Annotated in this window: 54 protein-coding genes (2 of these 54 cut by a window edge); 19 read left to right on the top strand and 35 right to left on the bottom strand. The window is 64.9% G+C overall.

What is annotated here, in order from left to right:
- The 5 genes in view from ACVWZ4_RS02940 to ACVWZ4_RS02960 are tightly spaced (at most 10 nt apart) and all read right to left on the bottom strand, a layout consistent with a single transcriptional unit that may run on beyond the window.
- On the bottom strand, positions 1-132 hold the beginning of the coding sequence (locus tag ACVWZ4_RS02940) for a TSUP family transporter (RefSeq protein WP_456739814.1). Its footprint begins 639 nt before the window's first position; the window shows 132 of its 771 coding nt (coding positions 1-132); its start codon is at positions 130-132; its stop codon lies beyond the left edge, outside the window.
- Entirely contained in the window at positions 129-1,382 is a 1,254-nt protein-coding gene (locus ACVWZ4_RS02945; RefSeq protein ID WP_456702056.1) for a CCA tRNA nucleotidyltransferase, read from the bottom strand. The genes ACVWZ4_RS02940 and ACVWZ4_RS02945 overlap by 4 nt, the downstream gene beginning before the upstream one ends.
- A gap of 10 nt (positions 1,383-1,392) precedes the next feature.
- Entirely contained in the window at positions 1,393-1,656 is a 264-nt protein-coding gene (locus tag ACVWZ4_RS02950) for a DUF6111 family protein (protein WP_456737855.1), read from the bottom strand.
- Entirely contained in the window at positions 1,653-2,324 is a 672-nt protein-coding gene (locus ACVWZ4_RS02955) for a CoA pyrophosphatase (protein WP_456702054.1), read from the bottom strand. The genes ACVWZ4_RS02950 and ACVWZ4_RS02955 overlap by 4 nt, the downstream gene beginning before the upstream one ends.
- A 2-nt stretch (positions 2,325-2,326) precedes the next feature.
- Entirely contained in the window at positions 2,327-2,938 is a 612-nt protein-coding gene (locus ACVWZ4_RS02960; RefSeq protein ID WP_456702053.1) for a DUF1285 domain-containing protein, read from the bottom strand.
- Between the two features lie 293 nt (positions 2,939-3,231).
- Between ACVWZ4_RS02960 and ACVWZ4_RS02965 the strand changes: the two genes are divergently transcribed.
- From ACVWZ4_RS02965 to ACVWZ4_RS02990, 6 genes are all read left to right on the top strand, one after another.
- Positions 3,232-4,230: an AAA family ATPase gene (locus ACVWZ4_RS02965; RefSeq protein WP_456702052.1), complete on the top strand. Its 999-nt coding sequence runs from the start codon at positions 3,232-3,234 to the stop codon at positions 4,228-4,230.
- Positions 4,230-5,174 carry a DUF58 domain-containing protein gene (locus tag ACVWZ4_RS02970; protein ID WP_456702051.1) on the top strand — a complete coding sequence of 315 codons (945 nt, stop codon included), beginning with the start codon at positions 4,230-4,232 and terminating at the stop codon, positions 5,172-5,174. The genes ACVWZ4_RS02965 and ACVWZ4_RS02970 overlap by 1 nt, the downstream gene beginning before the upstream one ends.
- Positions 5,171-7,984, top strand: a complete 2,814-nt coding sequence (locus tag ACVWZ4_RS02975) for a DUF4159 domain-containing protein (protein ID WP_456763575.1) — start codon at positions 5,171-5,173, stop codon at positions 7,982-7,984. The genes ACVWZ4_RS02970 and ACVWZ4_RS02975 overlap by 4 nt, the downstream gene beginning before the upstream one ends.
- Positions 7,985-8,162: 178 nt before the next feature.
- Positions 8,163-10,226, top strand: coding sequence for a hypothetical protein (locus ACVWZ4_RS02980; protein WP_456789963.1), 2,064 nt, complete (start codon positions 8,163-8,165; stop codon positions 10,224-10,226).
- A gap of 331 nt (positions 10,227-10,557) precedes the next feature.
- Entirely contained in the window at positions 10,558-10,956 is a 399-nt protein-coding gene (locus ACVWZ4_RS02985) for a DUF2946 family protein (protein ID WP_456739816.1), read from the top strand.
- 149 nt (positions 10,957-11,105) lie between these two features.
- Positions 11,106-13,373 carry a TonB-dependent receptor domain-containing protein gene (locus tag ACVWZ4_RS02990; protein WP_456739817.1) on the top strand — a complete coding sequence of 756 codons (2,268 nt, stop codon included), beginning with the start codon at positions 11,106-11,108 and terminating at the stop codon, positions 13,371-13,373.
- A gap of 51 nt (positions 13,374-13,424) precedes the next feature.
- On the opposite strand, the gene ACVWZ4_RS02995 is transcribed toward ACVWZ4_RS02990, so the two are convergent.
- From ACVWZ4_RS02995 to ACVWZ4_RS03035, 9 genes are all read right to left on the bottom strand, one after another.
- Positions 13,425-13,808, bottom strand: coding sequence for a RidA family protein (locus ACVWZ4_RS02995; protein WP_456702046.1), 384 nt, complete (start codon positions 13,806-13,808; stop codon positions 13,425-13,427).
- A 40-nt stretch (positions 13,809-13,848) separates the two neighbouring features.
- Positions 13,849-15,465 carry an N-acyl-D-amino-acid deacylase family protein gene (locus ACVWZ4_RS03000; RefSeq protein ID WP_456739818.1) on the bottom strand — a complete coding sequence of 539 codons (1,617 nt, stop codon included), beginning with the start codon at positions 15,463-15,465 and terminating at the stop codon, positions 13,849-13,851.
- Positions 15,466-15,474: 9 nt separating this feature from the next.
- The gene (locus ACVWZ4_RS03005) at positions 15,475-16,794 is read right to left on the bottom strand and encodes an MFS transporter (RefSeq protein ID WP_456737848.1); all 1,320 of its coding nucleotides are present in this window, start codon (positions 16,792-16,794) and stop codon (positions 15,475-15,477) included.
- Positions 16,795-17,033: 239 nt separating this feature from the next.
- Positions 17,034-17,804, bottom strand: a complete 771-nt coding sequence (locus ACVWZ4_RS03010; RefSeq protein ID WP_456739819.1) for an IclR family transcriptional regulator — start codon at positions 17,802-17,804, stop codon at positions 17,034-17,036.
- A gap of 115 nt (positions 17,805-17,919) precedes the next feature.
- The gene (locus ACVWZ4_RS03015; RefSeq protein WP_456739820.1) at positions 17,920-18,387 is read right to left on the bottom strand and encodes a hypothetical protein; all 468 of its coding nucleotides are present in this window, start codon (positions 18,385-18,387) and stop codon (positions 17,920-17,922) included.
- Positions 18,388-18,413: 26 nt separating this feature from the next.
- Entirely contained in the window at positions 18,414-18,929 is a 516-nt protein-coding gene (locus ACVWZ4_RS03020; protein ID WP_456737846.1) for a GNAT family N-acetyltransferase, read from the bottom strand.
- A 61-nt stretch (positions 18,930-18,990) separates the two neighbouring features.
- Positions 18,991-20,100 carry a hypothetical protein gene (locus tag ACVWZ4_RS03025; RefSeq protein ID WP_456739821.1) on the bottom strand — a complete coding sequence of 370 codons (1,110 nt, stop codon included), beginning with the start codon at positions 20,098-20,100 and terminating at the stop codon, positions 18,991-18,993.
- A 34-nt stretch (positions 20,101-20,134) separates the two neighbouring features.
- Complete coding sequence (locus tag ACVWZ4_RS03030) at positions 20,135-21,322, bottom strand: glycosyltransferase family 2 protein (protein ID WP_456737844.1); 1,188 nt, start codon at positions 21,320-21,322, stop codon at positions 20,135-20,137.
- Between the two features lie 76 nt (positions 21,323-21,398).
- Complete coding sequence (locus ACVWZ4_RS03035; RefSeq protein ID WP_456702038.1) at positions 21,399-21,890, bottom strand: NUDIX domain-containing protein; 492 nt, start codon at positions 21,888-21,890, stop codon at positions 21,399-21,401.
- Positions 21,891-21,982: 92 nt separating this feature from the next.
- On the opposite strand from ACVWZ4_RS03035, the gene ACVWZ4_RS03040 reads away from it, so the two are divergent.
- Positions 21,983-22,876: a metallophosphoesterase family protein gene (locus ACVWZ4_RS03040; protein WP_456702037.1), complete on the top strand. Its 894-nt coding sequence runs from the start codon at positions 21,983-21,985 to the stop codon at positions 22,874-22,876.
- Positions 22,877-22,891: 15 nt separating this feature from the next.
- Here ACVWZ4_RS03040 and ACVWZ4_RS03045 read toward each other — a convergent pair whose 3' ends face one another.
- The 3 genes from ACVWZ4_RS03045 to ACVWZ4_RS03055 all read right to left on the bottom strand — a co-directional run bounded on the left by ACVWZ4_RS03045 (position 22,892) and on the right by ACVWZ4_RS03055 (position 25,502).
- Positions 22,892-23,446 (bottom strand): hypothetical protein, encoded by a 555-nt coding sequence (locus ACVWZ4_RS03045; protein WP_456702036.1) that lies wholly within the window; start codon positions 23,444-23,446, stop codon positions 22,892-22,894.
- Positions 23,447-23,634: 188 nt separating this feature from the next.
- Positions 23,635-23,844: a DUF4170 domain-containing protein gene (locus tag ACVWZ4_RS03050; RefSeq protein ID WP_008137787.1), complete on the bottom strand. Its 210-nt coding sequence runs from the start codon at positions 23,842-23,844 to the stop codon at positions 23,635-23,637.
- Between the two features lie 23 nt (positions 23,845-23,867).
- Positions 23,868-25,502: an isocitrate lyase gene (locus ACVWZ4_RS03055; protein ID WP_456737842.1), complete on the bottom strand. Its 1,635-nt coding sequence runs from the start codon at positions 25,500-25,502 to the stop codon at positions 23,868-23,870.
- Positions 25,503-25,733: 231 nt separating this feature from the next.
- On the opposite strand from ACVWZ4_RS03055, the gene ACVWZ4_RS03060 reads away from it, so the two are divergent.
- Positions 25,734-27,179, top strand: a complete 1,446-nt coding sequence (locus tag ACVWZ4_RS03060) for a helix-turn-helix domain-containing protein (protein ID WP_456739822.1) — start codon at positions 25,734-25,736, stop codon at positions 27,177-27,179.
- A 105-nt stretch (positions 27,180-27,284) separates the two neighbouring features.
- Here ACVWZ4_RS03060 and ACVWZ4_RS03065 read toward each other — a convergent pair whose 3' ends face one another.
- Positions 27,285-27,578, bottom strand: a complete 294-nt coding sequence (locus ACVWZ4_RS03065) for an antibiotic biosynthesis monooxygenase (protein ID WP_074120044.1) — start codon at positions 27,576-27,578, stop codon at positions 27,285-27,287.
- A 218-nt stretch (positions 27,579-27,796) separates the two neighbouring features.
- On the opposite strand from ACVWZ4_RS03065, the gene ACVWZ4_RS03070 reads away from it, so the two are divergent.
- Both ACVWZ4_RS03070 and ACVWZ4_RS03075 read left to right on the top strand, forming a co-directional pair.
- Positions 27,797-28,606, top strand: coding sequence for a hypothetical protein (locus tag ACVWZ4_RS03070; protein WP_456739823.1), 810 nt, complete (start codon positions 27,797-27,799; stop codon positions 28,604-28,606).
- A gap of 159 nt (positions 28,607-28,765) precedes the next feature.
- Positions 28,766-29,113, top strand: coding sequence for a hypothetical protein (locus tag ACVWZ4_RS03075; protein WP_456702033.1), 348 nt, complete (start codon positions 28,766-28,768; stop codon positions 29,111-29,113).
- Positions 29,114-29,167: 54 nt separating this feature from the next.
- Here the strand turns inward: ACVWZ4_RS03075 and ACVWZ4_RS03080 are convergent, their stop codons facing one another.
- Positions 29,168-29,809, bottom strand: a complete 642-nt coding sequence (locus ACVWZ4_RS03080) for a tetratricopeptide repeat protein (protein WP_456702032.1) — start codon at positions 29,807-29,809, stop codon at positions 29,168-29,170.
- A gap of 127 nt (positions 29,810-29,936) precedes the next feature.
- On the bottom strand, positions 29,937-30,869 hold the full coding sequence (gene htpX / locus ACVWZ4_RS03085) for a zinc metalloprotease HtpX (protein WP_456702031.1): 933 nt from the start codon (positions 30,867-30,869) through the stop codon (positions 29,937-29,939).
- Between the two features lie 288 nt (positions 30,870-31,157).
- Between htpX and ACVWZ4_RS03090 the strand changes: the two genes are divergently transcribed.
- From ACVWZ4_RS03090 to ACVWZ4_RS03115, 6 genes are all read left to right on the top strand, one after another.
- Entirely contained in the window at positions 31,158-32,498 is a 1,341-nt protein-coding gene (locus ACVWZ4_RS03090; RefSeq protein WP_456739824.1) for an HlyD family secretion protein, read from the top strand.
- Positions 32,495-34,435 (top strand): glycosyltransferase, encoded by a 1,941-nt coding sequence (locus tag ACVWZ4_RS03095; RefSeq protein ID WP_456738458.1) that lies wholly within the window; start codon positions 32,495-32,497, stop codon positions 34,433-34,435. Before ACVWZ4_RS03090 ends, ACVWZ4_RS03095 begins: the two co-directional genes overlap by 4 nt.
- 91 nt (positions 34,436-34,526) lie before the next feature.
- Positions 34,527-35,828, top strand: coding sequence for a lytic murein transglycosylase (locus ACVWZ4_RS03100; RefSeq protein ID WP_456739825.1), 1,302 nt, complete (start codon positions 34,527-34,529; stop codon positions 35,826-35,828).
- 110 nt (positions 35,829-35,938) lie between these two features.
- Positions 35,939-36,442, top strand: coding sequence for a DUF1993 domain-containing protein (locus ACVWZ4_RS03105; protein WP_456702027.1), 504 nt, complete (start codon positions 35,939-35,941; stop codon positions 36,440-36,442).
- 180 nt (positions 36,443-36,622) lie between these two features.
- On the top strand, positions 36,623-37,723 hold the full coding sequence (locus ACVWZ4_RS03110) for an alkene reductase (protein WP_456702026.1): 1,101 nt from the start codon (positions 36,623-36,625) through the stop codon (positions 37,721-37,723).
- A gap of 246 nt (positions 37,724-37,969) precedes the next feature.
- On the top strand, positions 37,970-38,779 hold the full coding sequence (locus tag ACVWZ4_RS03115; protein ID WP_456739826.1) for a tetratricopeptide repeat protein: 810 nt from the start codon (positions 37,970-37,972) through the stop codon (positions 38,777-38,779).
- Here ACVWZ4_RS03115 and ACVWZ4_RS03120 read toward each other — a convergent pair.
- The 8 genes from ACVWZ4_RS03120 to glpD form a co-directional block, all read right to left on the bottom strand.
- Positions 38,768-39,478 carry a hypothetical protein gene (locus ACVWZ4_RS03120; RefSeq protein WP_456739827.1) on the bottom strand — a complete coding sequence of 237 codons (711 nt, stop codon included), beginning with the start codon at positions 39,476-39,478 and terminating at the stop codon, positions 38,768-38,770. The two genes, ACVWZ4_RS03115 and ACVWZ4_RS03120, sit on opposite strands and share 12 nt — an antisense overlap.
- Positions 39,479-39,625: 147 nt before the next feature.
- Positions 39,626-41,407 (bottom strand): ABC transporter substrate-binding protein, encoded by a 1,782-nt coding sequence (locus ACVWZ4_RS03125; protein WP_456702022.1) that lies wholly within the window; start codon positions 41,405-41,407, stop codon positions 39,626-39,628.
- 76 nt (positions 41,408-41,483) lie between these two features.
- Complete coding sequence (locus ACVWZ4_RS03130) at positions 41,484-41,813, bottom strand: DUF2160 domain-containing protein (protein WP_456702021.1); 330 nt, start codon at positions 41,811-41,813, stop codon at positions 41,484-41,486.
- 9 nt (positions 41,814-41,822) lie between these two features.
- Complete coding sequence (locus tag ACVWZ4_RS03135; protein ID WP_092227359.1) at positions 41,823-42,629, bottom strand: carbohydrate ABC transporter permease; 807 nt, start codon at positions 42,627-42,629, stop codon at positions 41,823-41,825.
- Positions 42,629-43,603, bottom strand: a complete 975-nt coding sequence (locus ACVWZ4_RS03140) for a carbohydrate ABC transporter permease (RefSeq protein ID WP_456702020.1) — start codon at positions 43,601-43,603, stop codon at positions 42,629-42,631. The genes ACVWZ4_RS03135 and ACVWZ4_RS03140 overlap by 1 nt, the downstream gene beginning before the upstream one ends.
- Positions 43,603-44,688, bottom strand: coding sequence for an ABC transporter ATP-binding protein (locus tag ACVWZ4_RS03145; RefSeq protein WP_456739828.1), 1,086 nt, complete (start codon positions 44,686-44,688; stop codon positions 43,603-43,605). Before ACVWZ4_RS03145 ends, ACVWZ4_RS03140 begins: the two co-directional genes overlap by 1 nt.
- A 12-nt stretch (positions 44,689-44,700) precedes the next feature.
- Complete coding sequence (locus ACVWZ4_RS03150) at positions 44,701-45,840, bottom strand: ABC transporter ATP-binding protein (protein WP_456737833.1); 1,140 nt, start codon at positions 45,838-45,840, stop codon at positions 44,701-44,703.
- A complete protein-coding gene (gene glpD, locus ACVWZ4_RS03155) occupies positions 45,837-47,387 on the bottom strand; it encodes a glycerol-3-phosphate dehydrogenase (protein WP_456763574.1) in 1,551 nt (516 codons plus the stop codon). The genes ACVWZ4_RS03150 and glpD overlap by 4 nt, the downstream gene beginning before the upstream one ends.
- A 229-nt stretch (positions 47,388-47,616) precedes the next feature.
- Here glpD and ACVWZ4_RS03160 point away from each other — a divergent pair, with 229 nt between their 5' ends.
- Positions 47,617-47,910: a type II toxin-antitoxin system Phd/YefM family antitoxin gene (locus tag ACVWZ4_RS03160; RefSeq protein ID WP_456739830.1), complete on the top strand. Its 294-nt coding sequence runs from the start codon at positions 47,617-47,619 to the stop codon at positions 47,908-47,910.
- The gene (locus ACVWZ4_RS03165; RefSeq protein ID WP_456702015.1) at positions 47,907-48,332 is read left to right on the top strand and encodes a PIN domain-containing protein; all 426 of its coding nucleotides are present in this window, start codon (positions 47,907-47,909) and stop codon (positions 48,330-48,332) included. Before ACVWZ4_RS03160 ends, ACVWZ4_RS03165 begins: the two co-directional genes overlap by 4 nt.
- Before the next feature lie 4 nt (positions 48,333-48,336).
- Here the strand turns inward: ACVWZ4_RS03165 and ACVWZ4_RS03170 are convergent, their stop codons facing one another.
- Positions 48,337-49,185, bottom strand: coding sequence for a DeoR/GlpR family DNA-binding transcription regulator (locus tag ACVWZ4_RS03170; protein ID WP_456702014.1), 849 nt, complete (start codon positions 49,183-49,185; stop codon positions 48,337-48,339).
- An 84-nt stretch (positions 49,186-49,269) separates the two neighbouring features.
- Positions 49,270-49,944, bottom strand: a complete 675-nt coding sequence (locus tag ACVWZ4_RS03175) for an HAD family hydrolase (protein ID WP_456739831.1) — start codon at positions 49,942-49,944, stop codon at positions 49,270-49,272.
- A gap of 154 nt (positions 49,945-50,098) precedes the next feature.
- Between ACVWZ4_RS03175 and ACVWZ4_RS03180 the strand changes: the two genes are divergently transcribed.
- Positions 50,099-50,551 carry a nuclear transport factor 2 family protein gene (locus tag ACVWZ4_RS03180; RefSeq protein ID WP_456739832.1) on the top strand — a complete coding sequence of 151 codons (453 nt, stop codon included), beginning with the start codon at positions 50,099-50,101 and terminating at the stop codon, positions 50,549-50,551.
- A gap of 65 nt (positions 50,552-50,616) precedes the next feature.
- Here ACVWZ4_RS03180 and ACVWZ4_RS03185 read toward each other — a convergent pair whose 3' ends face one another.
- The 5 genes from ACVWZ4_RS03185 to ACVWZ4_RS03205 all read right to left on the bottom strand — a co-directional run.
- Entirely contained in the window at positions 50,617-50,808 is a 192-nt protein-coding gene (locus tag ACVWZ4_RS03185) for a hypothetical protein (protein ID WP_092227352.1), read from the bottom strand.
- A gap of 222 nt (positions 50,809-51,030) precedes the next feature.
- Complete coding sequence (locus tag ACVWZ4_RS03190; RefSeq protein WP_456702011.1) at positions 51,031-51,441, bottom strand: acyl-CoA thioesterase; 411 nt, start codon at positions 51,439-51,441, stop codon at positions 51,031-51,033.
- A 7-nt stretch (positions 51,442-51,448) separates the two neighbouring features.
- Positions 51,449-53,545, bottom strand: coding sequence for a 3-hydroxyacyl-CoA dehydrogenase NAD-binding domain-containing protein (locus ACVWZ4_RS03195; protein WP_456739833.1), 2,097 nt, complete (start codon positions 53,543-53,545; stop codon positions 51,449-51,451).
- 2 nt (positions 53,546-53,547) lie between these two features.
- Positions 53,548-54,831, bottom strand: coding sequence for an acetyl-CoA C-acetyltransferase (locus tag ACVWZ4_RS03200; RefSeq protein ID WP_456739834.1), 1,284 nt, complete (start codon positions 54,829-54,831; stop codon positions 53,548-53,550).
- A protein-coding gene (locus ACVWZ4_RS03205; RefSeq protein ID WP_456739835.1) for an acyl-CoA dehydrogenase crosses the window boundary here: on the bottom strand, positions 54,831-55,698 show its final stretch. It continues 1,400 nt past the right edge of the window; the window shows 868 of its 2,268 coding nt (coding positions 1,401-2,268); its start codon lies off the right edge, out of view — the gene reads right to left on this strand; the stop codon is at positions 54,831-54,833. The genes ACVWZ4_RS03200 and ACVWZ4_RS03205 overlap by 1 nt, the downstream gene beginning before the upstream one ends.

A 55,698-nucleotide genomic window follows, 5' to 3' on the forward strand; every position in this document is an offset into this window, starting at 1 on the left:
CAGCACCAGCGGCATCAACGCGCCGGTGCCGTAGCCGGCAAGACCGCCGATGATCGAAGCAAACAACGCCATCATCGCGACCAGCAGCAGCTGGAAAATCGAGATGTCGGCGAAGCCTGAGACGATGGTCAATTTTTCTCGCGAGTGGCGCGTGCGCAGGCTTGATCGGCGATGGCAGCGAGTGCGGCTTCCTCTAGTGGAAAATCGGCCGCAAGCCAAGCGTCCTCGGCAAGTGTCAACACATGTCCGAGCGCGGGTCCTTCCGCCAGGCCGCGCGCGATGAAGTCGGCGGCGCGAAGCGGAAATTTCGGCGCAGTCCAGCGCTGCGGCAGCTCGGCGAGCGCGCGCCAGTGCGAGGAGGTGACATCGCCGCCCGCCCTCGCCCAGGCCAGCAACACGCGATCGTGATAGCGCTCAGGCCCCAGCCGATACACCAGCCGCCGCGCACTCGCCTCGTCCTTGGCGGCGAATCGCCACCAGCGATGGCCCATCGAATCCAGCGCCTTGGTTTCGGCATTGGAGAGCCGCAAGCGCGTCGCGACACGCCTGGCGTCTTCGGTGACCGCGACCGTGAGCGCCGCGAGGCGGCGGGTGCTGCTTGGCGCAAGATCGAGCGCGCGCTCGATCGCGATCATCGCGGTCAGCGGCCCGGTATAGGCGACACCACCGATCATCGCTTGCAGCAGGCCGGCATCGGCCATGGCCAGCGCGGCGACCGAAGCACCTGGCGTCACCAGCAATTTCAGCATCTCCATGCGCACGCGTTCGGCCGAGAGGGTCGCAAGGCCCGCACGGCCGCGGATGCAGGCAAGCGTGCCGTCGCGATCGGGCTCGCCGGCGCCAAACGCGGCATGGATGCGGAAGAAGCGCAGGATGCGCAAATAATCCTCGGCGATGCGCTGGTCGGGCGCGCCGATGAAGCGCACGCGCCGCGCTTTGGCGTCCGCGATGCCGCCGACATAGTCGTAAACGACGCCGTCAGCGTCGACCGACAGGCCGTTCATCGTGAAATCGCGCCGCTCGGCGTCCTTGACCCAGTCGCGGCCGAACACCACCTTGGCCTTGCGGCCGAAAGTCTCGGTGTCCTCGCGCAGCGTGGTGACTTCGTAAGGCGTGCCGTCGATGACCAGCGTGACGGTGCCGTGCTCGATCCCGGTCGGCACGCTCTTGATTCCTGCGCTTTTCGCGCGGCGCACCACCTCCTCGGGCACCGCCGTGGTCGCGATATCCGCGTCACCAGGCGGCAGCCCGAGCAGCGCGTTGCGGACCGTGCCGCCGACCACGCGCGCTTCCTCGCCGTCCGCGTTGAGCAGTTGCAGCACGCGTGCCGTCCCGCCTGCGGTCAGCCACGGCGCGCCAGCGAGTATGGGCTCTGCGCTCATCGCCCGGACCTTATCTGTTCCTGCCCGGCACGAGCTTGCCGTTCTCGATATGGGCGGGAACGTAGGTGGAGTTCGGCGCGGCGCCGGAGAAATGCGCAAAGCCAATCAGCCCGGCGATCACGAGCACCAGCGCCGCCAGCATCAGGCGCGCGACGATGGTGATCGGCCAGGACGATTGCACGAACAGGCCGGATCTCGTGGCGGCCAGGAACAGCGCATAGACGGCAAAGGGGATGAGGAAGATACCGATCTCGGTCAGAACCGGCCGGATCATGACGAATAGATCCGCTCATACAACACGCGCAGCATTCCGGCCGTCGCGCCCCAGATGTAGCGTTCCGCAAACGGCATCGCATAGTAAAACCGCTCCATGCCGCGGAATTCCTTGCTGTGCACCTGGTGGTTGACCGGATTCATCAGGAAGGATAGCGGCACCTCGAATGCGTCATCAACCTCGGAATGGTTGATGGCGAGCTCAAAGCCCGGCCTGACACGGGCGACCGTCGGCAGGATGCGGAATCCGAACGCCGTGCCGTAGAGATCGAGATAGCCGATCGGCTCGACGAAGTCTCGGGACAGCCCGACCTCCTCCTCGGCCTCGCGCAAAGCGGCGTCGAGCGGCGAGGAATCGGTGGCGTCGATCTTGCCGCCGGGAAAGGCGATCTGGCCGGCATGGTCGTTGAGATGCGCAGAGCGCTGCGTCAGGAGGATGGTCGGCTCCGGATGATCGACCACCGCGATCAGCACGGCTGCGGGGCGGACCGGCTGCTCGCGCGCGACGATCTCCAGCATCTTGTCGGTGCCGGGATCGCCTGACGCCGGGATGATGTTCGGATCATAAAGCCCGGGCGGCACGTCGAAGCTGAGCTTGGCCCGGGAGCGGACGAAGAACTCGTCAGCGCGGAACGCGACTGGCTCGCTGGTCGGGATAGGCTTGTTCAAATTCAAAGCGCGGCCCTCACCTGCTCCGCATCGGCCATGGCGAAGAACTCGCCCGATGATTCGACGCCGAACATCGGCTGGCCATCGACCATCCGCTCCTCGCCCATGTCAACCAGATCGTAATAGATCGCCCGGGTGACCTTGGCCCAGAGATCGGCGCGGACATGCAGATAGGGCGTCAAGCCGCCGTCCTTGGCCTGCTCGAAGCGGAGCCGGTGCGCGGCGTCGCAGGTGACCCAATCGTCCACATTGGTGCGGAAACTCAGCACGCGCCGGCTGTCCTCGCCGCTTCTGAGCATCTCGACCGCCATGAATGGCGCGTCGTCGACGCGAATGCCGACCTTCTCCACGGGCGTGACGAGGAAATGCTTGTCGCCTTCGCGCTTCAGGATGGTCGAGAACAGGCGCACCAGCGCGTGACGGCCGATCGGGGTGCCCATGTAGAACCAAGTACCATCGGATGCGATTCGGATGTCGAGATCGCCGCAAAACGGCGGATTCCACAGATGCACCGGGGGCAGGCCCTTTTTGGCGCCTTCGGCATTGGCAGCAGTTTTGGCGGCGGCAGTCAGCCCCTCGAGACCGCGATCGGCGCTCTGCCCTTGGTTCGCCATGGTTTGCCCTGACTCTGTCCTTTGGCACGATCGGTGCAAGTCTACTGGTCCATAACCTTGTACATCTACGTGTCCGCAACTGTACGGTTCCACCCGGCCAGTCGTCGGGGAGGTCTCCACTTCGTGATGCCGTACATAGCCCGAAGCCGATAAGGTGGGGATAGGTTAATTCAACGAATACATGGCCTTCCTGCAAGTCTAGCATGGGGCCCATGACTGAAATCGATGACGCAGATCGATGCGATCATCTGGCGACACAGATGAGCCGCGTGGCAGGCTGAAGGAGCGAGCGTATGGCGGAAAGTGTCGAGAAGCTCGAAGACGGCGTCGTGCGTTCGGCCGAGCAGGTGTCTGCTCAGATTCGCGCCGCGAAGGACGCGATCGGATCCGTGATCTTCGGCCAGGATCGTGTGGTCGAGAACACGCTGGTCACCATCCTCTCCGGCGGCCACGCACTGCTGATCGGCGTGCCCGGCCTTGCCAAGACGAAACTGGTCGAGACGCTCGGCGTCACGCTCGGCCTCGATGCCAAGCGCATCCAGTTCACGCCCGACCTGATGCCGTCGGACATTCTCGGCGCCGAGGTGCTGGATGAGAGCACCGCGGGCAAGCGCTCGTTCCGCTTCATCTCCGGTCCGGTGTTCGCGCAGCTGCTGATGGCCGACGAGATCAACCGCGCCTCACCGCGCACGCAGTCGGCGCTGCTGCAGGCGATGCAGGAGCAGCACATCACGGTCGCCGGCGCGCGCCACGATCTGCCGAAGCCGTTCCATGTACTCGCGACGCAGAATCCGCTGGAGCAGGAGGGCACCTACCCGCTGCCCGAGGCGCAGCTCGACCGCTTCCTGATGGAGATCGACGTCGATTATCCCGATCGTGACGCCGAGCGCCGCATCCTGTTCGAGACGACAGGCGCCGAGGAGACGCTGGCGAAGGGCTCGATGAGTGCGGACGCGCTGATATCAGCGCAGCGGCTGGTGCGCCGCCTGCCGGTCGGAGATTCCGTGGTCGAGGCCATTCTCTCGCTGGTGCGTTCGGCTCGTCCGGGCGCCGAGAGCGGCGAAGCCGGCAGGTTCATCGCCTGGGGCCCCGGCCCGCGCGCCAGCCAATCCCTGATGCTGGCGGTGCGCGCCCGCGCGCTGATCGACGGGCGTCTCGCGCCCTCGATCGACGACGTGCTCGACCTCGCCGAGCCCGTGCTGAAGCACCGCATGGCGTTGACGTTCCAGGCACGCGCCGAGGGCCGCACGATTCCTGACGTCATCAAGCAATTGAAAACTCGGATCGGTTGATGGCTGCAGACACCGGGCACACGGCGAAGGAGATCATCGCGATCCGACGTGCCGATGGCGAAAGCCGAACGCTCGCCGCTTCGCTGCCGCGTCTGGTGCTCGAGGCCCGCCGCATCGCCGCCAACGTCATCCACGGTCTCCACGGACGGCGCCGCGCCGGCTCGGGCGAGAATTTCTGGCAATACCGCCGTTTCGTGTCGGGCGAGCCGTCGCAGAATGTCGACTGGCGCCGCTCGGCGCGTGACGACCATCTCTATGTCCGCGAGCTCGAATGGGAGGCCTCGCACACGGTCTGGATCTGGCCTGATCGTTCGCCGTCGATGGCCTTTGCCTCGAAGACCGCGCGCGAATCCAAGCTGGAGCGCACGCTCATCGTCGCGTTCGCGCTGGCCGAGCTGCTTGTCGCGGGCGGCGAGCGCGTCGGCATCCCCGGATTGATGGCGCCGACCGCGAGCCGCAGCGTCATCGACAAGATGGCGCAGGCGATGCTGCATGACGATGCCATCAGGCTGAGCCTGCCGCCCTCCTTCGTCCCTGCGGCACTGGCCGAAACCATCGTGCTGTCGGATTTCTGGTCGCCGCTCCAGGAGATCAGGACGACGCTTGCCGGGCTGTCCGGCTCCGGCGCGCATGGCACGCTGGTGCAGGTCGTCGATCCCGCCGAGGAATCCTTTCCCTATTCCGGTCGCGTCGAATTCGTCGAGCCGGAAGGCGCTGGCATGATCACCGCCGGCCGCGCCGAGAGCTGGGCGCTGGATTACACCACGCGGCTGGCGCTGCATCGCGACCAGATCCGCGCCGAGACCAACAAGCTCGACTGGCTGTTCGCGACGCACGTCACCGACCGTTCGGCCGCCGAATTGCTGCTGTTCCTCCATGCCGGCATGCAGGTGAGCAAGTCGGGCGCCCGCACCACCACGATCAAGGCAGGGCCGGCCGCATGATGGGATTGCCGCTCGCCTTCACCGAACCGTTGCTCCTGATCGGCCTTGTCAGCCTGCCGGTGCTGTGGTGGCTGCTGCGTGTGATGCCGCCGCGGCCGCGCCGCATCGAGTTTCCGCCGACACGCCTGCTGTTCGACATCGCGCCACGGGAAGAGACGCCCGCGCGGACGCCTTGGTGGCTGACCGCGCTGCGGCTGCTCGCGGCAGCGCTGGTGATCCTTGCCGCCGCCGGCCCGATCTGGAATCCACAGACCGGGCTCGCCGCCAGCAAGACCCCGCTGATGATCATGCTCGACGACGGCTGGAGCGCTGCATCGAGCTGGGACACCCGAATCAAGGCCGCCGACGAGCTGATCGCGAACGCCGACAATGACCGCCGCGCCATTGCACTGGTGCCGCTGTCCGAGCCGAACCGCGACATCACGCTGATGCCCGCGGGTGCGGCACGCGTTGCGCTGCGGCAGATCGTGCCAAAGCCCTATTCGATCGAGCGCGTCGAAGCGCTTACCGCGATTGATCGCTTCCTGAGCGCAACCGGCGATTGCGAGATCGCCTGGCTGTCCGATGGCGTCGACACCGGCCGCGGCGAAGAGTTCGTGGCTGGACTCGGCAAGACCTTGGGGGAGCGCAGCTTGACGGTGTTCGAAGGCGGTACCTCCTCCCCGCTGGCGCTGGTTGCGGCGGAAAACGCGGCCGCGAAGATGACGGTGAAGGTGCTGCGCACCGACAGCGGCATTCTCGCCGGCACCGTGCGGGCCCTCGACCAGAAGGCCTCACCGATCGGCGAGGCGCGCTTCACCTTTGGACTCCAGGACAAGGAAGTCGAAGCCGCGTTCGACCTGCCCGTGGAGCTGCGCAACGACATCTCCAGGCTCGAAATCTCGGGCGAGCATTCGGCCGGCGCGGTGCAGCTGCTCGACAAGCGCTGGCGCCGCCGCGCCATCGGCATCGTCTCGGGTTCGACCAGCGAAACATCGCAGCCGCTGCTTGCGCCGACCTTCTACCTGACGCGTGCACTGGCGCCGTTCGCGGACGTGCGGCTCGCCGACAAGGGCGCGCCGCAGCAGGGCATCACCCAATTCCTCGATCAGAAGCTGCCGATGATCATCCTGGCCGACGTCGGCACCGTTGCGCCCGAATTGCGCGATCGCCTCAACGCCTGGATCGACCAGGGCGGCGTGCTGGTGCGGTTCGCAGGTCCCCGGCTCGCCCAAGCTGAAGACGATCTCGTTCCGGTCAAGCTGCGCAAGGGCGGCCGCACGCTCGGCGGCAGCCTGACCTGGGAGAAGCCGCAGCATCTCGCCTCCTTCGCCGCCGATGGTCCGTTCACCGGCGTCGCCGTGCCGAAGGACGTCACCGTGAGCCGGCAGGTGCTGGCCGAGCCCGATGCGGTGCTCGCGACCAAGAGCTGGGCCTCGCTCGAAGACGGCACGCCCCTCGTCACCGGCGAGCATCGCGGCAAGGGCATCGTCAGCCTGTTCCATGTGAGCGCCGACATGCGCTGGTCGGATCTGCCGATGTCCGGCACCTTCGTCGAGATGCTCAGGCGCATCGTCGACATGTCCGGCTACACCTCGAAGCCCGGCGCCGGCGTTGCCGCTGAGGGCAGCACCGAGACGCTGGCGCCGCTGCATTTGCTCGACGGCTTCGGCGCGTTCGGGCCACCGGCCGCCACCGCCAAGCCGCTGACGGCTGATTATCGCGACCGCGCCACGCCGGACCATCCGCCCGGCTTCTACGGACCGGCAGAAGGACCGCTCGCCGTGAATACGCTCGCTGCCGCCGACCGCATCGCCGCCCTCAACACCGCGCCCCTGCACGCCCGGCACGCGACCTATACCAATGCCGAACCGCGGGACCTGCGCGGCTGGCTGCTGTCGAGCTCGCTCGCGCTGTTTCTGCTGGATGCCATCGTCGTCGCGGTGCTCGGCGGTGGCCTCGCCGCGCTGCTGCGCCGTCGCGCTGCGCCAGCCGTGATCCTGCTCGGGCTGTTGCTGACGGGCATCGCGGTGCTTGCGCCGACGCCGTCGCGCGCCGACAGCATGTCTGACGAATTCGCGATGAAGTCGACCTCGCAGACGCGCCTTGCTTATGTCGTGACCGGCAATGCCGACGTCGATTCCATCGTCAAGGCCGGCCTGACCGGTCTGACGCTGTTCCTGGCGCAGCGCACCGCGCTCGAGGCCGGTGATCCCGTTGGCGTCGATCCGGCGCATGACGAGCTGGCTTTCTTCCCGCTGATCTACTGGCCGATCGTTCCGGGCGCACCGAAGCCACCGCAGGACGCCATCAACAAGATCGACGCCTATATGAAGCAAGGTGGCACCGTGATCTTCGACACCCGCGATGCGGTCGAGGCGCCGCCTGGCGACAACGGTGCATCGCAGACGCCGGGCATGCAGACCCTGCGCGAGCTCCTGTCCTCGCTGGACGTGCCCGAGCTCGAGCCGGTGCCGCGCGAGCACGTGCTGACCAAGACGTTCTATCTGCTGCGCGACTTCCCCGGCCGCTTCAACACCGGCCAGACCTGGGTCGAGGCGCTGCCGCGCGACGACGATGACGAGAACGCGCAGCGCCCCGCGCGCGGCGGTGACGGCGTCTCGCCGATCATCATCACCTCCAACGACCTCGCGGGCGCCTGGGCACTCCGTCCCGACGGCCAGCCGATGCTGCCGCTCACGCCCGGCGAACCGCGGCAGCGGGAATTCGCCTACCGCGCCGGCGTCAACATCGTGATGTACACGCTGACCGGCAACTACAAGGCCGACCAAGTGCACGCACCGGCCCTGATCGAACGGCTGGGGCAATGATGCGGGTTTTGAAACTCGGTGCGCGCCGAACTGAAGCCGTCATGCTCGGGCTTGTCCCGGGCATCCACGTTCTTTGCGCTACTTGGCAAGGCGTGGATGGCCGGGACACAGGCGAGCGAAGCGACGCCGTCCTTCGGACGGCTAGGCCCGGCCATGACGATGCCGAGAGAGTGACGTCATGAACTACGGCATAGCTTTCACGCCGCTTGTCCCCACGATCGTGCTGTGGATCGCGCTCGCCGCGATCGTCGCCATCGCAGCCGTGCTGCTGCTCGCGCGGGCGCGCGGCGCGGCGGTGCGCGTGGCTGCGCTGGCGCTGTTCCTGCTGGCGCTCGCCAATCCCTCGTTCACGCGCGAGGACCGCGACCCGCTGACGTCGGTCGCCGCCGTCGTCGTCGACAAGAGCCCGAGCCAGAATTTCGGCAAGCGCAACCAGGAAGCCGCGAAGGCCCAGGAGGAGCTGGTCGACAGCCTGAAGAAGATCAAGGGCCTTGAAGTGCGCGTCGTCGATGCCGGACAGGCGGATGGCGAGACCGACGGCACCAAGCTGTTCGGCGCGCTTGCCTCGGCATTGTCGGACGTTCCGGTCGACCGCGTCGCCGGCGCGTTCCTGATCACCGACGGTCGCGTTCACGACATCCCGGCCAATGCCGCCGCGCTCGGCTTCCAGGCGCCGGTGCAGGCGCTGATCACCGGACAGAAAGGCGAACGCGATCGCCGCATCGCGATCACGGCGGCACCGCGCTTCGGCATCGTCGGCCAGAACCAGACCATCACCTACAAGCTCGACGACCAGGGCGTCACCGGCGAGCGCGCCAAGGTCACGGTCCGCCGCGACGGCGAGGTCATCAACGAGCGCGCGCTCGCGAGTGGCCAGAGCGCCAGCGTCGAGGTCGAGATCAAGCATGCCGGTCCCAACATCGTCGAGATCGAGGCCTCGCCGCTCGAACGCGAGCTGACGCCCGTGAACAACCGGGCCGTCGTTTCCATCGACGGCGTCCGCGACAAGCTGCGCGTGCTGCTGGTGTCAGGCGAGCCGCACTCCGGCGAACGCACCTGGCGCAACCTGTTGAAGTCCGACGCCAGCGTCGACCTCGTGCATTTCACCATTCTGCGTCCGCCGGAGAAGCAGGACGGCACGCCGATCAACGAGCTCTCGCTGATCGCGTTTCCGACCCGCGAGCTGTTCCAGCAGCACATCAACGAATTCCAGCTGATCATCTTCGATCGCTACGCCCGCCAGGGCGTGCTGCCGATCGCCTATTTCGACAACATCGCGCGCTATGTTCGCTCGGGGGGCGCCGTGCTGGTCTCGGCCGGTCCCGACTACGCCTCCAACACCAGCATCTGGCGCACGCCGCTCGACTCGGTGCTGCCGGCCGAACCGGTCGGCGTCACCGAGAAGCCGTTCTATGCGCATCTCTCCGACATCGGCAAACGCCATCCGGTCACACGCGGTCTCGAGGGCTCGGCGTTCGAGCCGCCGCACTGGAGCCATTTCTTCCGCACCGTCGAGACCCGCAACTCGGTCAATCCGCCCGTCATGACGGGCGCAGACGGCAAGCCGCTGCTGTTCCTGTCGCGCTTCGGCGAGGGCCGCGTCGCGCTTTTGCTGTCCGACCACATCTGGCTGTGGGCGCGCGGCTATGAGGGCGGCGGTCCGCATCTCGACCTGCTCAGGCGGATGTCGCACTGGCTGATGAAGCAGCCGGACCTCGATGAAGAGGCGCTGCGCCTGCAGGTGCAGGGCAAGGATCTCGTCGTGGTGCGCCAGACCATGGCCGACAGCGTGCAGCCGGTGAGCGTGATCTCACCTTCCGGTGTCTCGCATGATCTGACGCTCTCTCCCGGCGATCCCGGCGAGTGGCGCGCCAGCCTGCCGGCCAACGAGCTCGGCCTGTGGCAGGCCACCGACGGCACGCTGAAGGCGCTGATCAATGTCGGCCCGACCAATCCGAAGGAGTTTTCGGAAGTCACCTCCACCACCGAAACCCTGAAGCCGCTGACGCAGGCGACCGGCGGCAATTCCGTGCGGATCGCGGATGGCGGCAGCGTCGAGCTGCCGCGCATCGTCCCGGTCCGCTCGACCAGCGTCTTTTCCGGTGACGGCTGGATGGGCGTGCGCATGCGCGACGCCAGCATCGTCAAGGGCGTCGGTGTGCTGCCGATCTTCGCGGGCCTGATCGGACTCCTGCTGCTGCTCGGCGCGTTTGCTGCGACCTGGGTGCGTGAGGGGCGGTGAGGTGATGAGGCTTGCTCCGCCTCTCCCGATTGCGGGAAAGGCCGACCCGCTCGCAAAGCGTGGCGGGTGAGGTTCTTTCCTCTTGGGGATTATCCCGTTGCGGAGACACCCCCACCCAGCCCTCTCCCGCAAGCGGGGGGAGCGAGCGTACTTCCGTCGTTGCAACAGCAACCAAACCACACACGCTAATTTAGTTGCCCGAACGACACATTGCACGATCAGCCCACGCTCACTAATCCTCTCGCGGTTGACATCCGCTGACCGATATTGCGATGTTACAATATAACATCGCGACGCCCGGTCGGCGCCTCGCGATGTGGGGTTCATTTGGATGAAGTGGTTCCGGTCGAATATCAGGCACGGCGCCCGGCTCGCGATGTTCGCGATGCTGGTGCAGTTCGCGCTGACCTTCGGTCACAGCCACTGGTTCGCGCAGGCCGCGCCGCTCGCCCAGTCGCAGGTCACGGACAGCGCCAAAGGCATCGCGTCGCCCGACAGCGCGGCCGTCCACAAGCAATCTCCGACCCATCACGATCCAGAGCAGCCAGGCGAGGACAATTGCGCGATCTGCGCCCTCGTTGCGATGGCCGGCACGGTCGTGTTCGCGACACCGCCTCTGCTGCATTTGCCGCAGGCGGTCGAGCTGCTCTACCGCACCACCGATGCCGAATTCCTCCATCTGGAATCGGCCGGCTCTGCGTTCCACCCGCGCGCCCCGCCCGCCTCCTGATCTCCGTCGCTTGAGCTGCCTTCGGCATCGGCCGCATCACGCCGATTCCGCTGGGCTATCGAACATGATCCGTCGCATGTCGACGGCGCGTGCCGCTGGCAAAGCCTCGACAAGAGAGCTGCGGCGGCGCGCGATCGGAAATCAGGACAATGCTGTCTTCAAAAGCAATATGGGCGGGCTCGAGCCTCGCCGCATTCACGCTGTTCTATCCCGGCGGCAGCGCCATGGCGCAAACCGCGGAAACGGCCACGACGCTGCCCAGCGTCGAAGTCGAGGCGCCCAAGCAGACGCCGGCACCGCGCCGCCCGAAAGTTCGCGTCGTCGCCGGCAAGCGACAACCGCCGACGCCGGCGCGGTCCCAGAGAGAAGCGCCGGCGGCCGTCGAGGGGCCGGGCGAACGGCTGGATGCCGCGCGCCAATCCATTCTTTCCCCTGGCGGGGCCACGGCCCACACGCTCACGCGTCAGGCGATCGAGGCGCTGCCCCAGGGCAGCAATGCCTCGCTGGACAAGGTGCTGTTGCAGTTCCCCGGCGTCACGCAGGATTCGGCGGCGAGCGGCGATTTGCATGTCCGCAACGAGCACGCCAATCTGCAATACCGTATCAACGGCGTCATGCTTCCCGACGGCGTTGGCGCGTTCGGGCAGATCCTCGACACCGGCATCGTCGGCAGTCTCAGCCTGCTCACCGGCGCGCTGCCCGCGCAATATGGCCAGCGCACCGCCGGCGTGCTGGACATCACGACCAAGGCCGACGCCTTCAACAATTCCGGCGTCGTCGGCGTCTATGGCGGCAGCAACGGCACCATCTCGACCAATGTGGAATATGGCGGGACGGTCGGCCAGACGCAGTATTTCCTGTCGGGGCGCTTTCTCCAGAACAATCTCGGCATCGAAAACCCGACGCCGTCAGTCAACGCGATTCACGACCGGACCAACCAGGAGAAGGGGTTTCTCTATCTCTCGACGATGATCGACCCGACCAGCCGCCTCACTTTCATGAGCGGCGTGTCGAACGCGACGTTCCAGATTCCGGACAATCCCGGCCAGACGCCTGCCAACACCGCGTTCGGCGTTTCGAATTTCGACTCGTCCCGGCTCAACGAGCACCAGAACGAGTTCAACCAGTTCAACGTCGTCTCCTACCAGACCTCGAACGGCGAGTTCGACACGCAGACATCCTACTTCAACCGCACCAGCCTGCTGCACTTCTATCCCGATCCGATCGGCGATCTCGTCTTCAACGGCGTCTCCTCCGACGTTTATCGCCAGAGCGTGGTCAACGGCATCCAGCAGGACACCTCATGGCGCATCGGCTACGCGCATACGCTGCGCTTCGGCCTGTCGGTGAGCGCTGAGCGAACGCTCGTGAACAGCGGGACCACGGTGCTGCCGTTGGCCGATCCCGCCGATCCCGGCGCCGGCACGATCGATGCCCCATTCTCGGTATTCGATTCCAGCGCCAAGACCGGCTGGCTGATCGGGACCTACGTCCAGGACGAGTGGAAGATCACCAATAATCTGACCCTCAATGCCGGCCTGCGCTTCGACCAGATGGTTCAATATGTCGATGCCAACCAGCTCAGCCCACGCGTCAGCCTGACCTGGAAGCCGTTCGACGGCACCACATTCCGCGCTGGCTATGCGCGCAACTTCACCCCGCCCTCGCAGGTGATCGCGGCACCCGTCAATCTCGCGCTGGTGACGCCGCCAGGTGCGCCCGTCAACACGCAAACGCCGGAGGTCGGGCAGAACAGCCCGGTGCTCCCCGAACGCTCGCACGTGTTCGACGTCGGGGTGATGCAGAAGGTGTATCCCATCCCTGGTCTCGAAGTCGGCGCCGACGCCTATTACAAGAAGGCGCGCGACCTGCTCGACGACGGCCAGTTCGGCGCAGCCTATGTGCTGAGCGGCTTCAACTACGATCGCGGCGAGAATGTCGGGGTCGAGCTGAAATCGACCTACAAGAACGGCAATTTCAGCGCCTACGCCAATCTCGCCTGGGCCAAGCAGATCGCGAGCAACGTGGTCTCGAACCAGTATCTGTTCGGCGCAGACGAGCTCGCCTATATCGCAGGCCATTACATCTACACCGACCACGCGCAGATGCTGTCAGGGTCGGCCGGCGCCTCCTATCTCTGGGACGGCACGCGTTACAGCGTGTCGATGGTCTATGGCAGCGGCCTGCGCTCGGGCTTTGCCAACACCGATCATCTGCCCGGCTACACCCAGGTGAATCTCGGCCTGTCGCACGACTTCAACATCGTCGCACCGAACAAGCCGACGACGCTGCGGTTCGACGTGGTCAACGTATTCGACACGATTTACCAGATCCGCGACGGCTCCGGCATCGGCGTGTTCGCCCCGCAATACGGACCGCGGCGCGGCTTCTACGTCGGAATGTCGCAGCGGTTCTAGCTGTGCGTCATGCGTGCGTCGGGGCCTGCTGGCCCCGACCTCCAGGGCGCCTCACTTGCGATAGGCGACGCAGTCGATCTCCACCTTGCAATCCACCACCATGCTCGACACCACGCAGGCCCGCGCCGGCGGATTGGCGCCGAAATACTCGGCGAAGACCTTGTTGAAGCTTTGAAAGTCTCTGGGATCATCCAGCCAGACGCCGCAGCGCACGACATCTTTGGGCTCATAGCCGGCTTCAGCCAGGATGGCGAGCAGGTTGCGGATCGCCTTGTGCGATTGCGGGATGATGCCGCCCTCGATCACCTCACCGTTCTCCATCGGCGTCTGGCCGGAGACGTAGAGCCAGCCGTCGGCCTGCACCGCGCGGGCAAAGGGAAGGTGCTGGCCGCCCGTGCCGGTGCCGCCGGCCGCGCCGTATCGTATCAGCGTCATTGGTATCGTCCTGTGTGTGAAGACTAAAACGGCGGGGCCGTCATCCCGTGACCAGGGCCCGGCCCGGCCGTGCGAGGGTGCTGTGTCCATCCGCCACCACGGCCTTGCCGGCAACGAAGACCGAGCGGATGCCTGCGGGCATTTCCGTCGGCGTCTCGAAGGTCGCCTTGTCCATGATGGTCTCGTCGAACAGCGTGAGATCGGCGATCATGCCCGGCCGCAAGATGCCGCGGTCGGACAGGCCGAAGCGCTGCGCGGGCATCGCGGTCATCCGACGCACGGCATCTTCCAGCGTGAACCAGCCCTGCTCGCGCGTCAGCCGGCCCGCGACACGCGGGAAGCTGCCATAGGCGCGCGGATGCGGCTTGGTGCCCGGACGCGGAATGCCGTCGGAGCCGACCATGTGCAGGCGATGGGTGAAGGCCGCGCGCAGATCGGCCTCGTCGAGCTGGAACATGATGATGCCGGTCTGGCCCTGGTCCTGCTCGATGCAGCGGACCATCAGATCGAACGGCGAGATGCCGAGCTCGCGCGCGGCATCGACCATCGACTTGCCCTCGAGCGGCTTCAGCGCGGGATTGCCGGTGCCGGAGATGCGCACATTGTGCCAGCCGATCAGCACGATCTTGGACTGCGCCGCATGCGGATCGGGATCGCCCTCCTCCACCAGCACGCGCAGCGCCTCGCGCTTGACGGGATCGCGCAGCCGTTCGCGCAGCGCGTCGATGCCACCTTCGAGCGCGGCCGGCGGCAGCAATTGCAGCATGTAGGAGCTGCCGGCGGGATACGGATACATGTCGAAGGAGATGTCGATCCCCTCGGCACGTGCGGCCTCGAGCCGGTCGAGCGCCCTGGGGATCGCGCCCCAGTTCGGCTTGCCCGCCGATTGCAAATGCGACAGCAGCCCCGCCGCGCCTGATGCGCGCAGGATCGCAATGAACTCGTCGATGGAATGCAGCAGGCCTGCTTCATAGCTGCGGATATGCGCGGTGAGCAGCTTGCCATGTGCCCTGACGGTCTCTGCCAGCGCGATCAGTTCATCGGCGTCGGCAAAGGCACTCGGCGGATAGACGAGGCCGAGCGACAGGCCGGCCGCGCCTTGCGCGAGCTGCTGTGCCAGCAGCGCCTGCATCGTCGCGATCTCCTCGCCGCTCGCCGCGCGGCGCTCGTAACCGAGCACGGCGAGCCGGATCGCGGCATGTCCGACCAGGGAGACGAGGTTGAGCGCCACGCCCGGCCCTTCCAGGGCGCGCCGATAGCCGTCGAAGCTGTCGAACACTTCGTTCGCCTGGGTCTCGCCGGCGAGACCCGAAAAGTGCAGGCGCAGCATCTCGGCTGAGGCTGCGGTCGACGGATAGAGCGAGAAGCAGCAATTGCCGACCACGAGCGTGGTCACGCCCTGCAACACCTTCTCCGGTCTGTCAGGCTCGCGCAGGCAGATCAAATCGTCATGGCAATGGGCGTCGATGAAGCCGGGCGCGAGATAGCATCCGCGCGCGTCGATGACATCGGCCCCATCAGCAGGCAAGGCGGCGCCGATCGCAGCGATTCGGCTGCCGCCGATGCGCAAATCGGCCTCGAACCACGGCGCGCCGGTGCCGTCGATCAGCCGGGCATTGCGGATGACCGTATCCTTGCTCTCGGAATTCTGGGGCATGCCCCCTCCTCAGTGCACCGGCACGGCGTTTGGCAACGGCGCCTCGGCGAGATCGGGAATCGATTCGATCCGCCCGAGCACCACGACATAGAAGAAGATGCCGATCAGCAGCACGACACCTGCGATCATGAAAGCCCCGGCAAAGGATTGAGTCCAGTCGACCACGATGCCGGTCACGATCGGCGCGAGCACGCCCATCATGTTGTTGGTGAAATTCAGAATGCCGCCGACGGTTCCTGCCCCGCCCTTCGGCGCGATCAGCGACACGATCGAGGAGCCGACGGGCGCCGCGGCCGATAGCCCCGAGATCGCGATCGACAACCACAGCAGCGCCCAGCCCGGCTTCACGGTGAAGGCGGCACCGATCACGGCGAGCCCCATCAGCATGCCGACGATGATCACCGACTGACGCACGCGCGTCGAGTCGTAGCCGCGCGCGATCAGATGATCGACCAGGAAGCCGCCGATCAGCAGGTCCGACAACGTCGCGAAGATCCAGGGGATCGTCGAATAGCCCGCGGCCGACATCAGGTTCATGTGCATGGTCTGGGCGAGATAGCCCGGCAACCAGGTGAGGAAGAGATAGAAGGTGTAACCATAGGCGGAGAAGCCGATGGTCAGCCCCCAGACCTTGCGGTTGCGCAGGAGATAACCGAGCATGCGGCTCTGTCCCGCCGTGGCCGGACCTTCTGGCGTGCCGCCCCCGGTGATGATGTAGTCATGCTCCGCCTTCGAGAGCTTCGGATCCTCGCTCGGATTCCGGTAGATGAGGTAATAGGCGACGAAATACAGGAAGCTCAGCAGCGCGGTGACGCCAAAGCCCCAGCGCCAGCCATAGAGAAAGATCACATAGGCGACCAGCGGCACGCCGATCACGTTGGAGAACTTTGCAGCGGAATCGAAGATCGCGGTCGAGCGCGCGCGTTCGTCGAGCGGAAACCAGTGACCGGTTGCCTTCTGGCTGGCCGGAAACGCCGGCGCCTCCGCGACGCCGAGCAACAGGCGCGCCGCGGCGATGCCCCAGAGACCGCTGGCGAGCGCGGTGATGGTGGCGGCAACGGCCCAGAGGAAGCTGGACGCACGGCCGACCGTGGTGACGCCGAAGCGGTCGAGCACCATGCCGCCGGGGACTTGCAGCAGCGAATAGGTCCAGAAGAACGCGCTGCCGAGCAGCCCGATGTCGGTGGCGGTGAGTCCGAGCTCCTTGGTGAGCTCCGGCGTCGCGGCGGAGAGCCCGACGCGATCGATGTAGTTGATGAGAATTCCGACGCCGAGGAGACAACCGATCAGCCAGCGTCGCCCGGGTACCTGTTGGCCTGCCTTCGCCATTTTGAATCCTCGCCTGGAAACGCAGGATCGCGCCGCTCCCCGACACAAAGAACCGGAAAGCTCGCCGCGCCCGCACCCAAATTGTCTCTTATAGTAGACTGTATTATCTTATAGCGTCACGTTAGATAGTCCCGCGACACGATGTCAAGAGCGGACATGCGAGAATGCCTGGCCTCCACGCAGATTCGGCCGCGACGAGAGCAACAGCGGCATCGGCCGTCGCGCTGCTGGTCAATGAATCAGTGATTGTCCGAGAGTTCGGTTGCGGTGGCGACCAAATCGTCGAGCAGCGCAGCCCTGCGCTCCTTCACCGAATCCGCAGGCACGACGAAGCAAAGCGTCGCGACCGCGACACCCTTCTTGTCACGAACGGGCGCGGCAAGACATGACGTGAACCGGTCGGACAGCGCCGTCGTCACGCATTTGCCGTCACGCCGCGCGCGCGCCACGTCCCTGATGAAATCGTCGATGTCGAGCATGCGGCCGTCCGGAAGGCGAAAATCCTCTTTCGGAACGAACGCGCGGATCTCCGCCGGGCTCATGTGATCCAGCAGCAACCGGCCGGATGCGGTCCACGGCAGCGGCACTTCGACGCCAACATCCGTCGTGATCCTGAACAGGCCCGACCCATCCCTGGTATCGACCACCACATATTTGCGGCCGCGCAAGGCGCAGAGTTGCGCTGTCGCGCTGTGCTGGGTCGCCAGCCGGTCGAGCGCTTCCCGGCAGCGGCGATGCAGGGGATTGGCCTCCGCATAGGCCCGCCCATAGAGGTGCACGGCCTTGCCGAAATAGACCTGACCGCCGTCGCCGACACTCTCGAGCAGGTCCGCCTCGATCAGGCGGTTGGCGATGGCATAGACCGTCGACCGCGGCGCGCCCATTTGCTTGGCGAGCTCGCTGAGCTTGGACGGCGCGCGCAAATGCAGCAGCGCTTCCAGGAGATCGATGGTCCGATCAATCCCGTTCTGGCGTTCCGCGGGCGGGGCGCCCTTCTTGGGTGCGGCCAAACTTCAAGAATCCTTTGTCAGCTTCGCCACCGGTTTTTGGCATAAACCGCGCCGACGGTATAGCGGGTCAGGCTTTCGCATTCAAAGCTTTGGAATCACAGGGGGCCCCGGCAGATTACGAGCCCTGCATGTAGCGAACGGGATTCTCAGGATCGGCTTTGACGATGCCGGCAACCTCGGCGACCAGGGCCGATACCGCATCATGCTGGAGGTCGTCGAAGCGCTCGAAACTGAAGTTGTTGTGTCCGAGCCGTAGCTCGCCGAGCTTTCCGGCATAATGGGATACGACCGGCGCGCCGTGTCGGGTCACCGCCACATAGACGCTGATGTAGCTTTTCTGGAGCGCAACGCCGATCGCCGGCCACTCCACGCTTGTTCCTGACCTGACCGCGTAGCGAAACTTTCCATAGCCGATCATCCTCATGCGCATTCCCGCCTCTCCCGCCGGCGTTCCGCGATGGAAGTAGCGCTTGAGGGCTGGAGCGGCCGATACGACCAGCTCATGCAGCGCGATCAGATCGCGCTTTCGCTCCGGATCGAAATCGACATAGGCCTGCAAAGTATCGGCCGTCACGCGGAACATGTAAGCCTCGAGCCGTGCTTGGTGCGCTATCCCCGCGCCTTGCTCCAGTCGGGAGCGACGGTGCCCGAGACGCCCGCAAACGCGCCGTCAACGAGCTCGAACACCAGGATACGCGCGGCATCGACCGGGCCCGGCATGGTAACGCGGCCCTTCTCGACCGGCCTGAAGCCGACTTGGCTGTAATAGGGCTCGTCGCCGACCAGCAGCACGATGCGATGCCCTCTGTCCTTCGCATCCTTCAAGGCCCGCTCCATCAGCATGCGGCCGATGCCGCGGCTGCGAAACGGCGGCTCGACCGTGAGGGGTCCGAGCAGCAGCGCGGGTGTCTCGCCGATCATGACCGGCAATTGCCTGACGGAGCCAACCAGCAGCGTGCCGATATGGGCGGTGAAGGAGACGTCGAGCAGGTGATCGACGTGCTCGCGGATGCGATAGGCGCTGAGCACGAAACGGCCCGGGCCGAACGTCCGCTCGTGCAGCCGCTCGATTGCCTGGGCGTCGCCCGGCGCTTCGGGACTGATGGTGATTGCGAGATCGTTCATGTCGGCTAGCGCAGTAGCATCTGGAAAGGCCAAGGTCCACCGGAGCGGGGTCGCAGTCCACCTATCCGAGCTGCCCCTCCCTGGCGAACCGGGGCGGCCGCATGACACCGGTGAAGCAAACGCTCCACAGCGAGAGCATGGTGACCGGAACCACGTAGTAGGGCGTGAAAATCGGGTGGCTCAGGAAGAAGAAGAGATTGACCAGGAGATTGCCGGCGACGAGGAGGGCGACCTGCCGTGCTCCGTTGTCGCCGACCCGCAGCAGCCACGCGGTCGATCCGATCGCGAGCAGTATCAGCCCGAATTGCAGGTCATGCAGATAATGGCCGAGAATTTCCAGGTTGAATTCGGGTCCGATGGCATCCTCCGAACCGTAGGTCGTCGCAAATGGACTGCCGGCATTGATCGCGTTGGCAACCAAGGTCGGTATCATGCCGGCGACATAGGCGAGACAAAAGATCAACCCTCGCACGAATGATGCGCCGGTACGCGCGCGGAGGAATGCGATGCCCAGGTACAGAACGTAGCCTGCGACCAGGAACAGGTTTGGCAGTCTGAAATTGACCGACAATCCGAGCAGGAGACCGATCAACGATACCGACCATTTTTCACGCTCGCCCATGGCCAGCCAATGCGCCGTCAGATACCCCGCGGCGGCGCAGATCGCCATCGTCGGGGCCATGGAATAACTGGCCTTCGTCGGATTGATCATCATGTACACGGCAAGGGCGCCGAACACGCCCGCTCCAACGACTGTCTGAGCGGACCGCGCGGCGAAGATGCCGAGCAGCGCGAAACCTGTCACGATCAGGCTCGCAGCCGCATAAAGCGGGACCACCTGCTGCCCTTCCGGAAAGAGAGCCAGCAGAAATCCGGTTCCCGGTGGATATTGCAAGACGTATTTGCCGCTCTTGGCCGGCGGATGGCACGGCGCGAGCCTGTCTTGCGGAAAGCCGATCTCCTTCAGCTTGCGCGCCAGGAAGTGATCCCCGTCTCGGGAGACGTCCGTATCGAGGCCGCCGACCCCATAAAGCTGAAACAGGTGAGCCTGACGCAGATAGCAGACGTCGTCATAGACGCCGCGCGCTTCGGTCCAGCGCGACAACGTGCGCATATTGCCGGCAAGGATCAGCAGGCAGACCAGGCCGAAAGCGAGCTTGAGAATTTTCATCGACTTTCCACTGAATCCCGGAGCACACGCGTGCTTACGACTGCTTGATCGACATGAGGCCGGCGAGAAAGCCCGTAAAGACCAGCTGGGCACCGACGGTGATCGCGGTCGTGGAGAGAGCCACCACCCGAAGCAGGCTCGAGACGTCAAGCGATCCGAAATTGACTTCACCCCACCTGGCCACCGCCGTGATCAGGCCGACGATCCCGATCACAAGGATCGCAGCGCCGCCAAAGACGAAACGCTCGAGCGTGAACGCGTCGATGACGCGGCCAAGTCGTGGCGACGGAAGAAGGTTCAAATCCGCTGCAAATCTGCGGGCAATCGTCGCAAAGCAGATGGCCTGGATGCCCACGATCAGGCAGGTGCACGCAACCAGCATCGTGCGAATGTCGAATCCTATTCCACCGATTCTGATCGGCCCAAAGAAAAGCAGGCCGCTGAGCGCAGTGCCCACCGCAACCAGAAGCGCGCCAGGGTAGAAGAACAGCCATCTCGGTGAATACAGCAGCAGAAACTTGAGGTGACGCCAGCCGTCGCGCCACGTCCGCAGGTGCGGCGGACGGGATCGTCCGTCCTTCGACAGCGTGGTCGGCACCTCGGAAATCTTCAGTCTGACGAGGGTCGCTCGCACCACCATCTCGCTTGCGAATTCCATCCCGGTCGTGCGCAGATCGAGCCGCGACACTGCGGCCTTGGAGAAGCCGCGCATGCCGCAGTGAAAGTCGCCAAGCCCCGAACCGAAGAAGAGCCGTCCAAACCAGCTCAGGACGGGATTGCCGAGATAGCGATGGAGAAACGGCATCGCTCCTCGTTCTATGCCGCCGCGAAACCGGTTGCCCATCACCAGGTCGTCACCCGCGCGCAGCCGCTCCAGGAACGCGTCGATGCGGTCGAAGCTGTAGCTGTCGTCGGCGTCGCCCATCACGATATAGCTGCCGCGCGCCGTCGCGATCCCGGCCCGCAGCGCAGCCCCGTAGCCGCGAACGGGAACGTCGACGACGCGTGCGCCTCCGCGCCTGGCGATATCCTGCGAGCCGTCGGTGCTGCCGTTGTCGGCAATCAACACCTCGCCGGCGACCCCTGTCCGCCGAAGGAACGACTGTGCTTTGGCAATGCAGGTCGCGAGCGTCTCGGCCTCGTTGAGGCACGGCATCAAAATGGTGAGCTCGAGATCGGACGAAACATTCCGTTCGCCGACAACCGGCATTTGCGTGCTCATGTCGACAGCCCGAAACGTGGAAGCCTGGAAACTTCGCGCGATCTATCACCTATGCCTGCCAAAGTCGATGGACCCCTCACCGCCACGTCGCCAACACCGGCTTGCCGTCGAGCACTTCCGCGATGCGCAGCCGCGTGCCCCGCGTCGTGCCCTCCGGCAGCGCAGCGGGGTCGAAGAAGCCGCATTCGATGATCTCGCGGTTCGGCGCAGGCAGCCGGTCCAGCCGGAAATGCCTGACCACGTAGACCGCGACGTGGTCGCGGCGGGAGATATGGCTGTTGAGGAAGATGCCGTGCAGCACGGCTTCCCCGGTCACGTCGATATCGCCCTCCTCCTTGAGCTCGCGGCGCATCGCCTGTTCCATGGTCTCGCCAAAGTCGACGCCGCCACCGGGCAGGTACCAGCCCGCGACGTAGCTGTGCTTGACCAGAAACACCTTGTTGTCGGCATCGAGCACCACGGCGCGGACGCCCAGGGTCATGCCACGCACCACCAGGAAATAGGCGTGGAAGACGTGCCGCAGCAGCGGCTCGAATCTCCGTCGGATCTCGTCCAGGCGCTTCCCCATCGGCCTCTCATGATGCGCCTTTTCAGGCTTCGCTTGCGCAGTTGGCGCGACCTTGCCATTACAGCAAGGGAATAGCGAGGCAATCGCGCGCGATGACATCCTTCTCGGCACCTTTCACGCTCGCCCATCTGTCCGACCCGCATCTGCCGCCCCTGCCGAAGCCGCGGCTGATCGAGCTCGCCGGCAAGCGTGTGCTCGGCTATGTCAACTGGTCGCGCAACCGCCACAAATACCAGCGCCGCGAGGTGCTCGACGCGCTGGTCGCCGATCTGCGGGCGCAGGCGCCCGACCACATCGCGGTCACAGGCGATCTCGTCAACCTGGCGATGGAGGCGGAGTTCGCGCCCGCCCGCGCCTGGCTCGACGAGGTCGGCCCGCCCGACCGCGTCACGACGATCCCGGGCAATCACGATGCCTATGTCCGGGCCACGTATCACCGCTTTGGGGAGACCTTCGCGCCTTATCTCACAAGCGACGACGGCAGGGTCGGCTTTCCGAGCCTGCGCCGCCGCGGGCCGACCGCACTGATCAGCCTCTCCAGCGCGGTGCCGACCGCACCCTTGATGGCGACGGGCACGCTCGGACGCGATCAACTCGTCGATCTCGAACGCGTGCTCGACCAGCTCGCGGCCGAGGACGTCTTCCGGGTGTTGCTGGTGCATCACCCGCTGAAATCCGACGCGCGCCAGAAGCGGCTGACGGACTCGGCTGCGCTGCTTGCGCTGCTCAAGCGTCACGGCGTCGAACTGGTCCTGCACGGGCACGACCACATCCACTCGACGATGTGGTTCGAAGGCCGCAACGGCAACATTCCCGCGATCGGCGTGCCGTCGGCGTCCGCGCTCGCACACGGGCACTATCCGGCGGCAGCCTACAATCTGTTCAGAATCGAGAAGGACAATGCCGGCTGGCGCTGCGAGCAGATCGTGCGAAGCATCGATCACGCCATGCAGGTCCGCGAGATCAAGCGCGCACGGCTGGTGTAGGTCGCTGAAGGATTGTCACCAGCTCCGCAATTCCGCGAGCAGGGCGAGGCCGAACAGTGCGGCGGCTCCGAGAATGAATCCGAGCACGAACGGCCAGACGCGCGAGCGGCGCGGTGGCTCCGCAACCTCGGGCTTCGGCTCCGATGGCACGACCATCGCATGCTCGCGCTCGATCATGCGGCGGGCGACGTAGTCGGTGACGGCTTCGACGATGACGGAAGTGTCGTGCGATTCGGCGAGCACGATGCGGCCGAAGCGGGTGTCCTGGACGAAGCGGTACTGCCGCTTGTCGCGGCCCATGATGATGTGGGCGACGACGTCGATCCAGAGTCTCGGCGTATCGCCCTGGCTGATGCCGCGGTCGAACAAATCGATCTTGTCCGGCACCTGCGCGAACAGGGGATCGAGCGCGTCGTTGAGGATTTCGAGCCGTGCCACCTCGGCATCCCGGAGGTCGACGACGACCCCGGTCCGATCAGCGGCCTCGATCCGCGCGCGCAACAGCGCATCGCGCAGCCGCACCGGGCGGGGCTGGCCGGGATTGATACCGCTGGTCTCGGGCTCTGACATTGTCGGCCTCGTCCTTACTCGACGCCGTTAACCTATCAGCAACCATGACCTCCGCAAAGGGCCACAATTCCAGATACTTACAGCGCCCACAGGCCATCCATGTGTGCCAAAAACAGACGATCCCAGCCGGCTTGCGCCGGATGGGACCCTCCGTCCTTGGACGTTTTCTTCTATTTGTCAGGCAGCCGTCAGGCCGAAACCCGCGACGGCTCTTCCACGATCGAGAAACGGACGCCGGCCTTGTGGCGGTTCTCTTCCGAAACCGAGCGCCAGGCGTCTTCGGCCTCCTTGCGGGTCTTGAAAGGACCCTGAACCTGGGCCGAGCCTTCGACGAGCTTGTGGAAGTTCATCGAGCCGAACTCGCCGCCGATCACCCAGAAATTGCTGCCTTTGGTCATTGTCAGTCTCCTGTTGAGTGGCGTTAGCCGAACTGGTTCATCGTGTTGTGGGCGCCGCCCGCCTTGAGGGCAGCTTCACCTGCGAAGTATTCCTTGTGGTCGTCGCCGATATCGGAGCCGGCCATGTTCTGATGCTTGGCGCAGGCGATGCCCTGACGGATCTCCTGGCGCTGCACGTTCTTGACGTAGCCGAGCATGCCCTGCTCCCCGAAATATTCCTTCGCGAGGTTGTCGGTGGACAGCGCGGCCGTGTGGTAGGTCGGCAGCGTGATCAGATGGTGGAAGATGCCGGCGCGCTTGGCCGAGTCCGCCTGGAAGGTGCGGATGCGCTCGTCGGCTTCGATGGCCAGCGGAGTATCGTCGTATTCCGGCTTCATCAGCTCGGCGCGGCTGTACTTGCTGACATCCTTGCCCGCCTCCTTCCACGCGTCATAGACCTGCCAACGGAAGTTGATGGTCCAGTTGAACGACGGCGAGTTGTTGTAGGCGAGCTTGGCGTTCGGGACGACCTGACGGATGCGGTCGACCATCTTGGCGATCTGCTCGATATGCGGCTTCTCGGTCTCGATCCAGAGCAGGTCCGCGCCGTTCTGCAGCGAGGTGATGCTGTCGAGCACGCAGCGGTCCTCGCCCGTGCCGGGACGGAACTGATAGAGGTTCGAGGGCAACCGCTTCGGGCGCATCATCTTGCCGTTGCGGTTGATGATGACGTCGCCGTTGCGGGCGTTCTCCGCGGTGATGTCCTCGCAATCGAGGAAGCTGTTGTACTGGTCGCCGATGTCGCCCGGCTTGTGGCTCACGGCGATCTGCTGCGTGAGACCAGCGCCGAGCGAGTCGGTCCGGGTGACGATGATGCCGTCTTCGACGCCGAGCTCGAGGAAAGCATGGCGGCAGGCGCGGATCTTGGCAATGAACACCTCGTGCGGAACCGTGACCTTGCCGTCCTGGTGACCGCACTGCTTCTCGTCGGAGACCTGGTTCTCGATCTGGAGCGCGCAGGCGCCCGCTTCGATCATCTTCTTGGCGAGAAGATAGGTCGCCTCGGCGTTGCCGAAGCCCGCGTCGATGTCGGCGATGACAGGCACGACATGGGTCTGGAAGTTGTCGATCTTCGCGATCAGCTCCTTCTCGCGCGTCTTGTCACCTTCCTTGCGCGCCTTGTCGAGCGCGCGGAAGATATCGTTGAGCTCACGGGAATCCGCCTGACGAAGGAAGGTGTAGAGCTCCTCGATCAGCGCCGGCACCGCGGTCTTCTCGTGCATCGACTGGTCGGGCAGCGGTCCGAACTCGGAGCGCAATGCCGCGATCATCCAGCCGGAGAGGTAGAGATAGGTGCGATCGGTCTTGCCACCAAAGTGCTTCTTGACCGAGATCAGCTTCTGCTGGGCGATGAAGCCGTGCCAGCAACCGAGCGACTGGGTGTACTTGGTCGGATCCTTGTCATAGGCCGCCATGTCGGCCCGCATCAGCGCCGCGGTGTAGCGGGCGATGTCGAGACCGGTCTTGAAGCGGTTCTGCAGGCGCATGCGGGCGACGGCCTCGGCTGACACGCCGTTCCAGGTCGGCTGGGTCTCAAGGAGCGCCTGGGCCGCTTCGACTTCGCTCTGATAGGAAGCCGGGCCCTGGAGGGTGCTGATGCCGCGAGGCTGGTAGTTCATGTGCCTTATCCTTCTCGACGGATGACGGAGCGATGCCCGTCATCGACATTTTTGACAATGCATTGCGAAATGCGTGGCGTGAGATAAACGCCAGAAACAGAAGTTCGTACAGATCCCTTGTAATTGAATGGTGATGTCATGTAACATCAGAACATGTAGTAGATGTAATTTTGTAAATTTTGTGAATTATAGGTCAGAAATGCTGACCTTGACCACTCTGGAGACCTGACAATGCCCGCCGAATCCGGGAAGAAACTGTTCGTCGGCCCGCGCTTCCGGAGGATCCGCCAGCAATTGGGGCTGTCGCAGACCCAGATTGCCGAGGGGCTCGGGATCTCGCCGAGCTACGTCAATCTGATCGAGCGGAACCAGCGCCCGGTGACGGCGCAGATCCTGCTGCGGCTGGCGGAGACCTATGACCTCGATCTGCGCGACCTCGCCACCGCCGACGAGGACCGCTTCTTCGCCGAGCTCAACGAGATCTTCTCCGATCCGCTGTTCCGCCAGATCGACGTTCCCAAGCAGGAGCTGCGCGACCTCGCCGAGCTCTGCCCCGGGGTCACCCATGCGCTGCAACGACTGTATGCCGCCTATACTGAGGCCCGCCAGGGCGAGACGCTGGCGGCCGCGCAAATGGCGGACCGCGACGTCGGCACGCGCTACGAGGCCAATCCGGTCGAGCGCGTGCGCGAGCTGATCGAGGCCAACCGCAATTATTTTCCGGAGCTCGAACAGGCCGCGGAAAACCTGCGCGACGAACTGAACGTCCCGGCCGAGGAACTCTATGCGGCGCTCGTCACGCGCCTTCGCGAAAAGCATTCGATCCAGACCCGGATCATGCCCGTCGACGTGATGCGGGAGACGCTGCGTCGTTTCGATCGCCACCGCCGCCAGCTCCTGATCTCGGAGCTGGTGGATCCACCCGGTCGAGCCTTCCAGCTCGCCTTCCAGCTCGGCTTAGGGGAATGCGCGCAAGCCCTTGAGACCATCATCGGTCGCGCCGGCCCGCTCGATGACGCGCCGCGGCGGCTGTTCCGGATCACGCTCGGCAATTATTTTGCAGCAGCCGTGATGATGCCCTACCCGGCCTTCCTCGCGGCGGCCGAAGCGCTCAATTACGACATCCACGTGCTGGCCCAGCGCTTCAATTCCGGCTTCGAGCAGGTCTGCCATCGCCTCACCACGCTGCAGCGCCCAAACGCTCGCGGCATCCCGTTCTTCCTGCTGCGCGTCGACAATGCCGGCAACGTGTCGAAGCGGTTTTCGTCCGGCACCTTCCCGTTTTCGAAATTCGGCGGCACCTGTCCGCTGTGGAACGTGCACTCGACCTTCGACACGCCCGATCGCCTGTTGAAGCAGGTGATCGAACTGTCCGACGGCACGCGCTATTTCTCGATTGCGCAGATGGTGCGTCGTCCGGTCGCACCGCACCCGCTGCCGCAGCCGCGCTTCGCCATCGGACTCGGCTGCGAGATCCGCCACGCCGCACGCCTGACCTACGCCGCCGGCATCGATCTCGAGAAAACCGAGGGCACGCCGATCGGCGTCAATTGTCGGCTCTGCGAGCGCGAAAACTGCGCCCAGCGCGCCGAGCCGCCGATCACGCGCACGCTGATCCTGGACGAGACGACGAGAAGGGTGTCGAGTTTCGCGTTCTCGAATGCGAGGGAGCTGTGAGGCACGCTCTCTCCTCCGTCTCGTCATCGCGAGCGAAGCGAAGCAATCCAGGCTGTCTCCGGAAACTGGATTGCTTCGTCGCTTCGCTCCTCGCAACGACGAGACTCACGCCAGCGTATGCACGATCACCGGCCCCGCCGCAGCGCTCGCATGCCCTGCGAGCAGCGAGCCCAGGTCCTTCTCGATCCAGGCGATGGCGCGCTTGTTCGCCTCCTCGGCCTGCTCGAACTTGTCGAAGATGGAGATCGCGGTCACCGTGTCGTCGCCGGCGTAGACCACGTAATAGGCCCTGAAGCCGTCGACGTCGCTGATGATCGGAACGGCGCCGTCCTTGATGCGGCGCGCCAGCTCTTCGGCGCTTCCACTCTTCGCCTTGGCCTGACGGATGGCGGCATACATGGCATCCTCCCTATCGATGTGGGCGTGGTGCCCGAGAGCATGCTACGCCCAAGCGCGCCTGCGATCTACGGCTTGGTTAACCCTGCCCTAACCCGCGCCGCCGATCTGCAACCGGGATTTAAGCACGCCTCAACATCGCTGGCTTAGTCTCGCCCCACTCACTTTTCGCAAACAACGGCAGCCTATCCTGCCGCGTGAAGTGACATCAGGGGGTTCATATGCGCATTGCGTTGCTGCTGACCGCGACCATTGTCGGCGCGCTGTTCGCCAATCCGTCCCACGCCGGCTCTCTCGACGTCGCATCGGCCGCTGCCGCGAAGCTGCCGCCGGGGTTTCAGAGCTATCGCGGCTACATGTTCGACCTGTCGGAGGCGTCCGATCGCAAGGACCTCGACAAGCTCGCCGATAATCTGAAGCAGCAGATCGACGTCGTGGAGGCCGCCGGCCTCTCGCCGCGCGTGATGCGCTTCTTCCGCACCGTTCCGATCATCGCGAGCGAGCTCGCCTGTCTCGACGAGGGCGCCGCGACCGCGTGCTACGGCCGGGTCACGCCGGACCTCCAGCGCAGCACGCCGCGGACGCTGACGGTGTGGGACCACGACACGCAACGCTGGACCAACCCGAATGCGGTCGACCTCGCCGTCGATTCCGGCCTCGGCGTGATCATGGTCCGGCCGGACATGATGCGTTACGAGAAGGAGGCCGTGCTGCTGCATGAGATGCTGCACGCTTATCACGCGAGGCTGCTGCCGGACGGCTACGCCAACAAGGGCGTGATCAGCTATTACGCTTATGCCAAGTCCAAGGATCTCCTGCCCAAGGACGCCTATGCGATGAAGAATCACATGGAGTTCTTTGCGGTGACCGCCAGCATCTTCCTGGCCGGCAAGAGCGATTACCAGGACCCGAAGACCCGCGAAGCACTCAAGGAGAAGATGCCGGACTATTACAAATATCTGGTCGGCGTGTTCGGCTTCGACCCCGATCCGGCAGCGGCTTCGAGCGGACCGGTCGCCTCGCTGAAATAACGGGCCCGACAGATTCGCAAAAAGCCGCGTGAAAAGCGCGGCTTTTTGTTTTGGGTGCCGGAAGCTGCGGATGACGGCCCGCCGGGAATTGCCAAGGTGGGGGCTGATCTGCATAGTCCGGCCGCATCGATTGGGACTGTTTCGAAAGGGATGGAAGACATGGCGGACGCCGACCTGGATGTCGTGATCCGGCAATTGGCCAGACAGCTGCATACGGGCTTGATATCCCGCGCCAAGCAGCGGCGGGATCGCTTCAACGGCCTTGCAGCCAAGGCCAAAGGCAACGAGACCGGCGCTCGCTTCAAGATGATGGCCAAGGCCACCATGGAGCAGGCCACCGCCGCCGCAAGGCGCCTTCAGATGTCCGCAGACAACGTCGCCGACAGCTACGCCCGCGCCATGCGGCTCGTCGCCAGCACGCCCGTCGCGGTCAAGGCGGAGAAGCCTGCGAAGGAAAAGCCGGCGAAGAAGGCTGCAAAGGCGAAGAAGGCCAAGAAGGCGAAGTAGTCGCGCTTTGTTCGCTTTCCCTTGCGAGAGAGGGTGGCTCGCCGCGACCAAGTTTCACTGCCGCGGCGCCGAAACCTGCGTCGGCTCGGCATGCGTGAGTTCGGCGAGCTTGGCGCGCGCGGCGTCGTGGGTCCGGCTATCCTTGCCGGGAGGCAGCGCGAGGGCCGCCTCGAAGTCGGCGCCGGCATCAGCGGCCTGGCCGCGGGCGAGGAATGCAAGGCCGCGGTCGAGGCGGGCCTGCGCGTCTGTGGGGTCGAGGCGGACCGCCGTGCTGTAGCTCAGGATCGCGCGGTCGAGATCGCCCTTGGCAGCGAGCGCGAGGCCGCGCTCGTGATAGGGCGCGGCGGGTTTGGGATCGAGCGCAATCGCCTCGTCATAATCGGCGATCGCAAGCTCCTGCTCGCCGTTCTGCCGGTAGGCCGTCGCGCGATCGCGATAGAGCGAGGCCCTGTTGGGATTGAGGTGGATGGCCTCGCTGAAATCGGTGATCGCCCGGCCATTGTCGCCGTGGCGCAGCGCGATCCGCCCGCGCCCCTCATAAGCGAAGGCGATCAGGGAGCCGCGCAACGGCGAGAAGCCGATCACCGCCGAGCAAATGTCGGGGTCGTCCTCATCGCCGCAATTCACGACCGTGTGCGTGGACAGGCCAATGGCCACGCCCAGGACGATCAACAATGGCACGGCAGCTCTGGTCATCTTCGACGGTGGCAGGCAAAGGCCCGGCCACGCATCCCCTTTCGAAGGAACACTCTCGGTGAGGTGTTAACACCGGCCGGGCAGGCCCTCTGTGCGCCAGGTCACAAAACGAGGCAGAATCTCCGTGTCAGCCCCAGGGGCCACGCGACGACGAGCGGCCCCACGGGCCATGCGCCGGATAGTTCTCGTTGGCGCCGACGGACGGCGCGGCTTGCGTGCCGAGCTCGGCCGCGAGCCGCTGGAGCGCGGCGATGCGGTTCTGCGTCGAGGGATGGGTGGCGAAGAGATTGTCGACGCCATGGCCCGACAGCGGGTTGATGATGAACATGTGCGCGGTCGCAGGGTTTCGCTCGGCCTCGACATTCGGCACCTGATGCGCCGCGCTCTCGATCTTGAGCAGCGCCGAGGCAAGCCACATCGGCTGGCCCGCGATGCGCGCGCCGAGATCGTCGGCGGCGTATTCGCGGGTCCGGCTGATCGCCATCTGCACCAGCATGGCCCCGAGCGGCGCCAGGATCATCATCAGGATGGAGCCGACGATGCCCGGACCGTTATTGTCGCGGTTGCCCCCGAAGAACATGCCGAACTGCGCCAGCATCGAAATGGCGCCCGCGATCGTCGCGGTCACCGTCATGAGCAGCGTGTCGTGATGCTTGATATGCGCAAGCTCGTGCGCGATCACCCCGGCAAGCTCCTCGCGACTGAGCTGGCGCACCAGACCCGTGGTGACGGCCACCGCGGCATTCTCGGGATTGCGCCCCGTCGCGAACGCGTTGGGCTGTGGTTCGTCCATCAGGAATACGCGCGGCATCGGCAGGCCCGCACGGCCCGCCAGCTCGGCGACGAGATCGACCAGCTCCGGAGCGCTGCGACGATCGACCTCATGGGCGCCGTACATCGAGAGCACAGCGCGGTCGGAGTTCCAGTAGGTGAAGAGATTGGTCGCGGCCGCAATCACGAGCGCGATCATGGCGCCGCCCGCGCCGCCGATCAGATAGCCCACGCCCATGAACAGGGCGGTGAGGCCGGCGAGAAGCATTGCGGTACGCAGATAGTTCATGGCCGTCTCCCCTGGCCTGCCAAGGCGACCGCCTTTGGCCGGCGCCCCTCGAAGTAGGAAAGCAGCGGGTCGGTGCAAGGTCATGCTGGTGCGTCGCCCGGCCGCGGCGAGATGCGCGATCATCGTTTCGACGTCACTAAAAGTTGACCAGCATTTACCCAAAAACACACGCTGTAGTTTATAACATTGGAAAGCGCAGCTTCGGCTTAATCGGCGCCAGCCGGGCACGCCGAGCGGTCCTTTGGGCACTATCCGGTTCCGCCCGCACCCGTCAGCAAGGTGACTGCCATGATGGACCGCTCTCGCACCGCTTCCGTCGACGACAGCTCCGCTCACGACACGAAAAGTGACGCCAAGAGCCTGCGACAGACCTTGCACGAGGAGCTGCTCCCCCATGAGGACCACAGCCCCGGACCCGATGCGCGGACGGAACCTCCGGCGCCGGCTCGGCGCTCGCTGCATCTGCGGCGCGGCATGAAGATCGCGGCAGGGCTCGCCATCGTCGCCGTGTTCGGCTGGCTACCATTGCGCGCAATGTGGCAGAATTCCAGCGTCGAGGCCGTGCTGAACTCCCGGCTCGTCACGCTGCGCGCGCCGATCGGGGGGCGCGTGGCCGCCGCCGCTCCGCTCCACGACCAGGCCAGACTCGAGGCCGGCACCGTCGTGCTGCGCGTGGCGAACTCGCGCAGCGATCGCACGCGGCTCGATGATCTCCGGCGGCAGAAGTCGCGCCTCGAGAACGAGCGGCCGAGCGTCGCCGCCAAGCTCGCCACGGCGCAGGCCGCGCAAGCGGACCTCGCGCGGCAGGCCGCACAGTTCCGGGACGGGCGCGTGCTCCAGCTCGAAGCACGCATCGCCGAGATCCAGACCTCGATCGAGGCGGCCGCAGCGCGGCGGGAGGAGGCCAGCGCCGCCGTCGACCGCGCCTCGTCGCTGGCGAAAACCGGCAACGTCTCCACCGTCGAGCTCGCGCGGCTGACGCGCGAGCTTTCGGTGGCGCAGCAGACCGAGCTCGGCGCGCGCAAGCGGCTCGATGCCGCCAAGGTCGAGCTCACCGCGGCGCAGAACGGCTCGTTCCTCGGCGACAGCTATAACGATCGGCCAAGCTCGGTGCAGCGCGAGGAGGAGATGCGCCAGCGCGCGAACGATCTCGAGGCCGATCTTTCGCGCATCGACACCGAGATCACCTGGCTCGGCAGCGAGATCATCACCGAGGACGCGCGCTTTGCCGATCTCTCCGAGGCCGACATCAAGACCCCGGTCGCAGGCCGCGTCTGGGAGATGATGACCTCACCGGGCGAGGACGTGCAGGCCGGACAGCCGCTGCTCAAGGTGCTCGACTGCAGCGGCGCCGTCATCACGGCCAACGTCACCGAGAGCGTCTATAACCGCCTGCAGCTCGGCGACCACGCCACGTTCGAGCCGAACGACGGCGGCGCGCCGATCTCCGGCACCGTGGTCAACCTGACCGGCGCCGCCGGCGCGCCCGCCAATCTCGCCATCAATCCCGATGCGCTGAGCAAGGAGCCGTATCGCGTGACGGTTGCGCTCGCCGATGCCGCTGCCCATGCCTGCACGGTGGGCCGCACCGGCCGCGTCGTGTTCGCGAGGCAAGAGACCGCGCCATGACGGCGGCGCTGACCCCCGGGCTGATCGCGCTCGGCGCCTTCATGGCGATCGTGCCGCTGCTCCGGCGCGAGAGCACGATGGCACGCTCGTTGCTCGCCGTCGCCTCGCTCGGTCTCATGCTGCGCTATCTCCACTGGCGTGTCACGGCAACGCTGCCGCTGCCGCATCTGACGGCTGATGCCGTGATCGGCTATCCCTTCATGCTGCTGGAGGTCGCCTCGCTCGTTGCGGTCGCGCTGTCGCTGCTGTTTCTCAGCCGCACGCGCGAACGTACCACGGCTGCCAGGATCGACGGCCGGGCCAGAGATCCGCACCCGCCGCTGATCGACGTCTTCATCTGCACCTACAACGAGGAGCGTTCGATCCTCGAGCGCACCATCATCGGCGCCACCGGCATGCAGTACGGCAATTACCGCGTCTGGGTGCTCGACGACGGACGGCGGCCCTGGCTGAGGCGGCTTTCGGGCGAGCTCGGCTGCTACTATCTGGCGCGGCCCGACAACCGCCACGCCAAGGCCGGCAACATCAACCATGCGCTCCGGCATGTCGGCGCGCTGCCGGAGCCGCCGCAATTCGTCGCCCTCCTCGACGCGGATTTCGTGCCGCGGCCCGACTTCCTGGCGCGAACCATCTCGCTGATGGACGATCCCTCGGTTGGGGTGGTGCAGACGCCGCAGCACTTCATCAATCCCGACCCGATTCAGACCAACCTTGCCGCAACCGACGTCTGGCCGGACGAGCAACGCTTCTTCTTCGATATCCTACTGCCGGCGAAGGATGCCTGGGGCGTCGCCTTCTGCTGCGGCACCTCGTCGCTCATCCGCTATGCCGGGCTCGTGCGAATCGGCGGCTTCCCGACCGACTCGGTGACAGAAGACTATCTCGTCACGCTGCGCCTGAAGGAATGCGGTCTCACGACGATCTATCTCAACGAGCGATTGACGATCGGACTCGCGCCGGAAGGGCTGAAGGAATACATCACCCAGCGCGGCCGCTGGTGCCTCGGCCTGATGCAGATCGTGCGCGGCCGCAGCGGGCCGCTGTCGCGGCAGTCGAAGCTTTCCTTCATCGACCGGCTCTCGCTGGTCGATGCTTTCATGAGCTGGGCCGCGGTCTACCCATGGAAAGTTGCCGGCCTCGTGGTGCCCTGGCTATTCCTGCTGTTCGGCATCAAGGCGGTCCGGGCCGACCTGATCGAGCTGCTGCGCTATTTTCTGCCGTTCTATATCTGGCACGGTCTCGCCATGGCCTGGCTGTCGCGCGGCCGCTCGCTCGCCATGATGACGGACGTCTCGCAACTCATCGCGGCGCCTGCCGTGCTCAAGGCGGTGACAACCGGTCTCCTGAAGCCGAAAGGACACAAGTTCAAGGTCACCGCGAAAGGCGGTGACCGCGGCCGGCGGTTCGTCGAATGGCCGTTGCTGCGGCTCTACGGCACCGCGCTTGTCATCACGCTCGCGGCCATCGCCTATGCCTTCCTCCTGCATCTGCGCGGCGAGAACATCGCCTATGGCGGGCTGGCGCTGGCGTGGAGCCTCTACAACGCCATCATCCTCACGGTGGTCTGCTTCGTCTGCATCGAGCAGCCGCGCAAGCGCAAGGCGGAGCGTTTTGATCGCAACGAGCCGGTGCTGCTGCACCAGAACGGCAGGTCGCATCTGGCGCGGCTCGCCGACATCTCGATCACCGGTGCCCGGCTGATCGACCCCGCGCCGCCGGCGCCCGGCAGCACGATCGAGTGCCAGATCTACGGCCGCTCGATCGTCGCGATCGTGGTGCGGCGGACCGCAGACGGATTCGCGGTGCGCTTCGAGGAGAGCATGGACGCGCGCGTGCATGCGATCAGGGCGTTCTATGCCGGCGAGTATGTGCGCGCCTACCAGGGCGTCAAGGCGCTCCCCGTCGGCAAGGCGCTGCTGATGCGGTTGTTTGGATAGGCCTGATCTTTTCGGAAAACGGCTTCGCACTTTTCGAGATCATGCTTTAGACTTCGGGCGAATCCACGCCTGTCCTCCCCGCCGGACCCCTATGCTCCAGACCCGATTTGCAATCGCGGCCGTCGCGCTCCTCGCTTGCTCCGCGACCGCTTCTGCCCAGTTCGCACCGCCGCCCGCAAGACCCCCGGCGCCGAAGCCGACCGCGCCTTCGCCGCGCGCTGCCTCGTGCCACAATGGGGCGAACTTCGATCGCTTCCTCGCTGACGTGAAACAGCAGGCGATCGCTGCCGGCGTGTCGCAGCGAACCATATCGGAGGCTTCGCCCTATCTCGTCTACGACCAGGGCATCGTCAACCGCGACCGCGGGCAGCGCGTGTTCGGCCAGCTCTTCACCGAATTTGCCGGCCGCATGGCCGCGCCCTATCGCATGCAGAACGGCCAACAGCACATCAAGCAACACGCAGCGGCGTTCGCGCGTGCCGAGAAGGAATACGGCGTGCCGCCGGCAGTGATTGCCGCATTCTGGGGCCTCGAGAGCGATTTCGGCGCCAACATGGGCAATCTGCCGACGCTGAAATCGCTGGTGTCGCTCGCCTATGACTGCCGGCGCTCGGAGATGTTCGTGAACGAGACCATCGCCGCGCTGAAAATCATCGACCGCGGCGATCTCACGCCCGATGAGATGATCGGCTCCTGGGCCGGTGAGCTCGGCCAGACCCAATTCCTGCCGACGCACTACGTCAATTACGCCGTCGATTATGACGGCGACGGGCGGCGCGACCTCCTGCGCAGCGAGGACGACGTGATCGGCTCGACGGCGAACTACATCGCCAACGGCCTGAAGTGGCGGCGCGGCGAGCCGTGGCTGGAAGAGATCAAGGTGCCCCCGAACCTGCCGTGGGAGCAGACCGATCTCAGCGTGCAGCTGCCGCGCTCGAAATGGGCGCAGTTCGGCGTCACCTATCCCGACGGCCGGCCGCTGCCGAATGACAGTCTCGCAGGCTCCGTGCTGTTGCCGATGGGACGCTTCGGGCCGGCCTTCATGGCCTACGCGAACTTCGCGGCCTACACCGAGTGGAATAACTCGCTGATCTATTCGACCACGGCGGGCTATCTCGCCTCGCGTATTGCCGGTGCAGCGCCGATGCGCAGGCCCGCCGGGCCAGTGGCGCAACTGCCGTTCAACGAGCTCAAGCAATTGCAGCAGCTTCTGGTCCATGCCGGCTTCAATGTCGGCAAGATCGACGGTGTGCTGGGGCAGCAGAGCCGCACCGCCGTCAAGGCGATGCAGATCAAATACGGCCTGCCGGCCGATTCCTGGCCGACCGCGGAGCTTCTGGCCCGCATGCGTGGCAACACGGCACAGGCACTGCCCCAGGCGACGGTGCGGTAGAATTTTCGCACCGCACAAGCCGCTTCGACGATTGTATTATTCCATGAGGCTCCCATGTGAGTGGCTCAGGTTTTCGCCTGGGATTTCTCACCATTTGAAGCGAGCATCACATGTCCTTCTACGACGCCGTCGTCCCCGCCTATTTGCAAATGCTCAACAGCATGACCGGCCTGCTCACCAAGGCCGAGGCGCATTGCGCGGCCAAAAAGATCGACCCGAGCGTGCTGCTCGGCTCCCGCCTCTTCCCGGACATGCTGCCGCTGTCGAAGCAGATCCAGCTCGTCAGCGACTTTTCGGCCAAGGGCTGTGCACGGCTCACGCAGACCGAGGTGCCGTCCATGCCGGACACCGAAACCAGCTTCGCGGAATTGAAGCAGCGGCTGGCGAAGACCATCGACTTCGTGAAATCGTTCAAGCCGGAACAGTTCGAGGGCGCCGATGCCAGGGACGTCACTTTCCCTATTGGTCCCGACCGGACCGTGACCTTGAAGGGCCAGCAGTTCTTCAGCTCGGTCTCGTTGCCGAACTTTTATTTCCATGCCACCACCGCGCACGGCATCCTGCGCCATAACGGCGTCGAGATCGGCAAGCGCGATTTCCTGGGCATGAGCTGACTTGCGGCATCGCACCGGCACGGCAGCGAAATCACGCTGCCGCGGCCGAAAATGCGCATGAATCATGCTGCGCGGTCCCCGCCGCGTAGCTCGCCTGCACTTTCCGTATGGCTCGTCCCTTGCGCCTGATATCGCAATGCACAAGTGTTCCGGACCTCTCACCGCCTGGAAACACTCCCAATGAGCCGTCCGACCAAATTGTTTGAGACCTACAAGCTCGGCCCGATCACGCTGGCCAATCGCCTGGTGATGGCGCCGCTGACGCGCAACCGCGCCGTACCCGGCACCTTCGTCCCCTCGCCGCTCGCGGCCGACTATTACAGCCAGCGCGCCTCCGCAGGCCTCCTGATCACCGAAGCGAGCCAGGTCTCGCAGCAAGGCCAGGGCTATCAGGACACCCCCGGCATCTATTCCAGGGAGCAGGTCGCCGGCTGGCGCAAGGTCAACGACAAGGTGCACGAGCGCGGCGGCAAGATCTTCATCCAGCTCTGGCATGTCGGCCGCATCTCGCATGTCGACCTCCAGGCGGGTGGCGCAGCCCCGGTGGCGCCGAGCGCGATCCGCGCCAAGGGCAAGACTTTCGTCAACGGTACCTTTGCTGACGTCTCCGAGCCGCGCGCGCTCGAGCTCTCCGAAATTCCAGGGATCATCGACGACTTCAAACGGGCTGCGAAGAATGCACTGGAGGCCGGCTTCGACGGCGTCGAGATCCATGGCGCCAACGGCTATCTGCTCGACCAGTTCGCCAAGGACGGCGCCAACAAGCGCACGGATGCCTATGGCGGCTCGATCGAGAACCGTGCGCGGCTGATGTTGGAGGTCTCGAAGGCCGTGGTGGCGGAGGCCGGCGCCGACCGGACCGGCATCCGCATCTCGCCGGTGACGCCGGCAAACGACATCTCGGATTCCAATCCGCAGCCGTTGTTCGATCACATCGTCGATGGGCTGAACGCGCTGAAGCTCGTCTATCTCCACGTCATCGAGGGCGCCACCGGCGGACCGCGCGACGTCGCGCCGTTCGACTACGCATCCCTGCGCAAGCGCTTCGCGGGCGCGTACATGGCCAACAACGGCTATGATTTCGATCTCGCCGCCAAGGTGCTGGACGCTGACGCGGCCGACCTGATCGCCTTCGGCAAGCCGTTCATCTCCAACCCCGACCTGGTCGAGCGGCTGAAGAAGGGCGCAGCACTGAACGATTGGGACAAGAACACGTTCTACGGTGGCGGCGCCAGGGGCTACACGGATTATCCGACGCTCGCGGCCGAGCCGGCGGAGTAGCTTTTGTCCTCCCTCTCCCCGCTTGCGGGGAGAGGGTCAGGGTGAGCGGGAGTCTCCGCAAGCACGATGGTAGTTGGACTCGCGGAGCGTCCTCCTCACCCGCCACGCTTCGCGTGTCGGCCTCTCCCCGCAAGCGGGACGAGGCAAGAAAGAAAAAAGGCCGGATCGCTCGCGGCCTTTTGTGTTGGTTGACGTGTCCAATCGCACCGTATTGCTGCGCCGTCTCGTTCTTGCTCTAATGCGGCGATGGAAGACACGCAGACACTCGTTCGCCGCGCGACTGCAGCGGTCAATTCGGGCAAGCCGGACGAGGCGCAGCGTCTGTGCGAACAGGGCCTTGCACGCGATCCCGGCGATCCGGTGCTGCATCATCTGCTCGCTGCCGTGTTGTTCTCCAGAGGTGCCGCCGCCCCGGCGCATGCGCATATCGACGTGAGTCTCGCCAAACGGCCGAACAACGCGCCGGCCCGGCTGCTGGCGGCGCGCATCGCGCGCAGCGAGGGCCAGTTCGACGCCGCGCTCGCCCATCTCGATGCCGCGATCGGCAACAGCCCGCAGCGCGAGATGTTCATCGAGAAAGCACGAACGCTCGAGATGGCCGGGCTGCGGGATCAGGCCCGCGGCGCCTGGCAGGCCATCCTCAAGGTCATCCCCGGCCATCAGGAAGCAACGGCGCAGCTCGGGCGGCTGGCGTGGGAGGATGGCGATGCCGCCACCGCCGCAAGCCTGCTCGCGCAGGCGACCGAAGCCGACGCGCCGGCTTCGGTGTGGTTCAATCTTGGCCTTGCGCGACAGGATTTGCGCGACCATGACGGCGCAGCCAGCGCCTATCGCAAGGCCTTTGCGCTCAAGCCCGACCATGCCGAGGCCGCGCTCAATCTCGGCATCGCCCTGCAGGAGAGTGGCGAGCTGGATGCCGCCATGGACGCGTTCGGACAGGCCTATCGCCTGCGCTCGCAGCTGTTCGGCTCGATCGCGATGGCGCTGACCTCGGCCTCGCACGGCCGGCTATGGATCGAGGAGGACGCCCTGCGGCGTGCGCTATTAGCGCGTTAGGCGCCCGCGCTTGGCACGAAACCGCTTGCGATAGACGTTGGGCGCGGCCAGCACGTCGGCAACGACCTTCTCGTAGGACTGCCGGTGCGCGGCGTCGAAAGGCTCGAACGTCAGCTCCGGCGCTTGTCGCGGCACGGCAAAGCATTGTGCAATCGGCGTTCCCTTTTCCAGGACCCCGGAAAAATCCGGCCTGATCCACACGGCGGGAAAATTGATGCCCCCATCGTGAAAGCGGTCGGCGTCGACCAGGCCCGAAACGAGGCGGAACGGCAGGTCGTCGCGGTTGACCGGATGCGCCGCGAACAGCGACCAGCCGGGCTCGAGCTCGATGGTCCAGAAACTGTTGAACTTGAGCGCAGAGCGCCCGTTGGAGAAAGGCGCCGCGGCAAATTGCGCGACGGGATGGAAGCTGAGCGGCGCGCGTGGATGGCCTGATGTCTCCGGTTCGGGAATGTCCCAATCCCACGAGAACGCGCCGGCCTCGATCCTGACGTCGCAGGGCAGCGGGATCATGACCCCGTACGCCATCGCATCGACGAAGGGCGGGCATTGCTTGACCGTGCGGATATCGCGGCCGTGGATATCCGAATGCGCGCTCGCAGGCATCGCCCGCAGCCAGTCGGGCAAGGCGGTGCGCGCTGGAAACGGCCGCAGCAGATGGCCGGCCAGCTTTGGGTCGCAACGGAAAATCATGCGCATGACGAAGTCTCGCGTCTGTGTCCCGGCCAGTTCAGATCAAGCCCGCCCGCAAGGCAAGAGGGCAATACGACAAAAGGCCGGGATTGCTCCCGGCCTTCTGCTCTCATGCATGGCCGGGACGAACCCGGCCATGATGACGTCGGCGAATTACTTCGCTTCGGCGCGCTTCGGCGGCGAGGCCGGCCACGACTTGATCAGCGTGTCGTAGTCGACGGTTTCGCCCTTCGGCTTCTCGTTCGCCAGCTTGCGCTGCGGAGCGATGTTGCCGTCCTTGGCCGACTTGTCGTACCAGAACTCAGCCGTCTTCTTCGGGTTGAGCTTCGGTCCGCAGGCACCCTGCACACCGGACTTCTCGAGACGCTCCATCACCGAGTCCTGAGCGGCTGCGAGCGCATCCATCGCGGCTTGCGGCGTCTTCGCACCGGACGACGCGTCGCCGATGTTCTGCCACCACAGCTGGGCGAGCTTCGGATAGTCAGGCACGTTGTTGCCGGTCGGGGTCCACTGCACGCGCGCGGGCGAGCGGTAGAACTCGATCAGGCCGCCGAGCTTCGGCGCACGTTCGGTGAACGACTTGTCCCAGATGTCGGATTCGCGGATGAAGGTCAGACCAACATGGCTCTTCTTCAGGCTGACCGTCTTGGAGACGATGAACTGGAGATAGAGCCAGGCCGCCTTGCGGCGGTCGACCGGGGTCGACTTCAGCAAGGTCGCCGATCCCACGTCCTGATAGCCGAGCTTCATGCCGTCCTTCCAGTACGCGCCGTGCGGCGACGGAGCCATACGCCACTTCGGCGTACCGTCCGCGTTCATCACGGGCAGCCCGGGCTTCACCATGTCGGCGGTGAAGGCGGTGTACCAGAAGATCTGCTGGGCGATGTTGCCCTGCGACGGCACCGGGCCCGACTCGGAGAAGGTCATGCCCTGCGCCTGCGGCGGAGCATACTTCTTCATCCAGTCGAGATACTTGACGATCGAATAGACCGCTGCCGGGCCGTTGACGTCGCCGCCACGCTCGACCGAGGAGCCGACCGGACGGCAGCCTTCCATGCGGATGCCCCATTCGTCGACCGGCAGGCCGTTCGGGATGCCCTTGTCGCCGTTGCCGGCCATCGACAGCCAGGCGTCGGTGAACCGCCAGCCGAGCGAGGGATCCTTCTTGCCATAGTCCATATGGCCGTAAACCTTGGCGCCGTTGATCTCCTTGACGTCGTTGGTGAAGAAGTCGGCGATGTCTTCGTAAGCCGACCAGTTCACGGGAACGCCGAGCTCGTAGCCATACTTGGCCTTGAACTTGGCCTTGTAGTCCGGATTGGTGAACCAGTCGTACCGGAACCAGTAAAGGTTGGCGAACTGCTGGTCGGGCAGCTGATAGAGGTGACCGTTCGGCGCGGTCGTGAACGACTTGCCGATGAAGTCGTTGACGTCGAGCATCGGGTCGGTGACGTCCTTGCCGTCCTTCGCCATCCAGTCGGTCAGGTCGACCGCCTGGCCGTAGCGGAAGTGCGTTCCGATGAAGTCGGAGTCGTTGATCCAGCCGTCATAGACGTTCTTGCCGGATTGCATCTGGGTCTGGATCTTTTCGACGACGTCACCTTCCTGGATGATGTCGTGCTTGACCTTGATGCCGGTGATTTCCTCGAACGCCTTGGCGAGCGTGCGGGATTCATATTCGTGGGTCGTCAGCGTTTCGGAGACGACGTTGATCTCCATGCCCTTGAAGGGTTCAGCGGCCTTGATGAACCATTGCATTTCCTTCAGCGCATCGTCTTTCGACAGGGTCGACGGCTGGAATTCGCTGTCGATCCACTTCTTGGCGGCGGCCTCGTCCGCGCGCGCCGGCGCGGCGATCGTCATCGAAGCCGCGATCAGCGCGAGCGCGCTGGTCATGGTCAGAAGACTGTCCTTGGTCGTTCTCAAGTGTCGCATTAGTTTCCTCCGGTTGAAGCGACAAAACTTAAATCCAGGCCCGGGTAGACCCCGGATCTGCTCTTTCTCGCATGCCTCAGACGGTGCGAAAGATCACCACGCCTGAGGCAAACGAAATCACGGTTGCGAGCCACAGGCTCGTTATTTCAAATCCTTCCTCCCCGATCGGAATCGTGGCGATCGGATTGGTACCGACGAGGCCGATCCACGCCAGGTGGATGACGGCCGCAACGATCAGCGAGACGAACAGGCGGTCGCCGCGCGTGGTCGGGATGCGCAGGATCCCGACGCGTTCGGCCTCGGGATAGACGGCGGCGAGCCAGGTCATGACTGCCAGCGTGCAGGCCAGCGCCACGAAGAAGATCGCGGTCGGCAGCGTCCACGCCATCCATGCGATGGAGTCCATAAAAACCTCCTACACCCGGCCGAGCGCGAAGCCGCGCGCGATGTAGTTGCGGACGAACCAGATCACGAGTGCGCCCGGAATGATGGTGAGCACGCCGGCGGCCGCCAGCAGGCCCCAATCCATGCCGGCCGCCGACACCGTGCGCGTCATCACGGCGGCAATCGGCTTGGCGTTGACCGAGGTCAGCGTGCGCGCCAGCAACAGTTCGACCCAGGAGAACATGAAGCAGAAGAAGGCGGCGACGCCGATGCCGCTCGCGATCAGCGGCACCAGGATCCGGATGAAGAAGCGCGGGAACGAATAGCCGTCGAGAAAGGCGGTCTCGTCGATCTCGCGCGGTACGCCGGAGACGAATCCTTCGAGGATCCACACCGCCAGCGGAACGTTGAAGATGCAGTGCGCGAGCGCAACGGCCCAGGGCGTATCAAACAGCCCGATCGCCGAATAGAGGTTGAAGAACGGCAGCGCATAGACCGCCGCCGGCGCCATGCGGTTCGACAGCAACCAGAAGAACAGATGCTTGTCGCCGAGGAAGCGATAGCGCGAAAACGCGTAGGCCGCCGGCAACGCCACCGAAATCGAGATGATGGTGTTGATGACGACGTATTCCAGCGAGTTGATATAGCCGGAATACCAGCTCTCGTCGGTGAAGATACGCCTGTAATGCTGCAGCGTCGGCGCATGCGGCCACAGCGTCATCGTCGAGATGATCTCGCCGTTGGTCTTGAAGCTCATGTTGACGAGCCAGTAGATCGGCAACATCAGGAAGATCAGGAACAGCCCCATGATGAGGCGGCGGCCGGGAATCGAATGCATCAGGCCACTCCTTCCTTGGGCTTAAGCGCGGGCACGGGCTTCAGCGCGGCCGCAGGCTTCGGCTCTACCGCCGGCTCGCTCTCCGTCTGGACCTTGCGTTCGACGCCGGCGTTGGTCATGACGGTGTAGAAGATCCAGCAGACGATCAGGATGATCAGGTTGTAGACCAGCGAGAGCGCCGCAGCCTTGCCGAGGTCGAACTGGCCGAGCGCGATCTTGACGAGCTCGATCGACACGAACGTGGTCGAGTTGCCGGGTCCGCCACCGGTGACGACGAACGGCTCGGTGTAGATCATGAAGCTGTCCATGAAGCGCAGCAGCACCGCAATCAGCAGCACGCGGTTCATCTTCGGCAGCTGGATCGCCTTGAACACGGCCCAGCGCGAGGCGCCGTCGATCTGAGCGGCCTGATAATAGGCATCGGGGATCGACTTCAGGCCGGCATAGCAGAGCAGCGCGACGAGGCTCGTCCAATGCCAGACATCCATCACGATGACGGTGACCCAGGCGTCGATGTCGTTGGAGACGTAATTGTAATCGAGCCCGATGTGGTTGAGCACATAGCCGAGCAGGCCGATGTCAGGCCGGCCGAAAATCTGCCAGATCGTGCCGACCACGTTCCACGGAATCAGGAGCGGCAGCGCGAGGGTGACGAGGCAGGCAGCGACCGGCCAGCCCTGGCGCGGCATCGACAGCGCGACGACGATGCCGAGCGGCACTTCGATGGCGAGGATCACCAGCGAGAAGAACAGGTTGCGCCCGAGAGAGGCCAGGAAACGGCCGCCCAGATCGGTCGAGGGATCGAGCAATTCCTTGAACCAGCCGACGCCGTTCCAGAAGAACTGGTTGTTGCCGAAGGTGTCCTGCATCGAATAGTTCACCACCGTCATCAGCGGCAACACCGCCGAGAAGGCGACGACCAGGAACACCGGCAGCACCAGGAACCAGGCTTTTTGGTTGACGGTCTTGTCCATCAGGCGGCTCCTTCCACCAGAAGGCTGTCGGCATAGACGTGGATGTGCGCCGGATTGAATTGGAGCCCGACATTTCCGTCAGAGCTGGTGAAGCCGGCCGGCGCCCGCGCCGCGATCTTGGCCTCACCGACGCGCACGCGCGCAAAACGGATGCGGCCGAGATCGTCGATGCGTTCGATTTTCGCCGTGAGCAGACCGGGTACGGGCGCGACCGCGTCGACGAACTCCGGACGCACGCCAATCTCGATCCTGGCGCCCGCGGGCAGGTTGTCGTAGCTGCGGTTCAGCGCGATGACACGGCCATCGACCCGCGCCTCGCGCCCCTTCACCTCGGCCGGCAGGATGTTCATGCCGGGCGAGCCGATGAAATAGCCGACGAAGGTATGGGCGGGCTTGTCGAACAGCTCGGCCGGCGTGCCGCTCTGCACCACACGGCCGTCATGCATGACGACGACGGTGTCGGCGAAGGTCAGCGCCTCGGTCTGGTCATGGGTGACGTAGATCATCGTGAGGTCGAGTTCGCGATGCAGCGCCTTGAGCTTGGAGCGCAGCTGCCATTTCAGCTCGGGATCGATCACCGTCAGCGGCTCGTCGAACAGGACGGCTGCGACGTCGGAACGGACGAGGCCGCGGCCGAGCGAAATCTTCTGCTTGGCATCCGCGGTCAGGCGCGTGGCCTTGCGGTGCAGATAGGGTTCGAGATCGAGCAGGCGGCCGATCTCGGCAACGCGCTTGTCGATCTCGGCCTTCGGCACGCCGCGGTTCTTCAACGGGAACGCCAGGTTCTCCCCCACCGTCATGGTGTCGTAGATCACCGGAAACTGGAACACCTGGGCGATGTTGCGCTTCTGGGTTGACAGCGGTGTGATGTCCTGTTGGTCGAACAGGATTTTTCCCCGCGAGGGCGTGATGATGCCGGAGATGACGTTGAGCAGCGTGGTCTTGCCGCAGCCGGACGGTCCGAGCAGCGCGTAGGCGCCGCCCTGCCGCCAGGTCATGGTGACAGGCTTCAGCGCAAAGCTTTCCTGCGGCGCATCGTTGCCGCCGTAGGAGTGCGCGAGATCGACGAGGTCAATGCGAGCCATGGCGCACCTCCCTCAGGCTTTTTTCTTCGACGCGTTTTCTTCGCGCGAACCGCCAGGCACTTCGCTTGAAAACGCTATGGAACCGGGCGCCGCGACCAGACGGTCCGCCGCGTCGAAGACGAAGACATCATTGGGATCGAGCACGGCGTCGATGGTCTGGCCGGGCTCGAACTCGTGCACGCCGTGCAGCACCGCAACCCAGTTCGATCCGTCGCGAGTCAAATGCACGAAACTCTCCGAACCGGTGATCTCGGTCACCGTCACCGTTGCATGGAAGGCGTGGCGGTCAGCCTGGCCATTGGCGAGTGCAAGCTGATGCGCGCGAAAACCGACGCGATAGGCGCCATCGGCGAGCGAAGAATAGAGGCCGGAAGCCGGCGCGGCGACCCCGCCCGCATATTGCACCGAGCCGTTCTTTTTCTCGATGCCGACGAGATTGAGCGGCGGATCGGAAAACACCTGGGCGACCCGCAGGGTCTGCGGCTGGCGATAGACACTGGGCGTCCCGCCGATCTGGAGCGCCCGGCCTTCCCACATGCACACGGTGTTGCCGCCGAGCAGCAGCGCCTCGCTCGGCTCGGTCGTGGCATAGACGAAGATCGCGCCCGATGCCTCGAAGATGCGTGGCAATTCGGCGCGCAGCTCCTCGCGCAGCTTGTAGTCGAGATTGGCGAGCGGCTCGTCGAGCAGCACGAGATCGGCGCCCTTCACGAGCGCGCGCGCCATCGCGGTGCGCTGTTGCTGACCACCGGAGAGCTGGAGCGGGGTGCGCTTCAGGAACGGCTCGAGCCGCAGCAGGCGCGCGGCTTCCGCCACGCGTGCCTCGATCTCGTCCCGCGGCTTGCCCTGCACGCGCAAGGGAGAAGCGATGTTTTCATAGACGGTGAGCGAGGGGTAGTTGATGAATTGCTGATAGACCATCGCGACCGAACGCTGGCGCACGTCGGCGCCGGTGACGTCCTTGCCGTTGACCAGCACCCGGCCCGTGGTCGGCTTGTCGAGGCCGGCGAGCAGCCGCATGATCGAGGTCTTGCCCGACAGCGTCGGCCCAAGCAGCACGTTGAGCGTGCCGCTCTCGAGCGTCAGCGAGACGTCGCGAATATGCTCGATGCCGTCGACGGTCCGGGTCACGTGGTCGAGTGTCACGCTCATGAGCGTCCTCCTGCTTCCAGCAGAGGACTTTGCGACACAAAATGGGTCCTGATCCAGTCGTCCAGGGCGGCAATTTCGCCGGCAGACAGCCGCAGGCCGAGCTTGGAGCGGCGCCAGACGATATCCTCGGCGGTCACCGCCCATTCGTTGGTCATCAGGTAGCGAACCTCACGTTCCGTCAGAGTTGCACCAAAGTCCTGTCCGAGATCGGCCGCCGATTTTGCGTCGCCAAGCAATTTGATGGCACGGGTGCCATAGGCACGCGCGAGACGTCGGGCATGCTCATGGCTCAGGAAGGGGTAGCCGCGCTGGAGCTCGGCGATCAGGCCGTCGACGGCCGACACATCCATATCGCCGCCCGGCAGCGGCCATTTGCCGGTCCAGCCCTCGCGCGCCTTCGCGCTGCGAAGATAGGGCGCAAGCCGTTCCAGCGCCTCTTCGGCAAGGCGGCGATACGTCGTGATCTTGCCGCCGTAGATCGACAGCAACGGCGAACCGCCGGGCGTATCGAGCTCGAACACGTAGTCGCGGGTCGCGGCCTTGGCCTCGCTGGCCCCATCGTCATAAAGCGGGCGCACGCCGGAATAGGTCCAGACCACGTCCTCCGGCGTCACCGGCTTGGCCAGATATTCGCTTGCGGCAGCACAAAGATACTGGATCTCTTCCGCCGTCGCCTTCACCTTGGACGGATCGCCGTCATAGTCGCGGTCGGTGGTGCCGATCAGCGTGAAGTCGTCCTGGTAGGGAATGACGAAGATGATGCGACCGTCGGCGTTCTGGAACATGTAGGCGCGGTCGTGGTCGTAGAGCTTCTTGACCACGATGTGCGACCCCTGCACGAGGCGCACCTTTGCCTTGGCGTTGACGCCGGCACCGCGCCCGAGCACGTCCTCGACCCAGGGGCCGCCGGCATTGACCAGCGCGCGGGCCTGGATTTGCGACCGCGCACCGGTCAGCGTGTCGACCATGCTGACGGTCCAGACACCGTCGGATTGCTTGATATCCGTCGCACGGGTCCGGGTGCGGATCTCCGCGCCCTTGTCGGCTGCATCGCGCGCGTTGAGCACGACCAGGCGAGCGTCATCGACGAAGCAATCGGAATATTCGAAGGCGCGGCTATAGCGATTCGGGATCAGCGGCCGGCCGACTTCGTCGCGCCTGAGATCGAGCGAGCGGGTCGCCGGCAGCAAATGACGACCGCCGATGTGGTCATACAGAAAGAGGCCGAGACGCAGCAGCCAGGCCGGGCGCAGGCCGGCATGATGCGGCAAAACGAAACGCAGGGGGCGGATGATATGGGGGGCGATACCCCAGAGAATCTCGCGCTCGATCAGCGCCTCGCGGACCAGGCGAAACTCGTAATATTCGAGATAGCGCAGCCCGCCATGCACCAGCTTGGTCGACCAGGATGACGTCCCGCTCGCCAGATCGTTCATTTCGCACAGGAAAACGGTGTTGCCGCGGCCCACCGCATCGCGCGCGATGCCGCAACCGTTAACACCGCCCCCAATGATGGCGAGGTCGAAAATACGATCCAACAGACGCATCCCCCGGCGACCACCCGTTCAGCCGAGTGGTTACTTTCGTTTTTGATTAGATCACACCGAAAAACGAAAGCAAGACGAAAGAGAGGGAAAAGGAAGCGAAAGCGGAACTTTTTCTGTGTGCAATCAGCCCTCGAAGTGGGCACCTGAGACGACGATTTGGATGCAACGCACACTTGAATGGTCACATCACGCTTCTATAGTCACGATAGTCATACTGGTTAAATTCGACATGACCGATCATAGTACCGCTCCCGCCTCGCCACCGGCCGACGCACCGGAAGACACTTGGACGCTTGCGAGGGCCAAGGCGCGCCTCTCCGAGGTGGTCGATCGCGCCCAAACGGGCCCCCAGATCATCACCCGTCACGGCAGGCCTGACGCTGTGATCGTTTCTGCCGAAGAATGGGCACGGAAAACCGCGCGCAAAGGCACGCTTGCCGAATTCCTGCTGGCTTCGCCGCTACGCGGCGCCGAACTCGAGCGTGAACGCGCGCACGACGAACCACGCGACGCGATGCCGTGAACCTGCTCCTCGACACCAATGTGCTATCGGAGGTTCAGTGGCCGGCGCCTTCTCCGAAAGTTCTGGCGTGGCTCGATACCGTCGATGAGGATCGCGCGTTCATCAGCGTTGCGTCGATCGCCGAGCTTCGCCGCGGCATCGCCTTGCTGGATGACGGCCGACGGCGGGAGGCGTTGACCGCCTGGCTCGCCCATGATCTGCCGGCCCGGTTTGGAGGCCGCATCCTGCCGATCGACCATACGGTCGCCGAGCGTTGGGGCGATCTGATGGCGCACAGCCGCCGCAGCGGCATCGCGTTGTCGGTGATGGACGGATTCTTCGCAGCAACCGCGCTTGCCAACACCCTCACACTCGTCACGCGTAACGTGAAGGAGTTTGCCGCATTCGGCATTCCGCTGCTCAATCCGTGGGACGGCCCATAAACCTCTACCTCAAGCGCACCACCGGCGCGGCTTCGGACGCTGTGTCCTGCGCATCGGCCTGGGTATCGTCGATATCCTCCGCTCCCTTCGGCATCGCCGCCATCACCTCGATGCCCTTGCTGTGGCAGATGGTGGCGAGGCGCTCCGGCAGTTCCTGATCCGTGACGAAGGTCTGGATCTGACTGATATGGGCGATGCGGACCGGCGCGCTGCGGCGAAGCTTCGTGGAATCGGCCACCAGCATGACGCTGCGGGCGTTGGCGATGATGGCCTGTGCCACCTGCACCTCGCGATAGTCGAAGTCGAGCAGCGCGCCCTCCTCGTCGATCGCGGACGCGCCGATGATGGCGTAATCGACCTTGAACTGGCCGATCAGCTGCGTCGCCGTCGAGCCGACCACGGCGCCGTCGGCGCGCCGCACCGTGCCGCCGGCCACCACCACCTCGATGCGGGGATGGCGGTAGAGCAGCATGGCGACGTTGAGGTTATTGGTGATGACGAGCAGATCTTCGTGCGAGGTCAGCGCGCTCGCCACCTCTTCCGTCGTCGTGCCGATGTTGATGAAGAGCGAACAACCGTTCGGGATCAGGGACGCGGCCGCAGCGCCGATCGCCTTCTTCTCGTCGGCGGCGACGAAGCGCCGCGCCTCGTAAGCGAGGTTTTCGACGCCGGAGGCGATGATCGCGCCGCCATGGACGCGGGTCAGCGAACGGCGCTCGCAGAGATCGTTGAGGTCTTTCCGGATGGTCTGCGCCGACACTTCGAACCGGCGCGCCAGCTCTTCGACCATGACGCGGCCTGAGGCGCGGGCGATGTTGAGGATTTCAGCCTGGCGATGGGTCAATCCGGTCACGGCAATGGCCTCCAGAATGGTGCATGGTGCGGCGGTTTTAGCGCGCGGTCAATGCACGACGATGATGGTTAGTGGACGAAACCCTCACCACGCCATCGCGCTCGCCAGCCGCGCGAGCAGCAACGGGTCGTCGAAGGCGCTCGCGGAGGCAACCGCGCCGGACCCAACAAGGTCAGCATCGCTGAGGCTGGTCCGGATGCCGATCGTCGGGATACCGGCCGCGGTGGCCGACTGCACGCCGGAGCGCGAATCCTCGAACGCGATCGACGCAGCCGCGCTGGCTCCGACAAAGCGCAGACCCTCCTGATAAGGCAGCGGATGCGGCTTGCCGTGCGGCAACTCGTCGCCGATCACAAGCGCCTCGAACCGCTCCGTTATGCCGAGGCCGGAGAGCAGCAACTCGGCGTTGAGGCGCGGCGCATTGGTGACGGCGACCATGGGAATCCCGGCGCTATCCGCGCGGTCGAGCAGCGCCATCAGGCCTGGCAGCGGCTCGATATGATCCGCAACGAGGGCGCGGAACACTTCTTCTTTCTCGTCCAGGATGGCGGCACGCCGCTCCAGCGTTTCGTCGGGCAAGAACCGCTCGCCGATCGCGACGTTGGCGAAGCCTTGCAGTTCCTTCGAGAAGCGCGCGTGATCGAAGACATGGCCGCGAGGACCGAGCACCTGGTTGAACGCCTTCAAGTGCAGCGGGTCGGTATTGGCGAGCGTGCCGTCGATATCGAACAGCAACGCCCTGCCCATCGTCTCGATCATGTCTGTACTTTCCCAGATGCACGATGCATCGATGCGGAAGACGTATCAATTGAAGCTTGGGCGCGCAATGACGTCCACGCATGACGACCACGCGCCACTCGACAACAGCGCACCCGGCTGCAACACTCCATGCAAGATCAAAAAGGAGGAAACGATGACGATCAACCGGCGCGATCTGGCTCTCTCGAGTTTCGCCATCTCCGCGCTTGCGCTCTCGAAACCGGCGCTCGCCGCCGCAGGGGAGGAAGAGGCCGTGGCGAAGCAGGTCGAGGCCTTCCGCCTCGCCCAGATCGCGGCCGACCGCAAGGCGCTCGGCGCGCTGTGCTGGGACGAGCTGAGCTACAGCCATTCCAGCGGCAAGGTCGAGGACAAGGCGACCTTCATCGCCAATGCCACCGACGGCAAATCAAAGTTTCTCTCGATCGAATACAAGGACCCGACCATCAAAGTCGTCGGCCCCGCCGCGATCGTGCGCTTCCACTGGATCGCGGAACAGGAAATGGCGGCCGACGGGAAAAAAGTGGCGACCAATCTTCACATCCTGATGAACTGGCAGAAGCAGGGCGAGGAGTGGAAGCTCCTGTCGCGCGCAGCGACGAAGCTGTGATCGACGGCATTGCGGCAAGATTCCGGGCTCGCGCCACGCGCGCCTCGGAATGACGAGAACGGCCCTTACGCCGCCTCCCTCACGTCCCCATTCACCAGCTTGCGCGCGGCACGCTCGGCTTCGCGGGCGTTGCGGAAGAGCTGGCCTTCGAGCCGGTTGAATTGGTCAGACGAGGCGAAGAAGCAGTAGCCGCCCTGGCCGCGGACCACGATGCCCGCGGTCTGCGAATTCACTTCGATGATATAGCTGTCCGGCATGTCCCGTAGATTCCTCAGTGCGGGCAAATAACCGGATGTCTGCCCAAAGGTTCCTAGGGCAAATCAACCGGTTTTCCTCCCGAATCGACGGGCTATTGAGTACGCCGGGACCTCATCCGTTTTATGACTGGTTCTTGGCGAAGGCGCGACGCGTTGACTCACTCGCGCCGCCTTTCCTGACACTGCACGTCTTCATGAGATGAGACAGAGCGCCGCATGCGATCATGTCGCGATCGGCGGATCGTTGCGCTGGATCGCTTGCGGGTGGCCGTTGTCGTCGATCGAGACGTAAGTGAAATTGCCGTCGGTCACCAGGATCGGCTGCAGCTCGCGGCGCCGCAGCGCCCACGCTTCGAGATGGACGGTCAGGGAGGTCCGGCCGACGCGCACGAGGGTGGCGTAGACCGAGACGAGATCGCCGACATAGACGGCCTTGCGAAAGTTCATCGCGTCGATCGCGACGGTGACGGTGCGCGACTTCGCGGTCTTGGAGGCGAAGACGCCGCCACCAACGTCCATCTGGCTGAGCAGCCAGCCCCCGAAAATGTCGCCATTGGCATTGGTATCGGCGGGCATCGCCAGCGTGCGGATGCAGAGATCGCCGCTGGGCTCGGTCTCCGACTTTTCGGTCATGCGGATCTCACCTGAAATTGTCCCAGCCCGGATCGGGTGCGAAGCGGCCGCCGAATCGCTCGGCCAGCGCGCGCATGGTCGATACGACATTTTCCGTGCCGCGCGCACGTGCATAGTTCAGCGGCCCGCCGCGGAACGGCGCATAGCCGGTGCCGAAGATCATTGCGCCGTCGACAGCGTCGGGGTCGTCGACGATGCCTTCGCGCAGAGCGGCGACGCAGACATTGGACATCGGCAGCACCAGGCGGTCGATCATCTGGTCGGTTACGCCAGGACCGGTCTCGGGCAAGGGCGCCTTTTGCGCCTTGCCGTCCTTCCAGGTGTAAAAGCCCTTGCCTGCCTTGCGGCCAAGTTCGCCCTTGGCGACTTTGTCGCGCAACCATGCAGGCGTGGGTGGCAGCAGGTCGCCAAATTTGCTGCGCAGCATGTCGCCGACGTCGAGACAGATGTCGAGCCCAACCTGGTCGGCGAGTTCGATCGGTCCCATCGGCATGCCGAACTTTTCGGCAGCTGCATCGATCAGGCGCTGGTCGATCTTCTCGTCCAGCATCACCATCGCTTCCAGCATGTAGGGCGTCAGCGCGCGGTTGACGAGGAAGCCGGGCGAGCTCTTCACCTGTAACGGCAGGCGGTCGATCGCGCCGACAAAGGCGAGCGCTTCTTTCAGAACTTGCGCGTCGTTGCCATCGTGGCTGACGATTTCGACCAGTTGCAACCGCGATACCGGATTGAAGAAGTGCAGCCCGACAAGGCGCTCCGGCCGCGAGAGCGTGGTGCGGAGATCCCCAAGCGGGATGCTCGACGTGTTGGTGGCGAGAATCGCACCCGGCTTCATCCTGGGCTCGAGGGCGGCATGGACCTTCTGCTTCAGCTCGAGCTTTTCCGGCACCGCCTCGATGATGAGATCCGCGTTGCGGACGCCCTCGCCGTCCATGTCAGGGATCAGGCGATCGAGCGCGTCGCGCACCTCGGTGGCTTTTCGGATGATCTTGCCGTAGAGCTCGGCGGCGCGCTTCACCGCGCCGGCGATCGGCTCGGCCTTCATGTCGGCGAGCGAGACGCGCAGCCCCTGCCCCGCTACCCAGGCCGCGATGTCGCCGCCCATGGCGCCGGCCCCGATCACGTGGACGTGCTTGACCGTGTTGCCGGAGCCGGCGGATTTCTTCATCTGCTCGCGCAGGAAGAACACCCGAATGAGATTTTGCGCGGTCGGCGTCACCATCAATTTGGCGAACGAAACCTGCTCCGCCTTCAACATCGCAGCCTTGCTGCCGCCATGCGTCTCCCAGAGATCGATCAGCGCGTAGGGCGCGGGATAATGCTCGCGGGAAGCGGCCTTCGCCGCCTCCGAGCGCATGCGTTTTGCCAGCAGGCCGCGCACCGGACCGAAATTGGCGGCGCGCGTCAGGACCCCCGGACGCATCCGCTTCAGGCGCCCGAACAGCGCGTCCTTCACGGCGCCCTCGACATGGCGCTCCTGCGTCACGGTGTCGACGAGGCCGAGCGACTTGGCGCGGCGCGCATCGATGGTGCGGCCGGTCAGCATCAGCGTCATCGACTGCGTGGGGTTCACCAGCGCGGTGACGCGCGCGGTGCCACCGAGGCCGGGATGCAGGCCCAGCATCACCTCCGGAAAGCCGAAGCGCGCGCCGTCGATGGCAATGCGCGACTGACAGGCCAGCGCGACCTCGAGGCCGCCACCGAGACAGAAGCCGTGAATGACCGCGACGGTCGGCAGCTTCAGCGCCTCCAGATGGTCGATCACCGCATGTGCGGCACGAATGCGCGTCTCCACCGCCTCCGCATCGGATGCGCCACGGAATTCGTTGACATCGGCACCGGCGATGAAGCCGGACGATTTTGCAGAGCGGATCACCAGGCCCGCGGGGCGCTCAGTCTCGATCGCCGCGAGCACGGCGTCGAACTCCTCCATCACGTCCGAAGAGAGCGTGTTGGCGCTTGATCCGGCACGATCGAACAACAGCCAGGCGACGCCATCGGCACCGCGCGTCAGCTTGAAATGCTTGTACGGGCCGTCTGCCGCCGGCTTGGGCCCGAGCTCCAGCACGCGGTCGCCGAGCGCGGTCATGATCTTGGAATCCATGGTCACACCGCCTCGATCAGCATGGCACCACCGAGCCCGCCACCAATGCATTCGGTCGCAATGCCGCGCCGCGTGCCGAGCCGTTTCATGGCGTTGACGAGATGCAGCACGATGCGGTTGCCGGAGGTGCCGACGGGGTGGCCGAGCGAGATAGCGCCACCATCGACATTGAGTTTGTCGCGGTCGATCCGGCCGGCCGCGCCGTCGAGCCCGAGAATCTCGCGGCAGAATTTGTCATCGTTCCAGGCAGCGAGGCAGCCGAGCACCTGCGTCGCAAACGCCTCGTTCAACTCCCAGGTCTCGACGTCCTGGAGCGTGAGATTGTTGCGGGTCAGGAGCGGCGTCGCCGACATCACGGGACCGAGCCCCATGATAGAAGGATCGAGCGCGGCCCAATTGCTGTCGACGATGGCAGCCTTCGGCGTCAGCTTGTGTTTGGCCACCGCCGCGTCGGAAGCCAGGATCAGCCAGGAGGCGCCGTCGGTGATCTGCGAGGAATTGCCGGCAGTGACCTGGCCCCAGGGACGCTCGAACACCGGCCGGAGCTTTGCCAGCGTCTCGGCCGTGGAGTCCGGGCGCACGCCGTCGTCATGGTCGAAGAATTTGCCGTCGCGGGAGAACGCGGTCTCGACCTCGCCTTTCAGAAAACCCGCATCTTGCGCATGCGCGAGACGGCGATGGCTCTCGGCCGCATAGGCATCCGATTGTGCACGGGTAATGCCGAAGAGATAGCCGACCACTTCTGCGGTTTGGCCCATATTCAATTCCGTGACGGGATCGGTCAGTCCGCGCTCCAGCCCGATGATGGGCTTGAGATAACGAGGGCGAAGCCTGAAGGCTGCGGCGAGCTTCGCCGCCACGCCCTTGGCGGTGGCGAGCCCTGCGAACCAGCGCACGCCGGAATTCGGCCAGACCAGCGGCGCGTGGCTCAACGCTTCGGTGCCGCCGGCCAGGATCATGTCGGCATGGCCTTCGCGGATATAGCGGTAGGCGGTATCGATCGACTGCATGCCGGAGCCGCAGTTGATCTGCACGGTGAAGGCGACCATGTCCTCGCCCATGCCGAGCCGGAGCGCGGCGACCCGGGCCGGGTTCATCTCGTCGGCGATCACGTTGACGCAGCCAAGGATGACCTGGTCGAAATCGTCAGGCGAAAATGGCTGGCGCGCCAGCAGCGGCCGTCCGCATTGCACGGCGAGATCGACAGGCGTGAACGGCCCTGGCCCCGAGCGCGCTTTGAGAAACGGCGTCCGGCTGCCGTCGACGATGAATACCGGTCGTGCCATCAGCTCGCCGCCCTCTGTTCACCGAGTTCCTGGAAGAACTGATGCACGTCGCCGGTTTTCTTGTAAATCGGCGACAGCGCCTCCGGCGCAAAATCGTCGACCTCGATCACTTTTGCCACGGCTTCGTGAGCGGAAGCGAGCTGCTCGCCCTCGGCCTGCGTGATCACGCCCTTGGCGACGGCTTCCTTCCAGTCGCGGATTTCAGCGACGCGCATGCGCCTGGCGACCGCGTCCGTGGCCGTCACCAGCTTGAACGCGCGCTCCAGCCGCGCAAAGCCGCCATCGTCATCGACATGAGCAAGATTCGGCGTGAGACGCTCGCGCGCGGCCGAAGGCTCCAGCACGATGCCGGCGCATTGGTGCACGACGCGGTCGGACGGGCCGAGCACGCGGGCGCCGAAGGGCTGGACCACGAGCTTGAGGATGACGGCAATGAAACGGTTCGGCAGGTTGGCAAGGATTTCGGCGAGCCTGACCTCGATGGTCCTGAAGCCCGTCGCCATGCACCATTCGAGCGCGGCAAAGTCTTCCTTCTGCCGGCCTTCGTCCTGCCAGCGTTTTAGCGCGGCGGAGAGCAAGTACAGCTCGGAAAGGATGTCGCCGAAGCGCGCCGACAGCATCTCCTTGCGCTTGAGCGCGCCGCCGAGCATCAGCAGCGCCATGTCGGCGCAAAGCGCGAATGCCGCCGAATAGCGCGAGAGCTGGCGATAGAACGGCGTGGCGTCGCCTGCATCGGGCGTAAGTGCGAAGGCGCCAAGGGTCCAGCTCGCACCGAACGCGCGGAACAGCGTCCGGAAACTGTGGCCGACATGCTTCCAGAATGCCTTGTCGAACGCGGTGAGCCCACGCTCGCGGTCGGTATCGGCC

This window comes from Bradyrhizobium sp. USDA 4472, assembly GCF_054058595.1.

What these genes read in the sequence shown, in the direction of transcription:
- ACVWZ4_RS02945 (WP_456702056.1), bottom strand. Translation starts at nt 1,382, where the DNA reads ATGAGCGCAGAGCCCATACTCGCTGGCGCGCCGTGGCTGACCGCAGGC.
- ACVWZ4_RS02950 (WP_456737855.1), bottom strand. Translation starts at nt 1,656, where the DNA reads ATGATCCGGCCGGTTCTGACCGAGATCGGTATCTTCCTCATCCCCTTT.
- ACVWZ4_RS02960 (WP_456702053.1), bottom strand. Translation starts at nt 2,938, where the DNA reads ATGGCGAACCAAGGGCAGAGCGCCGATCGCGGTCTCGAGGGGCTGACT.
- ACVWZ4_RS02965 (WP_456702052.1), top strand. Translation starts at nt 3,232, where the DNA reads ATGGCGGAAAGTGTCGAGAAGCTCGAAGACGGCGTCGTGCGTTCGGCC.
- ACVWZ4_RS02970 (WP_456702051.1), top strand. Translation starts at nt 4,230, where the DNA reads ATGGCTGCAGACACCGGGCACACGGCGAAGGAGATCATCGCGATCCGA.
- ACVWZ4_RS02975 (WP_456763575.1), top strand. Translation starts at nt 5,171, where the DNA reads ATGATGGGATTGCCGCTCGCCTTCACCGAACCGTTGCTCCTGATCGGC.
- ACVWZ4_RS02980 (WP_456789963.1), top strand. Translation starts at nt 8,163, where the DNA reads ATGAACTACGGCATAGCTTTCACGCCGCTTGTCCCCACGATCGTGCTG.
- ACVWZ4_RS02985 (WP_456739816.1), top strand. Translation starts at nt 10,558, where the DNA reads ATGAAGTGGTTCCGGTCGAATATCAGGCACGGCGCCCGGCTCGCGATG.
- ACVWZ4_RS02990 (WP_456739817.1), top strand. Translation starts at nt 11,106, where the DNA reads ATGCTGTCTTCAAAAGCAATATGGGCGGGCTCGAGCCTCGCCGCATTC.
- ACVWZ4_RS02995 (WP_456702046.1), bottom strand. Translation starts at nt 13,808, where the DNA reads ATGACGCTGATACGATACGGCGCGGCCGGCGGCACCGGCACGGGCGGC.
- ACVWZ4_RS03000 (WP_456739818.1), bottom strand. Translation starts at nt 15,465, where the DNA reads ATGCCCCAGAATTCCGAGAGCAAGGATACGGTCATCCGCAATGCCCGG.
- ACVWZ4_RS03005 (WP_456737848.1), bottom strand. Translation starts at nt 16,794, where the DNA reads ATGGCGAAGGCAGGCCAACAGGTACCCGGGCGACGCTGGCTGATCGGT.
- ACVWZ4_RS03015 (WP_456739820.1), bottom strand. Translation starts at nt 18,387, where the DNA reads ATGTTCCGCGTGACGGCCGATACTTTGCAGGCCTATGTCGATTTCGAT.
- ACVWZ4_RS03020 (WP_456737846.1), bottom strand. Translation starts at nt 18,929, where the DNA reads ATGAACGATCTCGCAATCACCATCAGTCCCGAAGCGCCGGGCGACGCC.
- ACVWZ4_RS03025 (WP_456739821.1), bottom strand. Translation starts at nt 20,100, where the DNA reads ATGAAAATTCTCAAGCTCGCTTTCGGCCTGGTCTGCCTGCTGATCCTT.
- ACVWZ4_RS03030 (WP_456737844.1), bottom strand. Translation starts at nt 21,322, where the DNA reads ATGAGCACGCAAATGCCGGTTGTCGGCGAACGGAATGTTTCGTCCGAT.
- ACVWZ4_RS03035 (WP_456702038.1), bottom strand. Translation starts at nt 21,890, where the DNA reads ATGGGGAAGCGCCTGGACGAGATCCGACGGAGATTCGAGCCGCTGCTG.
- ACVWZ4_RS03040 (WP_456702037.1), top strand. Translation starts at nt 21,983, where the DNA reads ATGACATCCTTCTCGGCACCTTTCACGCTCGCCCATCTGTCCGACCCG.
- ACVWZ4_RS03045 (WP_456702036.1), bottom strand. Translation starts at nt 23,446, where the DNA reads ATGTCAGAGCCCGAGACCAGCGGTATCAATCCCGGCCAGCCCCGCCCG.
- ACVWZ4_RS03050 (WP_008137787.1), bottom strand. Translation starts at nt 23,844, where the DNA reads ATGACCAAAGGCAGCAATTTCTGGGTGATCGGCGGCGAGTTCGGCTCG.
- ACVWZ4_RS03055 (WP_456737842.1), bottom strand. Translation starts at nt 25,502, where the DNA reads ATGAACTACCAGCCTCGCGGCATCAGCACCCTCCAGGGCCCGGCTTCC.
- ACVWZ4_RS03060 (WP_456739822.1), top strand. Translation starts at nt 25,734, where the DNA reads ATGCCCGCCGAATCCGGGAAGAAACTGTTCGTCGGCCCGCGCTTCCGG.
- ACVWZ4_RS03065 (WP_074120044.1), bottom strand. Translation starts at nt 27,578, where the DNA reads ATGTATGCCGCCATCCGTCAGGCCAAGGCGAAGAGTGGAAGCGCCGAA.
- ACVWZ4_RS03070 (WP_456739823.1), top strand. Translation starts at nt 27,797, where the DNA reads ATGCGCATTGCGTTGCTGCTGACCGCGACCATTGTCGGCGCGCTGTTC.
- ACVWZ4_RS03075 (WP_456702033.1), top strand. Translation starts at nt 28,766, where the DNA reads ATGGCGGACGCCGACCTGGATGTCGTGATCCGGCAATTGGCCAGACAG.
- ACVWZ4_RS03080 (WP_456702032.1), bottom strand. Translation starts at nt 29,809, where the DNA reads ATGACCAGAGCTGCCGTGCCATTGTTGATCGTCCTGGGCGTGGCCATT.
- htpX (WP_456702031.1), bottom strand. Translation starts at nt 30,869, where the DNA reads ATGAACTATCTGCGTACCGCAATGCTTCTCGCCGGCCTCACCGCCCTG.
- ACVWZ4_RS03090 (WP_456739824.1), top strand. Translation starts at nt 31,158, where the DNA reads ATGATGGACCGCTCTCGCACCGCTTCCGTCGACGACAGCTCCGCTCAC.
- ACVWZ4_RS03095 (WP_456738458.1), top strand. Translation starts at nt 32,495, where the DNA reads ATGACGGCGGCGCTGACCCCCGGGCTGATCGCGCTCGGCGCCTTCATG.
- ACVWZ4_RS03100 (WP_456739825.1), top strand. Translation starts at nt 34,527, where the DNA reads ATGCTCCAGACCCGATTTGCAATCGCGGCCGTCGCGCTCCTCGCTTGC.
- ACVWZ4_RS03105 (WP_456702027.1), top strand. Translation starts at nt 35,939, where the DNA reads ATGTCCTTCTACGACGCCGTCGTCCCCGCCTATTTGCAAATGCTCAAC.
- ACVWZ4_RS03110 (WP_456702026.1), top strand. Translation starts at nt 36,623, where the DNA reads ATGAGCCGTCCGACCAAATTGTTTGAGACCTACAAGCTCGGCCCGATC.
- ACVWZ4_RS03115 (WP_456739826.1), top strand. Translation starts at nt 37,970, where the DNA reads ATGGAAGACACGCAGACACTCGTTCGCCGCGCGACTGCAGCGGTCAAT.
- ACVWZ4_RS03120 (WP_456739827.1), bottom strand. Translation starts at nt 39,478, where the DNA reads ATGCGCATGATTTTCCGTTGCGACCCAAAGCTGGCCGGCCATCTGCTG.
- ACVWZ4_RS03125 (WP_456702022.1), bottom strand. Translation starts at nt 41,407, where the DNA reads ATGCGACACTTGAGAACGACCAAGGACAGTCTTCTGACCATGACCAGC.
- ACVWZ4_RS03130 (WP_456702021.1), bottom strand. Translation starts at nt 41,813, where the DNA reads ATGGACTCCATCGCATGGATGGCGTGGACGCTGCCGACCGCGATCTTC.
- ACVWZ4_RS03135 (WP_092227359.1), bottom strand. Translation starts at nt 42,629, where the DNA reads ATGCATTCGATTCCCGGCCGCCGCCTCATCATGGGGCTGTTCCTGATC.
- ACVWZ4_RS03140 (WP_456702020.1), bottom strand. Translation starts at nt 43,603, where the DNA reads ATGGACAAGACCGTCAACCAAAAAGCCTGGTTCCTGGTGCTGCCGGTG.
- ACVWZ4_RS03145 (WP_456739828.1), bottom strand. Translation starts at nt 44,688, where the DNA reads ATGGCTCGCATTGACCTCGTCGATCTCGCGCACTCCTACGGCGGCAAC.
- ACVWZ4_RS03150 (WP_456737833.1), bottom strand. Translation starts at nt 45,840, where the DNA reads ATGAGCGTGACACTCGACCACGTGACCCGGACCGTCGACGGCATCGAG.
- glpD (WP_456763574.1), bottom strand. Translation starts at nt 47,387, where the DNA reads ATGCGTCTGTTGGATCGTATTTTCGACCTCGCCATCATTGGGGGCGGT.
- ACVWZ4_RS03160 (WP_456739830.1), top strand. Translation starts at nt 47,617, where the DNA reads ATGACCGATCATAGTACCGCTCCCGCCTCGCCACCGGCCGACGCACCG.
- ACVWZ4_RS03175 (WP_456739831.1), bottom strand. Translation starts at nt 49,944, where the DNA reads ATGATCGAGACGATGGGCAGGGCGTTGCTGTTCGATATCGACGGCACG.
- ACVWZ4_RS03180 (WP_456739832.1), top strand. Translation starts at nt 50,099, where the DNA reads ATGACGATCAACCGGCGCGATCTGGCTCTCTCGAGTTTCGCCATCTCC.
- ACVWZ4_RS03185 (WP_092227352.1), bottom strand. Translation starts at nt 50,808, where the DNA reads ATGCCGGACAGCTATATCATCGAAGTGAATTCGCAGACCGCGGGCATC.
- ACVWZ4_RS03190 (WP_456702011.1), bottom strand. Translation starts at nt 51,441, where the DNA reads ATGACCGAAAAGTCGGAGACCGAGCCCAGCGGCGATCTCTGCATCCGC.
- ACVWZ4_RS03195 (WP_456739833.1), bottom strand. Translation starts at nt 53,545, where the DNA reads ATGGATTCCAAGATCATGACCGCGCTCGGCGACCGCGTGCTGGAGCTC.
- ACVWZ4_RS03200 (WP_456739834.1), bottom strand. Translation starts at nt 54,831, where the DNA reads ATGGCACGACCGGTATTCATCGTCGACGGCAGCCGGACGCCGTTTCTC.